At 63.1% G+C, this 55416-nt stretch carries 60 protein-coding genes and 5 tRNA genes (1 of these 65 only partly in view); 33 read left to right on the forward strand and 32 right to left on the reverse strand.

The annotated features are described in order from the left end of the window. The 3 genes from JHL16_RS01255 to JHL16_RS01265 all read right to left on the reverse strand — a co-directional run. On the reverse strand, window positions 1–104 hold a 104-nt coding region (locus JHL16_RS01255; RefSeq protein WP_246770761.1), incomplete at its 3' end, for a GTP-binding protein. A gap of 34 nt (window positions 105–138) precedes the next feature. Beyond that, window positions 139–212: transfer RNA gene (locus JHL16_RS01260), tRNA-Gly, on the reverse strand. 69 nt (window positions 213–281) lie between these two features. After that, window positions 282–366, reverse strand: a tRNA-Tyr gene (locus JHL16_RS01265). Between the two features lie 159 nt (window positions 367–525). Between JHL16_RS01265 and rlmB the strand changes: the two genes are divergently transcribed. Beyond that, window positions 526–1290, forward strand: a complete 765-nt coding sequence (gene rlmB, locus JHL16_RS01270; protein WP_200183102.1) for a 23S rRNA (guanosine(2251)-2'-O)-methyltransferase RlmB — start codon at window positions 526–528, stop codon at window positions 1288–1290. A 156-nt stretch (window positions 1291–1446) separates the two neighbouring features. Beyond that, on the forward strand, window positions 1447–2616 hold the full coding sequence (locus tag JHL16_RS01275) for an MFS transporter (protein ID WP_478140533.1): 1170 nt from the start codon (window positions 1447–1449) through the stop codon (window positions 2614–2616). 4 nt (window positions 2617–2620) lie between these two features. Here JHL16_RS01275 and nadE read toward each other — a convergent pair whose 3' ends face one another. After that, window positions 2621–3439, reverse strand: a complete 819-nt coding sequence (gene nadE, locus JHL16_RS01280; protein WP_200183679.1) for an ammonia-dependent NAD(+) synthetase — start codon at window positions 3437–3439, stop codon at window positions 2621–2623. A gap of 65 nt (window positions 3440–3504) precedes the next feature. On the opposite strand from nadE, the gene JHL16_RS01285 reads away from it, so the two are divergent. Further along, window positions 3505–3579 (forward strand) — tRNA-Thr (locus JHL16_RS01285). Window positions 3580–3595: 16 nt separating this feature from the next. Here the strand turns inward: JHL16_RS01285 and JHL16_RS01290 are convergent. The 3 genes from JHL16_RS01290 to JHL16_RS01300 form a co-directional block, all read right to left on the reverse strand. Then, a complete protein-coding gene (locus JHL16_RS01290; RefSeq protein WP_200183104.1) occupies window positions 3596–3922 on the reverse strand; it encodes a hypothetical protein in 327 nt (108 codons plus the stop codon). Between the two features lie 48 nt (window positions 3923–3970). Then, a complete protein-coding gene (locus tag JHL16_RS01295; RefSeq protein WP_200183105.1) occupies window positions 3971–4570 on the reverse strand; it encodes a DUF1989 domain-containing protein in 600 nt (199 codons plus the stop codon). A 73-nt stretch (window positions 4571–4643) separates the two neighbouring features. After that, window positions 4644–5528: a LysR substrate-binding domain-containing protein gene (locus JHL16_RS01300; RefSeq protein WP_200183106.1), complete on the reverse strand. Its 885-nt coding sequence runs from the start codon at window positions 5526–5528 to the stop codon at window positions 4644–4646. Between the two features lie 92 nt (window positions 5529–5620). On the opposite strand from JHL16_RS01300, the gene metC reads away from it, so the two are divergent. The 9 genes from metC to JHL16_RS01345 all read left to right on the forward strand — a co-directional run bounded on the left by metC (window position 5621) and on the right by JHL16_RS01345 (window position 12620). After that, a complete protein-coding gene (gene metC, locus JHL16_RS01305) occupies window positions 5621–6802 on the forward strand; it encodes a cystathionine beta-lyase (protein WP_200183107.1) in 1182 nt (393 codons plus the stop codon). A gap of 34 nt (window positions 6803–6836) precedes the next feature. Further along, window positions 6837–7862 carry an amino acid ABC transporter substrate-binding protein gene (locus tag JHL16_RS01310; protein WP_200183108.1) on the forward strand — a complete coding sequence of 342 codons (1026 nt, stop codon included), beginning with the start codon at window positions 6837–6839 and terminating at the stop codon, window positions 7860–7862. A gap of 7 nt (window positions 7863–7869) precedes the next feature. Then, window positions 7870–9090 (forward strand): amino acid ABC transporter permease, encoded by a 1221-nt coding sequence (locus JHL16_RS01315; RefSeq protein WP_200183109.1) that lies wholly within the window; start codon window positions 7870–7872, stop codon window positions 9088–9090. 2 nt (window positions 9091–9092) lie between these two features. After that, a complete protein-coding gene (locus JHL16_RS01320; protein ID WP_200183110.1) occupies window positions 9093–10190 on the forward strand; it encodes an amino acid ABC transporter permease in 1098 nt (365 codons plus the stop codon). Next, entirely contained in the window at window positions 10187–10930 is a 744-nt protein-coding gene (locus JHL16_RS01325) for an amino acid ABC transporter ATP-binding protein (RefSeq protein ID WP_200183111.1), read from the forward strand. The genes JHL16_RS01320 and JHL16_RS01325 overlap by 4 nt, the downstream gene beginning before the upstream one ends. 84 nt (window positions 10931–11014) lie before the next feature. Then, complete coding sequence (locus JHL16_RS01330; RefSeq protein ID WP_200183112.1) at window positions 11015–11464, forward strand: hypothetical protein; 450 nt, start codon at window positions 11015–11017, stop codon at window positions 11462–11464. Window positions 11465–11493: 29 nt separating this feature from the next. Beyond that, on the forward strand, window positions 11494–11886 hold the full coding sequence (locus tag JHL16_RS01335; protein WP_200183113.1) for a phage holin family protein: 393 nt from the start codon (window positions 11494–11496) through the stop codon (window positions 11884–11886). Next, entirely contained in the window at window positions 11879–12196 is a 318-nt protein-coding gene (locus tag JHL16_RS01340; protein WP_200183114.1) for a hypothetical protein, read from the forward strand. The genes JHL16_RS01335 and JHL16_RS01340 overlap by 8 nt, the downstream gene beginning before the upstream one ends. Window positions 12197–12200: 4 nt before the next feature. After that, the gene (locus JHL16_RS01345; protein ID WP_200183115.1) at window positions 12201–12620 is read left to right on the forward strand and encodes a hypothetical protein; all 420 of its coding nucleotides are present in this window, start codon (window positions 12201–12203) and stop codon (window positions 12618–12620) included. Here the strand turns inward: JHL16_RS01345 and JHL16_RS01350 are convergent, their stop codons facing one another. The 5 genes from JHL16_RS01350 to JHL16_RS01370 all read right to left on the reverse strand — a co-directional run bounded on the left by JHL16_RS01350 (window position 12621) and on the right by JHL16_RS01370 (window position 18615). Next, on the reverse strand, window positions 12621–15293 hold the full coding sequence (locus JHL16_RS01350; protein WP_200183116.1) for a valine--tRNA ligase: 2673 nt from the start codon (window positions 15291–15293) through the stop codon (window positions 12621–12623). Between the two features lie 69 nt (window positions 15294–15362). Then, window positions 15363–15617 carry a PilZ domain-containing protein gene (locus tag JHL16_RS01355; RefSeq protein ID WP_200183117.1) on the reverse strand — a complete coding sequence of 85 codons (255 nt, stop codon included), beginning with the start codon at window positions 15615–15617 and terminating at the stop codon, window positions 15363–15365. A gap of 48 nt (window positions 15618–15665) precedes the next feature. Further along, a complete protein-coding gene (locus JHL16_RS01360; protein ID WP_200183118.1) occupies window positions 15666–16412 on the reverse strand; it encodes a DUF2497 domain-containing protein in 747 nt (248 codons plus the stop codon). 124 nt (window positions 16413–16536) lie between these two features. Further along, window positions 16537–17853 (reverse strand): TolC family outer membrane protein, encoded by a 1317-nt coding sequence (locus tag JHL16_RS01365; RefSeq protein ID WP_200183119.1) that lies wholly within the window; start codon window positions 17851–17853, stop codon window positions 16537–16539. A 135-nt stretch (window positions 17854–17988) separates the two neighbouring features. Beyond that, window positions 17989–18615: a protein-L-isoaspartate O-methyltransferase family protein gene (locus tag JHL16_RS01370; RefSeq protein ID WP_200183120.1), complete on the reverse strand. Its 627-nt coding sequence runs from the start codon at window positions 18613–18615 to the stop codon at window positions 17989–17991. 122 nt (window positions 18616–18737) lie between these two features. On the opposite strand from JHL16_RS01370, the gene JHL16_RS01375 reads away from it, so the two are divergent. Next, window positions 18738–18811: transfer RNA gene (locus JHL16_RS01375), tRNA-Cys, on the forward strand. Between the two features lie 173 nt (window positions 18812–18984). Here JHL16_RS01375 and JHL16_RS01380 read toward each other — a convergent pair. Beyond that, a complete protein-coding gene (locus JHL16_RS01380; RefSeq protein WP_246770731.1) occupies window positions 18985–19266 on the reverse strand; it encodes a hypothetical protein in 282 nt (93 codons plus the stop codon). Window positions 19267–19376: 110 nt separating this feature from the next. Between JHL16_RS01380 and JHL16_RS01385 the strand changes: the two genes are divergently transcribed. Both JHL16_RS01385 and JHL16_RS01390 read left to right on the forward strand, forming a co-directional pair. Further along, window positions 19377–19451 (forward strand) — tRNA-Asn (locus JHL16_RS01385). A 261-nt stretch (window positions 19452–19712) separates the two neighbouring features. Next, on the forward strand, window positions 19713–20006 hold the full coding sequence (locus tag JHL16_RS01390; protein WP_200183121.1) for a hypothetical protein: 294 nt from the start codon (window positions 19713–19715) through the stop codon (window positions 20004–20006). 9 nt (window positions 20007–20015) lie between these two features. Here the strand turns inward: JHL16_RS01390 and JHL16_RS01395 are convergent, their stop codons facing one another. Further along, window positions 20016–20324, reverse strand: a complete 309-nt coding sequence (locus tag JHL16_RS01395) for a Dabb family protein (protein ID WP_200183122.1) — start codon at window positions 20322–20324, stop codon at window positions 20016–20018. Window positions 20325–20493: 169 nt separating this feature from the next. Between JHL16_RS01395 and JHL16_RS01400 the strand changes: the two genes are divergently transcribed. Further along, entirely contained in the window at window positions 20494–20832 is a 339-nt protein-coding gene (locus JHL16_RS01400; protein WP_200183123.1) for a hypothetical protein, read from the forward strand. A gap of 7 nt (window positions 20833–20839) precedes the next feature. Here JHL16_RS01400 and JHL16_RS01405 read toward each other — a convergent pair whose 3' ends face one another. After that, window positions 20840–22417 carry a winged helix-turn-helix domain-containing protein gene (locus tag JHL16_RS01405; protein WP_200183124.1) on the reverse strand — a complete coding sequence of 526 codons (1578 nt, stop codon included), beginning with the start codon at window positions 22415–22417 and terminating at the stop codon, window positions 20840–20842. Window positions 22418–22610: 193 nt separating this feature from the next. Here JHL16_RS01405 and JHL16_RS01410 point away from each other — a divergent pair, with 193 nt between their 5' ends. From JHL16_RS01410 to JHL16_RS01435, 6 genes are all read left to right on the forward strand, one after another. Then, complete coding sequence (locus tag JHL16_RS01410; RefSeq protein WP_200183125.1) at window positions 22611–23366, forward strand: SDR family oxidoreductase; 756 nt, start codon at window positions 22611–22613, stop codon at window positions 23364–23366. Between the two features lie 50 nt (window positions 23367–23416). Then, window positions 23417–23848 (forward strand): hypothetical protein, encoded by a 432-nt coding sequence (locus JHL16_RS01415; protein ID WP_200183126.1) that lies wholly within the window; start codon window positions 23417–23419, stop codon window positions 23846–23848. Window positions 23849–23891: 43 nt separating this feature from the next. After that, the gene (locus tag JHL16_RS01420) at window positions 23892–24788 is read left to right on the forward strand and encodes a helix-turn-helix domain-containing protein (RefSeq protein ID WP_200183127.1); all 897 of its coding nucleotides are present in this window, start codon (window positions 23892–23894) and stop codon (window positions 24786–24788) included. A 130-nt stretch (window positions 24789–24918) separates the two neighbouring features. Next, window positions 24919–25854, forward strand: a complete 936-nt coding sequence (locus tag JHL16_RS01425) for an MBL fold metallo-hydrolase (protein WP_200183128.1) — start codon at window positions 24919–24921, stop codon at window positions 25852–25854. 137 nt (window positions 25855–25991) lie between these two features. Beyond that, on the forward strand, window positions 25992–26822 hold the full coding sequence (locus JHL16_RS01430) for an alpha/beta fold hydrolase (protein ID WP_200183129.1): 831 nt from the start codon (window positions 25992–25994) through the stop codon (window positions 26820–26822). Window positions 26823–26872: 50 nt separating this feature from the next. Then, window positions 26873–28078: an NAD(P)/FAD-dependent oxidoreductase gene (locus tag JHL16_RS01435; protein WP_200183130.1), complete on the forward strand. Its 1206-nt coding sequence runs from the start codon at window positions 26873–26875 to the stop codon at window positions 28076–28078. Between the two features lie 286 nt (window positions 28079–28364). Here the strand turns inward: JHL16_RS01435 and JHL16_RS01440 are convergent, their stop codons facing one another. From JHL16_RS01440 to JHL16_RS01450, 3 genes are all read right to left on the reverse strand, one after another. Then, window positions 28365–28646 (reverse strand): hypothetical protein, encoded by a 282-nt coding sequence (locus tag JHL16_RS01440; protein ID WP_200183131.1) that lies wholly within the window; start codon window positions 28644–28646, stop codon window positions 28365–28367. Window positions 28647–28752: 106 nt separating this feature from the next. After that, entirely contained in the window at window positions 28753–29544 is a 792-nt protein-coding gene (locus JHL16_RS01445) for an SRPBCC family protein (protein WP_200183132.1), read from the reverse strand. 12 nt (window positions 29545–29556) lie between these two features. Continuing rightward, on the reverse strand, window positions 29557–30162 hold the full coding sequence (locus JHL16_RS01450; RefSeq protein ID WP_246770732.1) for a winged helix-turn-helix domain-containing protein: 606 nt from the start codon (window positions 30160–30162) through the stop codon (window positions 29557–29559). A 172-nt stretch (window positions 30163–30334) separates the two neighbouring features. Between JHL16_RS01450 and JHL16_RS01455 the strand changes: the two genes are divergently transcribed. From JHL16_RS01455 to JHL16_RS01475, 5 genes are all read left to right on the forward strand, one after another. Beyond that, a complete protein-coding gene (locus JHL16_RS01455) occupies window positions 30335–33160 on the forward strand; it encodes a xanthine dehydrogenase family protein molybdopterin-binding subunit (RefSeq protein WP_200183133.1) in 2826 nt (941 codons plus the stop codon). Then, window positions 33157–33702 (forward strand): (2Fe-2S)-binding protein, encoded by a 546-nt coding sequence (locus tag JHL16_RS01460; protein ID WP_200183134.1) that lies wholly within the window; start codon window positions 33157–33159, stop codon window positions 33700–33702. The genes JHL16_RS01455 and JHL16_RS01460 overlap by 4 nt, the downstream gene beginning before the upstream one ends. 5 nt (window positions 33703–33707) lie before the next feature. Next, window positions 33708–35000, forward strand: coding sequence for a cytochrome c (locus JHL16_RS01465; RefSeq protein WP_200183135.1), 1293 nt, complete (start codon window positions 33708–33710; stop codon window positions 34998–35000). Window positions 35001–35079: 79 nt separating this feature from the next. Next, window positions 35080–35787 carry an acid phosphatase gene (locus tag JHL16_RS01470; RefSeq protein ID WP_200183136.1) on the forward strand — a complete coding sequence of 236 codons (708 nt, stop codon included), beginning with the start codon at window positions 35080–35082 and terminating at the stop codon, window positions 35785–35787. A gap of 101 nt (window positions 35788–35888) precedes the next feature. Beyond that, window positions 35889–36536: a dihydrofolate reductase family protein gene (locus tag JHL16_RS01475; protein WP_200183137.1), complete on the forward strand. Its 648-nt coding sequence runs from the start codon at window positions 35889–35891 to the stop codon at window positions 36534–36536. A gap of 2 nt (window positions 36537–36538) precedes the next feature. On the opposite strand, the gene JHL16_RS01480 is transcribed toward JHL16_RS01475, so the two are convergent. The 4 genes from JHL16_RS01480 to JHL16_RS01495 all read right to left on the reverse strand — a co-directional run bounded on the left by JHL16_RS01480 (window position 36539) and on the right by JHL16_RS01495 (window position 38672). After that, the gene (locus JHL16_RS01480; RefSeq protein WP_200183138.1) at window positions 36539–36934 is read right to left on the reverse strand and encodes a DoxX family protein; all 396 of its coding nucleotides are present in this window, start codon (window positions 36932–36934) and stop codon (window positions 36539–36541) included. A 14-nt stretch (window positions 36935–36948) separates the two neighbouring features. Next, a complete protein-coding gene (locus JHL16_RS01485) occupies window positions 36949–37260 on the reverse strand; it encodes a VOC family protein (RefSeq protein WP_200183681.1) in 312 nt (103 codons plus the stop codon). A gap of 168 nt (window positions 37261–37428) precedes the next feature. Further along, entirely contained in the window at window positions 37429–38133 is a 705-nt protein-coding gene (locus tag JHL16_RS01490; protein WP_200183139.1) for a helix-turn-helix domain-containing protein, read from the reverse strand. A gap of 14 nt (window positions 38134–38147) precedes the next feature. Then, window positions 38148–38672, reverse strand: coding sequence for a TetR family transcriptional regulator (locus JHL16_RS01495; RefSeq protein WP_200183140.1), 525 nt, complete (start codon window positions 38670–38672; stop codon window positions 38148–38150). A gap of 146 nt (window positions 38673–38818) precedes the next feature. Between JHL16_RS01495 and bdcA the strand changes: the two genes are divergently transcribed. Then, window positions 38819–39532 carry an SDR family oxidoreductase gene (gene bdcA, locus JHL16_RS01500; RefSeq protein ID WP_200183141.1) on the forward strand — a complete coding sequence of 238 codons (714 nt, stop codon included), beginning with the start codon at window positions 38819–38821 and terminating at the stop codon, window positions 39530–39532. 8 nt (window positions 39533–39540) lie between these two features. On the opposite strand, the gene JHL16_RS01505 is transcribed toward bdcA, so the two are convergent. The 4 genes from JHL16_RS01505 to JHL16_RS01520 all read right to left on the reverse strand — a co-directional run bounded on the left by JHL16_RS01505 (window position 39541) and on the right by JHL16_RS01520 (window position 43689). Beyond that, entirely contained in the window at window positions 39541–40164 is a 624-nt protein-coding gene (locus JHL16_RS01505) for a TetR/AcrR family transcriptional regulator (RefSeq protein WP_200183142.1), read from the reverse strand. Window positions 40165–40221: 57 nt separating this feature from the next. After that, window positions 40222–41076 (reverse strand): alpha/beta hydrolase family protein, encoded by an 855-nt coding sequence (locus tag JHL16_RS01510; protein WP_200183143.1) that lies wholly within the window; start codon window positions 41074–41076, stop codon window positions 40222–40224. An 82-nt stretch (window positions 41077–41158) separates the two neighbouring features. Then, window positions 41159–42679 (reverse strand): putative bifunctional diguanylate cyclase/phosphodiesterase, encoded by a 1521-nt coding sequence (locus JHL16_RS01515; RefSeq protein ID WP_200183144.1) that lies wholly within the window; start codon window positions 42677–42679, stop codon window positions 41159–41161. Between the two features lie 95 nt (window positions 42680–42774). Continuing rightward, window positions 42775–43689, reverse strand: a complete 915-nt coding sequence (locus JHL16_RS01520) for a LysR substrate-binding domain-containing protein (protein ID WP_200183145.1) — start codon at window positions 43687–43689, stop codon at window positions 42775–42777. Between the two features lie 118 nt (window positions 43690–43807). On the opposite strand from JHL16_RS01520, the gene JHL16_RS01525 reads away from it, so the two are divergent. The 3 genes from JHL16_RS01525 to JHL16_RS01535 are packed head-to-tail and all read left to right on the forward strand — an operon-like array spanning window position 43808 to window position 46014. After that, on the forward strand, window positions 43808–44680 hold the full coding sequence (locus tag JHL16_RS01525) for a pirin family protein (RefSeq protein WP_200183146.1): 873 nt from the start codon (window positions 43808–43810) through the stop codon (window positions 44678–44680). A gap of 23 nt (window positions 44681–44703) precedes the next feature. After that, a complete protein-coding gene (gene ycaC / locus JHL16_RS01530) occupies window positions 44704–45330 on the forward strand; it encodes an isochorismate family cysteine hydrolase YcaC (protein ID WP_210345932.1) in 627 nt (208 codons plus the stop codon). A 9-nt stretch (window positions 45331–45339) separates the two neighbouring features. Continuing rightward, window positions 45340–46014 (forward strand): hydrolase, encoded by a 675-nt coding sequence (locus JHL16_RS01535; RefSeq protein ID WP_200183148.1) that lies wholly within the window; start codon window positions 45340–45342, stop codon window positions 46012–46014. A 51-nt stretch (window positions 46015–46065) separates the two neighbouring features. On the opposite strand, the gene JHL16_RS01540 is transcribed toward JHL16_RS01535, so the two are convergent. Then, complete coding sequence (locus JHL16_RS01540; protein WP_200183149.1) at window positions 46066–47148, reverse strand: calcium:cation antiporter; 1083 nt, start codon at window positions 47146–47148, stop codon at window positions 46066–46068. A 21-nt stretch (window positions 47149–47169) separates the two neighbouring features. After that, window positions 47170–47706 carry a class I SAM-dependent methyltransferase gene (locus JHL16_RS01545; RefSeq protein WP_200183150.1) on the reverse strand — a complete coding sequence of 179 codons (537 nt, stop codon included), beginning with the start codon at window positions 47704–47706 and terminating at the stop codon, window positions 47170–47172. Between the two features lie 192 nt (window positions 47707–47898). Here JHL16_RS01545 and JHL16_RS01550 point away from each other — a divergent pair, with 192 nt between their 5' ends. Next, complete coding sequence (locus JHL16_RS01550; RefSeq protein ID WP_200183151.1) at window positions 47899–50136, forward strand: caspase family protein; 2238 nt, start codon at window positions 47899–47901, stop codon at window positions 50134–50136. 67 nt (window positions 50137–50203) lie between these two features. On the opposite strand, the gene JHL16_RS01555 is transcribed toward JHL16_RS01550, so the two are convergent. Beyond that, the gene (locus JHL16_RS01555; RefSeq protein WP_200183152.1) at window positions 50204–50914 is read right to left on the reverse strand and encodes a L,D-transpeptidase; all 711 of its coding nucleotides are present in this window, start codon (window positions 50912–50914) and stop codon (window positions 50204–50206) included. A gap of 284 nt (window positions 50915–51198) precedes the next feature. On the opposite strand from JHL16_RS01555, the gene JHL16_RS01560 reads away from it, so the two are divergent. Beyond that, a complete protein-coding gene (locus JHL16_RS01560) occupies window positions 51199–52104 on the forward strand; it encodes a nuclear transport factor 2 family protein (protein WP_200183153.1) in 906 nt (301 codons plus the stop codon). Here JHL16_RS01560 and JHL16_RS01565 read toward each other — a convergent pair. From JHL16_RS01565 to JHL16_RS01575, 3 genes are all read right to left on the reverse strand, one after another. Beyond that, window positions 52101–52961 carry a hypothetical protein gene (locus JHL16_RS01565; RefSeq protein WP_200183154.1) on the reverse strand — a complete coding sequence of 287 codons (861 nt, stop codon included), beginning with the start codon at window positions 52959–52961 and terminating at the stop codon, window positions 52101–52103. The two genes, JHL16_RS01560 and JHL16_RS01565, sit on opposite strands and share 4 nt — an antisense overlap. 9 nt (window positions 52962–52970) lie before the next feature. Next, window positions 52971–54341, reverse strand: coding sequence for a CHASE2 domain-containing protein (locus tag JHL16_RS01570; protein WP_200183155.1), 1371 nt, complete (start codon window positions 54339–54341; stop codon window positions 52971–52973). 75 nt (window positions 54342–54416) lie between these two features. Continuing rightward, window positions 54417–55416: the 3' portion of a zinc metalloprotease gene (locus tag JHL16_RS01575; protein ID WP_200183156.1), read on the reverse strand. Its footprint extends 26 nt past the window's final position; only the last 1000 of its 1026 coding nucleotides appear in the window; its start codon lies off the right edge, out of view; the stop codon is at window positions 54417–54419.

A 55416-nucleotide genomic window follows, 5' to 3' on the forward strand; every position in this document is an offset into this window, starting at 1 on the left:
ACCTTCGTGATCGCAGCCGTCAATGACGTCTTGCCATGATCGACATGGCCGATCGTGCCAATATTGCAGTGCGGCTTGTCGCGGTTGAATTTCTCTTTGCCCATTTCTACGACCCTGTTCTGGCGGACATCTAAATCTTGGAGCGGGTGAGGGGAATCGAACCCCCGTCATCAGCTTGGAAGGCTGTTGCTCTACCATTGAGCTACACCCGCCCGGGAACTCGTACACCTCAAAAGCTCGGTCTCAGTCTCGGCGTTTTAGCCCATGCCCCCCTCAAGCGATGGTGGGGGAAGTAGGACTCGAACCTACGAAGTCGAAGACAGCGGATTTACAGTCCGCCCCCTTTGCCGCTCGGGACATTCCCCCGAATCGCCGTATGAGCTTGAGCCAAACGCCAAGGAGCCCGGGGATTGCCCGGGCCCTTGAGTGGCGGCTTTATGCGCGCCACACAGGAACGTGTCAACCGCAAAAAGTCCAAGTCTTACAAGGATTGAGCCGCAAGGGACTTTCTATATAAGGTCGACCATGTCAGATCACCAGAAGCACCAGCCGGGCAATGACGAAATCGAGCGGCTTTACGGCGTTCACACCGTCGGCGAGGCCCTGAAAAACCCAAAACGTAAATTTATCAAGCTCCTGGCGACCAAAAATGCCGCCGACCGGCTGGCCGCCGAGATCGCCCAGGCGAGAATCACCATCGAGCCGGTCCTCCCCCGCGAGCTCGACCGCCTGTTGGGGCCCGAGGCCGTCCATCAGGGACTCGTCCTCGACTGCAAGCCCTTACGTCAACCTCGGCTCGACGAGATTCCGCGCGAGGGTATAGTCGTCCTCCTCGACCAGGTGACCGACCCCCACAATGTCGGGGCGATCATGCGGTCCTGCGCCGCCTTCGGGGTGACGGCTCTCGTCGCCACCGCCCGCCACAGCCCGGAAGCCTCGGGCGTCCTGCTCAAATCGGCGTCCGGCGCCTATGAGCATGTTCCGTTCACCAAGGTGACCAATCTCTCCCGCGCCATGGCGGAACTCCGCGATTACGGCTTCCTCCTGGTCGGGCTCGACAGCGAGGCCGCGGAGGATATCGGCGATGCCAGGCTCTCCCGCCCGGTCGCCCTGGTGCTCGGCGCCGAGGGCAAGGGCTTGCGGCGATTGACGCGCGACACCTGCGATACCGTGGTGCGGCTCGACATGCCGGGCCTGATCAAGAGCCTCAACGTGTCCAATGCCGCGGCGATAGCCCTTTATGCCCTGCACCGGTCGGGAGGCTCGCCTTCCGAAAAAGCGCAGGCCTGAAACATCGGGATCGGCTAGGAAAACCCGTCAACTAGAGCGCTTCCCGCCAAAGTTGCTCGACTTTGGCGATAAGGAAGCACTCCTGCTTATAAGATCGGGAATCCTGTCGTGACCACCGCCGAGAATACCAACGCCCCATCACAAAACGACACGGTCATCGCGGTTCTCACCGCGCTCAGCGTCTGCCATCTGCTCAATGACATGATGCAGTCGCTGCTGCCCTCGATCTACCCGATCCTGAAAGACTCCTATCAGCTCGATTTCAGCCAGATCGGCTTCATCACGCTGGCGTTCCAGCTCACCGCCTCGCTGCTGCAGCCGGTCGTCGGCATGTATACCGACCGCTATCCGAAGCCCTATTCGGCGGCCATCGGCATGGGCATGACCGTCGTCGGCCTTGGCTTGATCGCCACCGCCAATTCCTATCCGCTGCTGCTGGCGGCAGCCGCCTTTGTCGGCGTCGGTTCGTCGATCTTCCATCCCGAATCGTCGCGGGTGGCCAGGCTCGCTTCCGGCGGCCGTCATGGCTTCGCGCAGTCGCTTTTCCAGGTCGGCGGCAATGTCGGCTCCGCCATCGGCCCCCTGCTCGCCGCTTTGATCATCCTACCCAATGGCCAGAAGAGCGTCGCCTGGTTCATGGCCGCCGGCATCGTCGCCATGGGGCTTCTGACCTTCGTCGGCCGCTGGTACGCCACCCATGGCCGCGCCCGCGTCTCGGTGACGTCGACACGCGCCCATCTCGAGCATCTCTCCTCCGGCCGCATCAAGCTCGCCATTGCGGTGCTGGTGGCATTGGTATTTTCGAAGTTCGTCTATATGGCGAGCCTCGGCAACTACTTCACCTTCTACCTCATCGATACGTTCGGCGTGTCGGTGCACAATTCGCAGCTCTATCTCTTCGTGTTCCTGGCCGCCGTGGCCGCCGGCACGTTCCTCGGCGGGCCGCTCGGCGATTATTTCGGCCGCAAATACGTCATCTGGTTCTCGATCGTGGGCGCGCTTCCCTTCACGCTGGCGCTGCCTTACGCCAATCTCGAATGGACGCTGGTGCTCGCCATCATCATCGGCCTCATCATGTCGTCGGCCTTCTCGGCGATCGTCGTCTTCGCACAGGAGCTTGTGCCGGGCCGCACCGGCATGATCGCCGGCCTGTTCTTCGGCCTGGCTTTCGGCATGGGTGGCCTGGGTGCGGCCATTCTGGGCGAGATCGCCGATCTCACCAGCATCGGCTATGTCTATCAGATCTGCTCGTTCCTGCCGCTGATCGGGCTCGTCACCTGGTTCCTGCCCAATATCGAAGGCAGCCGTCGGCGCGCCAAGGCCTGAGCCATCAGGCCGGCGCGACCGGCAATGTCCGCTTGTGCGCCGTGCCGCGATAGGTGGCGAGGATGCGCTGATGTGCTTGCGGAGCAACCTCCTTGCCTTCCAGGAAGTCGTCGATGTCCTCATAGCTGACGCCGAGTGCGTCCTCGTCGGGCTTGAGCGGTGCTTCCGTCTCGAGATCGGCGGTGGGGGTCTTGAACACCAGCTCGGAAGGCGCGCCCAGATGGTGGGCGATCGCCCGGACGCGCCTCTTATTGAGACCGGTCAGCGGCACGACATCGGCCGCCCCATCGCCGAACTTGGTGAAGAATCCCATGAGCGCCTCGGCGGCATGATCGGTGCCGATGACGAGGCCTCCCAACGCGCCGGCGAGCGCGAATTGCGCGATCATGCGCTGGCGCGCTTTGATATTGCCGTGGTGGAAATCATGACGCGGCCCGTCGAACAGGTCGGCCGCCTCCTGCATGATCTGGGCCCGCATCGCATCGGCCGCGGGTTTGATGTCGATGGTGACGATCCGGTCCGGTGCGATGACGCCCAATGACCTTTGCGCGTCGCTCTCGTCGCGCTGCGCGCCATAAGGCAGGCGCATCGCGATGAAGGTCGCCTCATGGCCGGCGCCGCGTGACCGTTCCACCGCCCTCTGGGCCAGAAGACCGGCGGTCAGCGAGTCGACCCCGCCACTGATGCCCAGCACATAGGCGCGGGCCCGGGCGGCGCGCAGATAATCGGCCAGGAAGGTGACCCGCCGGTCGATCTCGGCCTCGACATCGAAAGCCGTCGTAACGCCGAGATCCCGGGCGATTGTGGTCTGGTGATCGAGCATCATACCCCCGTATTACTATGAGATTGCGCGTCGAAACCCGCCCCGCTATATGCGTGGCGCATAGCGCCGGAATAGCTCAGCGGTAGAGCAGCGGTTTTGTAAACCGAAGGTCGGGGGTTCAATCCCCTCTTCCGGCACCATCTTCCCCCCGCCATCTCACTGCAGGGCCTTTTTCGCTTCCTCTTCGTCATCGATGCATCCTTGCAGAATGACATAGGAGCCGCCGATCGCCTGGGCAATGTCGGTGCAATAGCTCATGATCTGCGCTTCCACCGATCGCGCCTGCGCATTGACAAGCGCCGTAGCCTCTTCGTCGCGGCATCCCTTCTCGATGACATAGCTCCCACCCACCGCAGCGGACACTTGCTTGCAGTAGCGCTCGGTATTGAATGTCGGGATTTCGGCCGCCTCCGCGATGCCACCCATCAGCAGTATCAGAAAAAGTCCTGTCCAAATCCGCACGATCGCCGTCTCCCAGGTCACGTCATCGACCCAGTCTAAGAGCAAATGCTGATCACCAACAACCCACAGCTATTTTGAGATCTCCACCACGACCTCGGTGCATCTGTCGCCATTGGTCGGATGGAAGTCGACCGAGCAGGCCGTCACCACCAGGAGAAGATCGCGCTCGGCCCGCAGGGCCACATAGCCGCCGGGCGGATTGATCGAGGCATGCACGTCGAGACGGCCGTCGGGCGCGGGCAAGGAATTCTGGAAAAAATCGACCGGGTCGGGAATGGCGGGCAGCGTTATCCCCGCTTTCTCGAGCGCCTTGACAAGATTGTCCTGACAGCTCGGATGATCCGGCAGCCCGGCGCGTTCATAAAGCCAGCGATTGCAGGCCGGAAACAGCATGTCATGCGGGCCTGGTGAGGCGTCTTCCACCAGTGTCAGCAACGGCTCACCACGCGTGCTGTAGAATCGATCGCCAACCTTCGGAAACATCTTCTCGGTGATGTCGCGCGTCTGCGACGTGCTCAGCCAGTCGAGCGCCGGTCCATCGATCACGAAGGCCCAGAGATCGGCGACCTGCTGGCCCTGCGGGTCGATGATGCGGATCATGTCACCGCGCCGGACTGAAAAGGATTCTCCTGATTGTGGGGCGATGACGGTGCGACGGACTTCCGGCATGGGTTCTGCTGTGACTCCATTATGAAGCAGGACGACTTCTTGCAGGATTAGCGCAAGGGATACAATGCCCGCTTCAGGCGCGCGGCAACTCCCGCTCCGCCATGGCGATGAAAGCTTGTGCCGCTTGCGAAACGAGCCCGCTGGGTGGTGTGATCAGCAAGGTGCGGAATTTCACCGCGGGCTTGAAGGGCAACACGGCGAGGCCGCTGCGGTCGAGCCCCAGAAGCGCGAAGGGATTGACGAGACCTAGCCCTGCGCCGCTGCGCGCCAGATTGCAGATCGTTGCCGAATATTGGGTCTCGACCACGATCCGCCGCTTGACCTTGGCGGCATCGAAGGCACGGTCGATGCGCGACCGCGCCGCGTCCTCGCTTGCGAGCGAAATGAAGCGCTCATCGGCGAGATCCTGCGGCGTGAGGACAGCCTTGCGCGCCAGCGCATGCGCCGACGGCAGGACGCAGACCGCATCGGGATTGGCGAACAGGCTTGCCTTCACCCCGGCTCGGTCGATCTCGTCGGCGGCGAAGCCGAGATCGAACTGGCCCGATTGAACGAGCGTCTTCACCGTCTCGGAACTGTGGATGTGCAGCACGATGGAGAGCCCCGGATTGCCGGCGCAGAACGCCCCGACGACCCGCGGCAGGAAGGCATGACCGAGCACCGGCAGGCTCGCGATGCGCAGCGTGCCGGACGAGAAGCTGCGGATATTCTCGGCGGCGAAATGCAATTGCTCGAGGCCGATGAAGGCACGGCGGACTTCATTGTAGAAGGCGTGGCCTTCCGCGGTCGGCGTGATGCGTCCCTTGCCGCGCTCGAATAATTTGAGCCGCGTCGCCTTTTCGAGGTCGGCCAGGAGACGGCTGACCGCCGGCTGGGACACACGCAGAAGCTCCGCCGCGCGCGTGGTGGTGCCGCACGCCATCACCGTCTTGAAGGCTTCGATCTGCCGGAAGTTCATGCGTCCCTCGCTCAGCAGGATATAACAAATCTGCATAACTTGATGGAGAATTAGTATTTGAATTCACGAGGTCGCGCCAGTCTAATGCCTGCATGCAAGACGAAACGCTTCTCCTTCACACTGAGATCGATGACCTGCCATTCCCCGCTTTGACGCCCGTCGTTCATCGTGCCTCGACGATCGTGTTTCCCACGGTGGCGGCGTTTCTCGCCCGGCAGGAGCAGTTCTATGACGGCTACTCCTACGGCCTGTACGGCCATCCGGCCTCGCGCCATCTGGCCCAGAATATCGCTGCCCTCGAAGGCGGTGCCCGCACACTGGTCACCCCGTCCGGCATGGCGTCCATCACCGTCGTCAATCTGGCGGTGCTGCACGCGGGCGATCATGTCCTGCTGCCGGATCCCGTCTATGCGCCTGCGCGCGCGGCCGCTGACAGATTCCTTTCCGGCATCGGCGTCACGGCGAGCTACTACGATCCGGCCATCGCCGGCGGCATCGAGCAAGTACTGCGTCCGACAACGAAGCTGGTCTGGGTTGAATCACCGGCCTCCTTCACCATGGAAGTGCAGGACCTGCCCGCCATCGTCAAAGCCGCCCACGGACATGGCGCGCTCGTCGCGGTGGATGGTACCTGGGCGTCGCCTCTCGGCCTCAAGGCGCTGCGCCACGGTGCCGACTTTGCCGTCCAGGCGCTGTCCAAACATGTCGGCGGCCATTCCGATCTTCTCCTCGGCAGCGTCACCGTCGCGTCGGAGGAACTTTATCGGCGTCTCAAGGACACCAGCAAACATCTGGGTCTCGGCGCGGCACCCGACGACTGCTTCCTGGCGCAGCGCGGCCTCGGCACGCTGGCGACCAGGCTCGAGCGCCAGACCGCCTCGGCTTTGAAGATCGCCCAATGGCTGGCGCGGCATCCCGAGGTCGAACGCATCCTCTATCCCCTGCTCTCGGGCGATCCCGGTCATGCGCTCTGGCGGCGTGACTTTTTGGGCGGCAGTGGCGTCTTCTCAGTCCTGCTCAAACCGCGCGGTGACGGCGATCTCGCCTCCTTCCTCGAGCACTTGCGCCTGTTCCGGATCGGCGCCAGCTGGGGCGGGCTGCACAGCCTCGTCGCGCCGGTCAGGCTCGACAGCGCGCGCAGCGTGAGACCCTGGCCCAAAGGTGGGCCGCTCATCCGCTTCAGCATCGGCCTCGAACATCCCGACGATCTTATGACCGACATCGAAGAAGGCCTCGCCCGCTATGCCGGAGGACGCAAAGCGGCGGCCGAATGACACAACAAGTAGAACAAAGGAAAAGGAGGAAATCATGAAGAAGTATCTGATGAGCGCCGTAATCGCCGCAAGCCTGGCGGCGGCGCCGGCCCTGGCCGCCGAGGGCGAGCGCGTCGCGGCGGTCAAGGCCCGCGGTGAGCTCATCTGCGGTACCAGCACCGGAACAGCGATCGGCCTCAGCACGCTCGATGAGACCGGCAAATGGTCGGGGCTCGAGGTAGACTATTGCCGCGCTCTTGCCGCCGCCCTTCTCGGCGATGCCGCGAAGGTGAAATTCGTTCCGCTTGAATTCAAGAACGCCTTCGCCGCGCTGCAGTCCGGCAGCGTCGACATCCTGGCGCGCGGTGCCAGCTGGACGTTTACACGCGATACCGAGATGAAGTTCAGTTTCATCGGGCCCTATATGTATGACGGCCAAAGCTTCATGGTGAAGAAGAGCCGCAATGTGAGCAAAATTGCCGATCTCGGCGGGGCCTCCATCTGCGTCTCGGCCGGCACCACCTCCGAGCTCAATCTCTCCGATTATTTCCGGGTCAACAATCTCGACTTCACGCCGATCGTCGCCAACAGCCGCGAGCAGAACCTCGCCAATCTCGAGGCCGATCGCTGCGATGCCTATACCAATGAGCGTGGCGGGCTGGCGGCGAGCCGCCTCGGCCTCGCCGATCCGGATGCGTATGTGATCTTCGACGAGATCATCTCCAAGGAGCCGCTGAGTGCCACCATCAAGCAGGATGATCCGGCCTTCCACGATATCGCCGCCTGGACCTATTATGCGCTCGTCAATGCCGAGGAGCTGGGCATCACCTCAGCCAACGTGACCGAGCTCGCCAATTCCTCACCCAATCCGGAAGTGCAGCGGCTGATGGGCAAGACCGGCGACTTCGGCACGAAGCTCGGCCTCGCCAATGACTGGGCAGTGAAGGCGATCGCCACCGGCGGCAATTACGGCGAGATCTTCGAGCGCAATCTCGGCAGCGGCAGCCGGGTCAAGCTGTCGCGCGGTCTGAACAATCTGTGGACCAAGGGTGGCCTGATCTACGCCCCGCCGGTACGCTGAAACGATCATGACGGTCTCGGAACATGAACGCCCGGGTGCCGCCTGGAGCCCACCGGTAACGGACGATTTCCAGGCCGCACCGATGATCGGTCCGAGACAACGCCGCGCCAAGCGCGTCGCCTTCATCCAGCAGGCTCTCGTCCTGCTGGCGGTCGGGCTTCTTGCCGTCCTCATCGCCAGGAATACCGTCATCAATCTGCAGGCCCGCGGCCTCGCCTCGGGTTTCGACTTCCTCTGGCAGGAAGCCGGCTTCAAGATCGCCTTCGCCTTGATTCCCGTCGATGCGACCTCGACCTATGGCCGGGTTTTCGTGGCGGGGCTTCTCAATTCCTTGCTGATCGCCGCCTTGGGTATCATCGCCGCGACTTTGCTCGGCTTCCTTCTCGGCATCGCCCGCGTCTCACCCAGCCCGCCCTTGCGCTTCCTCACCAGGGGTTACGTCGAGCTCGTCCGCAATCTGCCGCTGCTGCTGCATCTCCTTCTCTGGCAGGCGGTGATCCTGCGGTCGCTGCCGACGGTCAAGGACGCCATCGGATTGGGCGGCATCGCCTTTCTCAGCAATCGCGGTCTCTATCTGCCGATGCCATTGCTGGGCAACCAGGCCAACCTGCTGCTGAGCGCTCTCGGCGCTGCGGCAGTGATGGCGGCCATCGCCTGGATACTGCATCGCCGTGCCCGATCGCATGGCGAGGCGCCGCCTTTGCTGGCCAGGGGCCTGAGCGCCGGCAGCCTGCTGCTTCTCGTTCTGGTCCTCATCGGCCTCGACTGGCAAGTGCCGCAGCTTTCCGGCTTCGACTACCGCGGCGGCCTCAAGCTGATGCCCGAATTCGTGTCGCTGATCGCCGCCCTCACCCTCTACAACGCCGCCTTCATCGCCGAGATCGTGCGTGCCGGCATCCAGTCGGTCGACAAGGGCCAGCGCGAGGCGGCCGCGGCTCTCGGTCTGTCGTCCCGCCAGATCCTGCGTCTCGTCATCGTGCCGCCGGCCTTGCGGGTCATCGTGCCGCCGATCGCCAATCAATATACCCACATCATCAAGGCGTCGTCGCTGGCGACCGTCGTCGGCTTCCCCGATCTCGTCAATGTCTTCCTCGGCACGTCGCTGAACCAGACCGGCCGCGCCGTGGAGATCGTGGCGATGACGGCCGCGGTCTATCTCGTTCTGTGCGCCGCCGTCGCCCTGGCGACGGAAGCCTTCAACCGCCGCGTCGCCTTGGTGGAGCGCTGAGCATGCACGCTCCATCATCTTCACGGCTGACGCCTTCCGGAGTGCTGGCTACGGCCCGTGCCTATCCTTTCAGCACGTTCCTCACCGTCGGACTACTCTATGTCGCTTTGTGGCTTACCTGGCGCATCGTCGACTGGGCCGTCATCGAGGCAACATGGCAAGCCGGGGACCGTGCCGGTTGCAATCCCGAGGGTGCCTGCTGGGCCTTCATCCTCAACCGCCTGCCGCAATTCACCTTCGGCTTCTATCCCGAGGCTGAGCGCTGGCGCGCCTGGATCGTGCTGCTGGCGCCGCCGGCCCTGCTGCTTCTCGCCATGGCGCCCGACTTCAAAGGCCGGCGCTGGATCATCGCCGGCGGCTTCATCGCCTATCCAGTGGCCGCGCTTGCGCTTCTCTCCGGCGGATCACTCGGACTTAGCCATGTGCCGAGCGACCAATGGGGCGGCCTGCTGCTCACCATGATCGTCGGCATCGGCGCCTTCGTGCTTTCCTTCCCGCTCGCCATTCTCCTGGCGCTCGCCCGTCTGTCGAAACTGCCGGCGCTGCGCTGGCTCACCATCGGCTTCATCGACTTCTGGCGCGGCATGCCGCTGGTCGCCGTGCTGTTCATGTCGGTGATCATGCTGCCGCTCTTCCTGCCGCCCGGCTTCGAGATCTCGCGCCCCGGCCTCGCGCTGACTGGACTTACGCTTTACTCCAGCGCCTATCTGGCCGAAGTCATCCGCGGCGGCCTGCAGAGCGTCGGGCGCGGCCAGACGGAAGCCGCGCTGGCGCTCAGCTTCGGTTTCTGGCGCACCCAGACCTATATCGTCATGCCGCAGGCGCTGCGGGCCGTGCTGCCCGGCATCGTCAATTCGGTGATCGCGCTGTTCAAGGACACGACCTATGTGATGATCGTCGGCCTGTTCGATCTTCTCAATATCGTGACCGCGGCCCTCTCCGATGCACGCTGGCTGGGGCTTGCCACCGAAGGCTATGTTTTTGTCGGCGTGATCTACTGGCTCTTCTGCTTCGTCCTGTCGCATGTTTCGAGCCGCCTCGAAGCGCAGCAGAGCCGTGTCGTCCGGCAGGACCAGATCCTGACGGGGAGCACGCAATGACCGCGCCTACTTCCATCAAAGTACGTTCGCTGTCGAAATGGTTCGGATCCTGGCGCGCCTTGCAGGGCGTGTCGGTGGATATCGAAGGCGGCGCCTGCACCGTACTGTGCGGTCCCTCGGGTTCCGGCAAGTCGACCTTCCTGCGCTGTCTCAACGGGCTCGAGGAATGGCAGACGGGCGAGATCGAGATAGGCGGTATCGCGGTGGGCGACCAGCCGCGTGCCCTCACCAGGCTCAGGCGCGATGTCGGCATGGTGTTCCAGAGCTTCAATCTGTTCCCGCATCTCTCGGTGCTCGACAATGTCACACTGGCGCCGCGCCGCCTTCTCCACCGCCGCCGGAAAGACGCGGAGGAACAGGCGATGCGGCTTCTCCAGCGCGTCGGCGTCGCCCGGCAGGCGGATAAGCTGCCGGCCGGACTGTCCGGCGGCCAGAAGCAACGGGTCGCCATCGCCCGCGCGCTCGCCATGGAGCCCAAGGTTCTGCTCTTCGACGAGCCGACCTCGGCGCTCGATCCTGAATCCGTGAAGGAAGTTTTGGACGTTATGATCGAGCTGGCTAAAGGCGGCACCACCATGGTGGTGGTGACGCATGAGATGGGCTTCGCCCGCCGTGTCGCCAGCCGGGTTCTGTTCATGGACAAGGGCCGCATCGTCGAGACGGCGGAACCCGAAGCCTTCTTCACCTGTCCTTGCAGCGAGAGGGCGAAGAGCTTTCTTGCCGACATAGGGCCGCCCTGACACGCCGGTTGTTCCCCGTCGGGAACCTATTCTCACGTGAGACGTTGTCCCGCGCAGAGTTATTTTCAATGCGAGGACAAATCATTGGCTAAAGCAAGTAAAGCCCGCCGGCCGCGGGCCACGGCACCAAGGAAGAGCACCGCCAACCGCCTCTTCGATGACGCTTTGTCATTGGCATCCACGCTCGCCGACGGCCGTAAGCGCGCCGGTGCCGACAAGATCGTCGAGTTCGCCGAGGCGGCCCGGCATTTCGGTGAAACCCTCGACGATTTCCCGCAGCTGCGCGCCTATAGCGACACGGCTGCCGACAACCTCGATAACCTGGCGGACTATATTGTCGCGACCGACATACCGGACATGCTGGACGACTTCGCCGGCTTCGCGCGCCGCCAGCCGGTCGCCACCTTGACGCTCGGCGTCGCCGCCGGGCTCGCGGTAACGCAACTGATGCATGGCTGGCCGATTCCCATGAAGCGGAAATCGTCAGCCGGTCGTGGCCGGAAGCGTCGGACCCCACGCAAGGCCTTGAATTAGCCTCGCGCGTCTAGTCGCAGGAGATCGGCATGGCGGAAACCGACGGCAAGCCTATGGACGACTCTCTCGCCGGATCGTTCGACACGCTCAAGCGGGACTTCACCGCCTGGTTCATGGCGGAGCGGGCCTTGCTGCGTGCGCGCATGAATTCGAGTGCGCGGCGTATGGCGCTGGCGGCAGGCTTGGCCTGCTTCGGCGTGATGATCGTGTTCATCGCGCTGATCGTGCTGGCCGATGTTCTGGTTCAGCTTCTGATCGTGTCGTTCGGTCCGATCACTGCCGGGCTCGTCGTCGGACTTGGCCTGCTGCTTGTCGCCCTTCTTCTGATTGCCGGGGCGATCATGCTGTTGCGCAAACCCGACCCGTTGAGCGGGCACCTACGCAGCTCGGCGAAATTCATCTGGAGCCGGTTCCATGACTGATCTCGCCGCGCTCGAAGCCGAGGCCGTTCGCCGGCGTGAGGAATTCGCCAACAGCTTGCGCAAGTTCAAACCGAAGCTGACGCCACTTGGTCTGGCCGACGAAGCCTTGCGCCGGCTCGATCCGCAAGCGCAAGCGGTCACCGCCACCGGCCGGACGCTGCGTCGCAATCCGCTGCCCGTCATCCCGCTGCTGCTCGGGCTTGGCTGGTTGATGCTCGAAGCACGCAAGCCGGCAAAGGCCGCCAAGCCGAAGCGGCCAAAGCTCAAACGCAAAGACAAACCCCTGATCACATCGCAAAAGAAGGAATGACATCATGAAGACCACCAGAGCACGCAAGACCCGCAAGGCCGGCCGAAAGTCGGGCAAGGCCACGACCGCCCAGCTTCTCCAGGATAATGCCGGCATGGCATTGCGCCGCGGCCGCGATACGTTGAGCCGCGCCTATGACTGGGCACATGAAGCCGGCAACACCGGTCTGGGTTCGCTGCGCATGCCGCGCCGCGCCGATATCAGCCATCTCGCCGAAGCCAATCCGCTTCTGCTCGGTGCGGTGGGCTTAGGGCTGGGCGTCGCCATCGGCACGCTTTTTCCGCGTGGCATGGGCCGGTCTCGCCCGGCTTCCAAGACGCGCGAGACCAATGGCTCATCAACCGCCGCGAAGTCCGCCAGCCGCCGGCGCCCGAAAAAGGCCCGCGCGGTGAAAGCCCGTCCGGCTCAGGCCACCACGGCCTGATCACTTCAGGCGGTTCAAGGCCTCGGTGAGCTTGACGCGCTGGGCGGCAAGAGCCGTCTTGCGCTCACGCGTCTCCTCCAGCACCTCTTCCGGCGCCTTGGCGACGAAGCCCTCATTGCCGAGCCGGCTCTCGATGACGCCGATATCCTTGGCGACCTTCTCGAGCTCTTTGCTGAGGCGCGCCCGTTCGGCGGCGAAATCGATCACGCCCTCGAGCGGGAGCGCGAGGATGGCCTCGCCCAGCACCACTTGCGCCGACGACGCCGGGACCTTGTCCTCGAAATCGATCGCCTTGAGGCGGGCCAGACGCACAATCTCCTGTTCCCAGGTGGCGGCGCGCCGGCGCGATTCAGTATCGGCGCCGACGATGACGCAGTCGATCTTGGCGCCCGCCGGCACGTTCATCTCGGCGCGCACCGAGCGGACCTGCGAGATGAAATCGACGACCCAGCTCATCTCGGCGTCGACCTTCGCGTCGCCGAGGCCTTGATAGCTCGGCCACTGCGCATCGATCAGCATGCCTTGCGCACCGGTCTTCTGCCACAGCTCTTCGGTGACGAAGGGCATGAAGGGGTGCAGCAGCAGTAGGATCTGGTCGAGCACCCATTGCGCGCAATGCTGCGTCTCGGCCTTAGCCGCGGCGTCGTTGCCTGACAACAGCGGCTTGATCAGCTCGACATACCAGTCGCAGAACACATTCCACGCGAAGCCATAGAGCGCGCCCGCTGCATCATTGTAGCGGTGCTCCTCGATGGCCTTGGTCACCGTATCACGCGTGCGCGCGACCTCGCCGGCGATCCAGCGGTTGATGGTGACGCGCGCCGCGATCGGATCGAAATTCGGATCGCGCTTGGCACCGTTCATTTCGCAGAAGCGTGCCGCGTTCCACAGCTTGGTGCCGAAATTTCGATAGCCTTCGACGCGCTGGGTCGACAGCTTGATGTCGCGGCCCTGCGCCGCCATGGCGGCGAGCGTGAAGCGCAAGGCATCGGCGCCGAACTGGTCCATGAGGACGAGCGGGTCGATGACATTGCCCTTCGACTTCGACATCTTCTGGCCCTTCTCGTCACGGACCAGCGCATGGATATAGACCGTGTGGAACGGCTTCTCCTTCATGAAGTGAAGGCCCATCATCATCATGCGGGCGACCCAGAAGAAGATGATGTCGAAGCCGGTGACCAGCACATCGGTCGGATAATGACGCTTGAGCTCGGGCGTCTCGTCCGGCCAGCCCAAGGTCGAGAACGGCCACAGAGCCGAAGAGAACCAGGTGTCGAGCACATCCTCGTCACGCTTCAGAAGCGTGCGCGTGCCGTAATGGCGCTGTGCCGCGGCAAGCGCCAGATCCTCGTTCTCCTCGACGAAGACTTCGCCGTCGGGACCGTACCAGGCCGGAATCTGATGGCCCCACCACAGCTGGCGCGAGATGCACCAGGGCTGGATGTTGCGCATCCATTCGTAATAGGTCTTCTCCCAGTTCTTCGGCACGAAGACGGTGTCGCCATTCTCGACCGCAGCAATCGCGGGCTGCGCGAGCGTCTTGGCGTCGACATACCACTGCTCGGTGAGCCACGGCTCGATGACGACGTCGGAGCGGTCGCCATGCGGGACCTGATGGACATGCGGCTCGATCTTGTCGAGAAGCCCCTGCTCCTCGAGCATGGCGACGATGCGCTTGCGCGCCTCAAAGCGGTCGAGGCCGTGGAGCGCCAAGGTCGGCGCCGGCACCTTTGCGCCGGCCAGGAAATCCTCATTGTCCGCCAGCAGCAGCTTGCCGAACTGATCAAGTATATTGATCTGGCGCAGCTCGTTGCGCTTGCCGACATCGAAGTCGTTGAAGTCGTGCGCCGGCGTGATCTTGACGGCGCCGGTGCCCTTTTCGGGGTCGGAATAGGTATCGGCGACGATCGGGATCAGGCGGCCGACCAGCGGCAGCACGACATTCTTGCCGATGAGATGTTTGTAGCGCTCATCGTCCGGATGGACCGCGACGCCACTGTCGCCCAGCATCGTCTCGGGCCGCGTCGTGGCGACGATGATGAACTCGTCGGTGCCCTCGATCGGATATTTAAGGTGCCAGAGATGACCTTTGACCTCTTTCTGGACCACTTCGAGATCGGAGATCGCGGTCAGAAGCTTCGGGTCCCAGTTGACCAGCCGCTTGTCCTTGTAGATCAGGCCTTCCTTGTAGAGCTGGACGAAGACCTTGAGCACCGCGCGCGACAGGCCTTCATCCATGGTGAAGCGCTCGCGGCTCCAGTCGCACGACGCCCCGAGCCGGCGCAGCTGGCGCGAGATCGTGCCGCCCGATTCTTCCTTCCACGCCCAGACGCGCTGGAGGAACGCCTCGCGGCCTATGGTCCGGCGGTCGGTCTTGTTCTCCTTATGGAGTAACCGCTCCACCACCATCTGGGTGGCGATGCCGGCATGGTCGGTGCCGGGCTGCCACAGCACGTCGCGACCGCGCATGCGTTCGAACCGGCACAGAATGTCCTGGATCGTGTTGTTGAGCGCATGCCCCATATGGAGCGAGCCCGTCACATTGGGCGGCGGAATGACGATGGTGAAAGGCTCGGCCTTGGGCCGGCGTCCGGGCTTGAAATAGCCGCCCGTTTCCCAGGCCTCATAGAGGCGGGTTTCCATCTCGGCAGGAATAAAGGTCTTTTCGAGCATGATTTTCGCTATGTAAGGAGAACAGTGCGGGCTTTAAACACGAGTGCGCCGCCGGATTCAACCGGGCTGTCATGCATCCTTGAACCGGATGCCAACCTCTTCGCCCTTGACCCAGACGCGCTCGGCCGGCCGCTGGTCCATCTCTCCCGGTATGGTCACCCGGAAATTCTGCGGAATGAGGAAGGATTCGCCGACCCGGAGCCTGGCGCCGGTGGCGCTGACATCGCGGACCTTGCAAGTGATGACCGTCCTGCCGTCAAGGAAGAATACCCGCGCCTCTTTCAGGCGGCGCATGCGCGGTGACTGCCGTTTATCCTCGGTCATTCCCTGACCATCCGCGCAGTTTTCCCCTTGGAACCGCTTCCCCGCGAGTTAGCGCTGCGGCCGCCTGACCACCCGCTCGATCTCCTCGCGCACCAGGCGCTCGACGATCGTCGGCAGATTCTCGTCCAGCCACTGCTTGAGCATACCGCGCAGAAGCTCCTGGGCAATATCGGCGATCGGCCGGTCGCCGAGCGCCCGCCTCGTGATCGTCTCGGCCAGCTGGTTGAACGCCGCCTGGGTGGCGGCGCTGCTGCTTTCCGACAGGAGCCCCGACTCCTCGGCAAAATCCGACTGCGGCTCGGCGACCGCCGCCGGCGGCAGATAGCGCGGCGGACTCATCTCGCGCATCGCCGGATATGGCTCGGATTCGAGCTCCGGCGTGGGCTCGGGCTCCACATAGTTGGTGACTTCGGCGCCGTAATAACCGTCATAAGCGAAGGGTTCCGGCGTCTCGGCGATTACCGGATCGGGCTGCCGGGGCCGCGCTTCATAGGTGGGGGCCGGCCTTTCGCGAAAACTCTGGCTCAGCGTCTCGCGACGTCCGCCCAATATGCCGGCAAAACCCTGCGGCTGATGCGATCCGGAGCCATTGATGGGGGGATAGTCAAAAGTCCGCCGGGGCGGGCTTTCGGTCCGGGGCGGCGGATTAGGGGGATTGTCGGCTTTCGCCCGTATTTCGGGCGTGGGCCGGGTAAAACGGTCGGACGAAACAGTGGCATTTTCGTCTATGGCGCGCCGGATGGATGCCAGGACGTCCTCCATCCTGGGCTCGCCTGGTTTCTGCCCGTGCTTCATCTAAGTAAGTCCTGTCGCCGGCGACTCTTTTACGTCACCTTGGCCGGCAAGATCGCGCAAAACGACCTTGCATGCAAATGACAGGCTGACCTTATCACAAGAACATGAACAGTGCGACGGGGACTCAGTCGACCGTCTTCACGCCTGTGCCGATCCACTTGTTGCGCACCCGGTCATAATTCTCGATCGGGTCGTAGTAGTCGGCGCCGAGACCGATCTGGCGGGCGGTAAGCCGGCCGACCGAGCCCAAGATCTGATAGGCCGCGACGATCTGATCGCGCTCGGCCTGCGCCAGGATGATCTGCGCGTCGAGCAGCGCCGATTCGGCGTTCAAAACGTCGAGCGTGGTGCGCGAACCGACCAGGTTTTCCTGCTTCACACCGTCGAGCGCGATGGCCGCGGCCGAGACTTGCGCCTTGGACGACGCGATGGTTTCGCGCGCCGCGATCAACAGGTTCCACGAGCTCACGACGGATTCGCGCACGCTGCGCGCCGCGCCGATGATCTCGATGCGACGCTGGCTTTCCACCTGCTTGGCTTCGCGGACCGCCGAATAGACGCTGCCGGCCTCATACAGCGGCACATTGATGCTGCCGACGAGGCTGAGCTGCTCGGTATTGCCTTGCGAGGTGTGATCGAGATCCTGAATGGTTTTGCTGGCGCTCGCCTGCAGGTTGACGCTCGGCAGGAGATCGCCCCTGACCACGTCGACATTATAACGCGCCGCTTCCGCGACGAAGGCGGCGGAAAGGATATTGGGATTAATCTTCTCGGCAAGCGCCGTCGCCGATTGCAGGCTGTTGGGCAGCTTCGGCAGCCGCGGATATTTGAGCGTGCCCGGCGCATGGCCGACGAGACGGTCGTAATTCGCGATGCTGGAGGCGAGATTGGACTTGGCCGCCGCCACCGCCGATTGCGAGAGCGCCAACTGCGCCTGCGCCTGCGAGACGTCGGTCTTGGTGACCTCGCCGACATTGAAGCGTTCCTGGGTGGAGCGCAGCTGCTCCTGGAGCGTCTTCACGTTGCGCTGCCTGAGCTGCAGTACGCGGCGGTCACGAATGACATTCATATAGGCGGTGACGGTGTCGAACAGGGTCTGCTGCTCGACGGCGAGGAGATTCTGCCGACCGGCTTCGACCGTTGCCTCGGCCTGCTTGACGCCTTTGACGGTCTTGAAGCCACGGAAGACCGGCTGGGTCAGGGTGATCGAGATGTCGGCCGGATTTGTCGTCCGGGTGTTCCCTGGAATCGGCTTGGTTTTGGTGTCGACGAGCCCGGCGCTGGCCGCGGCCTCGACGGTCGGCCGCCAGCCCGACAGGGCCTGCGGCGTCGCCTCATCGGTGGCGCGCTGACGAGCCCGCTCCGCCCTGAGCGTCGGATTGCCCGAATAGGCGCTCACCAAGGCCTCCGCCAATGTCTCGGCATTGACGGTCAAAGGCATGAAAAACAAGGGAAGAGCTAAAGCCCCGGCAACTCCCCACGCACTGACCCGCTTACGCCCCATTTGCCCAAAACTCACTTTATTAGTGTTCCCTTCGAGCCCGAAAGCTCACTCTAGCGCAAGAACCCAGCGCAATCAAAAGACAAAGGCAGGCCTGTCCACAGCCACCCCCGGCAGCCGCGCGATCGACGCCTCGAAAGCCGGCAGCGAGCTGATCGCCCCGTCATGGCGGGTGAACACTGTAGCCGTCGCCACCGTATGATCGCCGACCACCGCGACGAGCCGGCCGCCATCCTGCAATTGCTGCAGCAACGCCGGCGGCACCATCGGCACCCGGCCATCGATCACGATAGCGTCATAGAGCTCGCCCGCTTTCCAGCCGGTGGCGTGCGCCGCCTTGTGGACCTGCGCATTGGTGATCCCGAGCGTGCCGAGATTGGTCGCCGTGGCGTCGACGAAAGCCTGGTCCTCGTCGATGGCGACGACCGCGTTGCAGAGTCGCGCGAGCAAGGCCGTAGAATAGCCGGTGACGCAGCCGATATGCAGCGCCTTCTCGTCGGCATCGATTTCCGCGAGCTGGACGAGCTTGGCCAGCGCCATCGGCTCCATCAGCGAGCGCCCGCCACCAAGATCGATATCCTCGTCCATGTAGGCGACGGCGCGACGCGCTTCCGGCACGAACACTTCGCGCGGCAGTCCTGCCATCGCCTGGATGATGCGCCCATCGGTGATGCCGTTGGGGCGGATTTGCGAGTCGATCATTCGTGATCGGGCGATAGCGAAATCGGTCATAAGACGCTGATAACCAAATAGGGACAGTCTGTCCATCTGCCAATCGTAACACATTGTAGTTGCCGCGAGCTTCGACTATAAGGCCCGCCGAAGGCCTCGTGGCGGAGTGGTTACGCAGCGGACTGCAAATCCGTGTACCTCGGTTCGATTCCGGGCGAGGCCTCCAATCTTCCCTATATAAATCAATAAGTTTGTAGGATCTGTGACAGTGCCGTCTGATCACGGATACCAGGCTCCGCGCCCTGCCTATTTGGCACTTTAGAGATACAGGAAGACAGGTTTGAGCAGATGCTTTCGGGGCTCGCATGAGAGCGCTGATTCGCGCCTCGAAGCACTTCGTCAGGTTGCTTTTTCACCGCTCGAGAAGCCGAAACGGCGCGCCCATTTCGGGTGTTTACTGACCAGCCAGCGGCCGAGCCTGATCTCGGCCCTTCGCCTGAGCCGGCGCGCGATCGGAACATCGACGGCCAGAATCAAAAGGCCCAGCGGCACCATCCAGAAACCGAGGATCGGCAGGAAGCCCAGGAAACCTCCCAGGATAAGCAGACCGCCTAGGATGATTCTGACAACCGGGTGACCGGGAAGATGGAATTTCCGCCCGCCGAATTTGACACTATGCATGAGCACCTGCGCCTTTGTTACCTCGCAGATATAGGGGGGCTGCGACCGGTTTTCGACGGCTTGCAAAAAGACTTTTCAAATGCGAGAAAGCTATGTATACGCGCTGCCATTCCCCGGTAGCTCAGTGGTAGAGCAAGCGGCTGTTAACCGCTTGGTCGCTGGTTCGAGTCCGGCCCGGGGAGCCAGTTTTCAAAAGGGTTTAGCGAATGGTCGCTAAGCCCTTTTTCATTGACGGGTACGCAGCGGCGAGTTGGCTGCTTGGTAGAGGCCAGACGGGCGCGAGCGCATCACCGCTCTCACTTTCAGGGTGTTCGAACGCGCTTTGACCATCTCCCGGAGGCAATCCAAAATGCGAGCATTCTGGAAAAGCGAGGACTGCGGCGTTTCAGACGCAGTTGTGCTATTGGATCTCTCAGCCATGAGGCCTCCACAACTGGTTGCTGGTCATGGGCCGCGACGGAGAAGGACTCCCCTTCCCGCTCAGAGGCCATCCGGCGGCTTGTCGAGGCCGGGCTGAAGCGATCAAAAAGGAAATGTGGATGATCTCCAAGCGACAAGAAGCTGACCGTCAGTTCCTGAAGGTATCGCGCAAGGAAAAAGCTCAGCAGACGACTTCCAAATCTCGTTCGATCACCGACGCCGACAAGGCGAGACGGGACGTGAAGACCACTGACCTGAGGAAGCAGCGCGAGGCAAGGGACGCCGGCCAGGCTGAGGGTGGGCTGAAAAAGGCCACTTAGCGCGTTCAATCAGACTTCGTAATCGAAGACCAGGATACCTGCGATCCCGCCCCGCGCGGCTTCGACGAGAGCTTTGCCCACTTTCATATGCTCGGGATGCGGAAGATAGGCGTCCCGCGCTGCGGCATCGCGGAAATCGACCACGAAGCCATGGCGGAATCCCTTTTCGAGATTTTCCGGACTGTTGTTGGCGCCGCCGGTGACGGCGAGGATGCCGTCGATCTTCTCTTTCAGCGTCGCCACTGAATTGAGTGCCCGGCTAATGGCCGCCTCGTCGAGTTCCGGCCTGAAGTTGATGAGCACGACATGGCGTATCATGAGTTACATCCATAAGCAGAAAGGAGCTTTCTCCCACCAAAGGACGAAAAGTTACACGTATTGCCGGATTGCCGCCAGGGTACGCGACATACCTTTCCATCCACACAACCTGATATGATGATCATCCCATCCCCGGCTCGAATTGAGTTCCTCTGGAAGGATGAGAGTCATGTCGAACGACGCCTCTCGACTACGGGCCGTTTCGTTTGCGGCAAGCGTGTATCTGTTTTTTGAAGCTGGCCTTGCCGCCCAGACGGTGGACGAACTGCCGGACCCGCAAGAGCCCATGCTGGCGGAGCCGGGCGATTGGGCTGCCGATTTCAATGAAGCCCAGCTGGCCTGCTATCAAGGATCGATGCGCGCCTGTGACTCGATCTGGCTGAGCGAGCGGGTCCTGCTCGATTCATTCCTGGACCACTATGGACGGACCTGCGGCGGCCGGGTTGACCTCCGTGAGATCCGGCGCGCCAACCTCAATTGCACCGAGGCCTTTCCCGGTCACGATTGAACGTCGCTCACTCCGCCAGTCCAGCTTTCTTCAGGCCATCGGCAAATATCGCAAGGTGCTCGGGCCGGCTGATCGGGAGCCAGTCCGTGATATTTGAAACGCGTAAAGCCGGATCGAGCTTACGCATCTCCCCGATGGCCCGTCTTGCTTCCTGTTGGCGGCCGCCGAGCGCCCGGGTCGCTGCAATCAGCGCCACGACCATGAGAAAGCTCGGCAGATTGCCATATGACCGCTCCGCCCATGCGGACGCCGCCTCAATTCGACCGGCAAACAGATGCGCCATCGCGATCCCCGCCTGCATGCGATAGAGCTCCGGGTCGACGGGGCTCAATCGCATGGCCCGCTCGAAGTGCTCGATTGCTTCTTCGCATTCACCGTGCCAGGTCCGAAGGAAACCGCTGAGAAACCAGGCCGAAGCCAGATTGGGGTTCAGGAATATGGCTCTGTCGAGAAGCGCGATGCCACTGTCGAGATCACCGGCCAGATGCGCCAGCGCATGGCCGCCTCGCGTGAGGGCTACGGCGTCATCCCTACCCAATTCGACGGCACGGCGCGCCAGGCGTTCTCCCTCGACGGTTTCCCACGCGCGGTCTTCTGTCCAACCGTTGATCTTGCGCCAGAAGTAGGACCAGGCCGCCATGGCATGGGCGGCCGCGAATTCGGGATCGAGCTCGATGCTTCTCCGGAACAGCGACAAGGCTTCATCGACGGCTTCTTGTGTGCCCCGATGCACATGGGCGACCCCGCGCAGGTAGCAATCATAGGCGTTCAGACTGGCCGTAGGCTTTTTCTTGGCGCGCTCGATCTCGGCCAATTCCATTTGCGGGGCGATCGCGCCGGCGACACTTGCCGCGATCTCGTCCTGCAGCTCGAAGATATCCTCAAGCCGTCCCTCGAAACGATCTGCCCACAGATGCGTGCCGGTTGACGCCTCGATAAGCTGTCCCGTGATGCGGATGCGATCCGCGGATTTGCGCAAACTGCCTTCCAGCACATAGCTGACACCGAGCTGCTGGCCCACCTGCTTCAAGTCGGCCGCCCCGCCCCGATACGTGAAGCTCGAATTGCGCGCGACGACGAACAGCCAGCGCACGCGCGAGAGTGCGGTGATGATCTCCTCCACCACCCCATCCGCGAAATAGGCCTGCTCGGGATCCCCGCTCAAATTCTGGAATGGCAGAACGGCGATGGATGGCTTGCTCGGCAGGAGTGGGATCGGATGTAAGACATCCAGCGTGGGGTCGGGACCTGGATCCGAAACGCGCTCGGCCGCTCGAGTTTCGGTGACGTCGCCCACGAAGCGGAAGCCCTTTCGTGGGATCGTGCGAACGAGGTGCTGTTCCTCGCCACTGTCGCCGATGGCCTTGCGAACCGCATTGATATGGCTGGTGAGCGTCGATTCCGAAACGATGCGCCCGCCCCATACCGCCTCGATCATATGATCCTTGCTCACCACGTGGTCACGGTTCTGAACCAGATAGAGCAGCAGATCGAATACCTGAGGCCCGACGCCCACCGCTTTCGCGGCCCGCGTAAGCTCTCGGCGCTCGGGGTCGAGGACACAGTCTGAGAACAGGAATTGCACGTAGAACTCCGCCAGCAGCCAACCGGCGAGTGTCGGTCAGGATATAGGGCATGTTACCGGCCCTTGGACATATTTCCAAGGCGGACCCAAGGACATTTGAAGGTTGCCGCAAAGCCTTTCTGCGGCGCTCAAGGCAATCTCCAGGCCGTACCGACGTCAGCACGGCGCGACGCGGGGTTGCAGGAGATATCTCATGAAGATCGTTGTCATCGGCGGAACCGGCCTTATCGGTTCGAAGGTCGTCGGATTGTTGCGCGGCAAAGGCCACGACGTTCTGGCCGCGTCCCCAAACACGGGCGTGAACACCATCACGCGCGAAGGGCTGGCGGAAGCCCTTTCAGGCGCAAACATTGTCATCGACGTGGCCAACGCGCCGTCATTCGAGGACAAGGCCGTTTTGGAGTTCTTCGAGACGGCGGGTCGCAATCTGCTCGCCGCGGAGGAAGCTGCCGGCGTCAGGCATCACGTGGCGCTCTCCGTCGTGGGTGCCGATCGCCTCCCCGACAGCGGCTATATGCGCGCCAAGGTGGCGCAGGAAAAACTCATTCAATCGTCGAAGACCCCGTATACGATCGTCCGCTCGACCCAATTCTTCGAGTTCGTCGAGGCGATCACCCGATCGGCATCGGACGGCAATGCGATCCGCCTGTCGCCGGCGCTACTTCAGCCCATAGCCTCGGATGATGTAGCATCGGCCCTGGCTGTAACTGCCACGGGCGAAGCAGCCAACGGAATCGTCGAGCTCGCAGGCCCCGAGAGAATTCCGCTCGACGCTCTGGTGCGATCTCACCTCGAGGCGACGGGCGACCGCCGGCAAGTCATTGCCGATATCCGCGCCCGTTATTTCGGCGCCGAGCTCGACGACAGGTCGCTTACGCCCGGCGCACATCCGATGCTCGGCACGATCCGCTTCGAGGATTGGCTGCTCCGTACATCCAATCGGGCCTGAACGCGTTCGCTCCCCAGCTGCGAGCGACATTCCATTTCAAGGAGACAACCATGCTCAAATCAACCTGCATCGCCGCATCCGTCGTGCTCGGAACAGCCGCCATCGCCAACGGCGTGTTCATGCTGATCGATCCGGAGCGCTGGTACTACGCAGTGCCTGGCGTGACCACGACCGGCCTGTTCAATCAGCACTTCGTCCGCGACATCGGATTGATTTTCCTGCTCGTCGGCGGCGCGTTCCTGCTCGGCGCCGTCCGGCCGAACCTCCGGATCGTATCATGGGCAGCGCCGTCGATCTGGCTCTCGGGCCATGCGCTTTTTCATTTCTGGGAAGTGGCCGTCGGTATCTGCGGCCCATCGGTCCTGGCACGCGACTTTCCGGCGGTGACGCTGCCGGCCTTGATCGGGCTCGCCATCACGATTTGGGCGATAGCCGATTCCCGCACGGCAACGGCGGCCGGGACCGTCGGGAGATCCGCGTGATGAGTGCCCTCGCACTTTGACGCCGTCACATTGGAGGCCTGCCATGAACGAGGAAAAGGAGGAACGGCGGCGTCCGGCCGATGCGGAAATGGGCCGCGTTCTGAAGACCGAGCCGCTCAACATCGTATCCGGTCTCGACCCGTCTTCCGGCACGATCGCCCATTGGAAACATGGCGCCCTGCATGACGTTGTTCAGCCAATGGCCGATCATGTGATCATGACATACATCGACACGATGCAACCCCTGGAGCGCCGGACGGGTCGCAGCGTAGCGACTGGCGTGGCACGCCCAGGGGTTGTGACGATCATCCCGGCAGGCACGAGCGCGCGCTGGGACATCGCCGGCGACGTCGATGTCGTTCAGCTGTATCTTCCTCACGCAACGATCGAACGCGTAGCTGCCGAAGCCGACAGTGCATTGCCGGCCGAGCTTCTGGAACGAACCGGCCATCTCGACCCGATTACGGCGCGCCTGCTCGCCACGGCGTCGGAAGCGGTCGAGGGCAACACGACGCTCGACGTCATGTTCCGTCAGCAACTGACAGACCTGCTGGCAACCCGCCTGTTGGCAGCGCATTCCGAGATGCCGCTCATACCCAGACCGGCGTCGGGCGGGCTCCCGCCCGGAATTCTACGCCGCGCCTTGGGGCGCCTTCGCTCGGAAAGCGATGCGGATGTCTCGTTGGCCGCCTTGGCCGCGGATGCCGGCTTGTCGCGCTTTCATTTCTGCCGTGCGTTCAAGGAAAGCACCGGGAAGTCGCCGCATGTCTGGCTCCGGCAGCACCGGTTGGAGCAGGCAAAGGCGATGCTGCGCGATCCGTCCATGTCGATCATCGCGGTCGCCATGGCGCTTGGCTATGCGTCCCAGACGGCCTTCGCCGCGGCGTTCAAGAAGCTGACCGGGATATCTCCCAGCGAATTTCGGCGCATGGCGACTTAACCGCAATTCCTCTGCAATTGCCGCAATCGCTCTGGCGTGGCCGCTGACGCGCTTCGCTAAATCACCTCCATGCCCGCACGCCTCGGGCGAAACGAACGGGCTCAGCACCGTAACCAAAGGAGATCCTGAAATGTTGGACGCAACGACAAAACTGAGTTTGGACACCATCTCAAATCCCGACAGAACGAAGCCCGAGGAGCTGGTTCCGTCGCGCTACGCGCTGCGGATCGGCGAGATCGATGTGCTGGTGATCAGCGATGGCGTTCTGCCGCTCCCGACCGAGATGCTGGGGCATAATGCCAGCCCGGCCGTCCGGGCGGCCTGGCTGGACGACATGTTCCTGCCGCGGGATGCTTGCGACTGGCCGCTGAACGCAGTCCTGGTGCGCAGCGGCGGCCGAACCATACTCATCGACGCCGGGCTGGGCTTCGACCCGGACTTGCAGTTGCCGCGGGCCGGCCAGCTGGTCAAACGACTGGAGGCTGCCGGCATCGACCTCGCATCCGTGACCGACGTCGTGCTTACCCACATGCATATGGACCACATTGGCGGGCTGCTCGTCGATGGCATGAAGGAGCGGCTGCGTCCGGACCTGCGGATCCACGTCGCGGCCGCCGAGGTCAAATTCTGGGAGTCGCCCGATTTCTCCCACACATCCATGCCGCCGGGCTTCCCGGACGCGCTTCGCTCAGCCGCCAAGCGGTTCGCGAAGGAGTACCACAGCCATCTGCGGACGTTCGACGAGAAGCATGAGGTGGCGCCAGGTGTGGTCGTCTATCGCACCGGCGGCCACACGCCCGGGCACAGCGTGGTACGTATGGCGTCCGGCGAAGGCCTGACATTCGCCGGCGACGCCGTGTTCGCGGTCGGTTTTGATCAGCCCGACTGGCACAACGGCTTCGAACATGATCCCGAGGAGGCGGCGCGCGTTCGGGTCCGTCTGTTGCGGGAGATGGCCGAGACCGGCGAGATGCTGATGGCCACTCACCTGCCCTTCCCTTCCGTTGGCCGGGTGGCGATCGATGGCGACGCCTTTCGCTGGGTACCGGTCTTCTGGGACTACTGACCGTCAGCTGACTGCCACCATTTGAACATCCGGTCGACCGGCTTCGGCTCCTCTGTCGCGAGCAGGTCGACCGTCCCGCCCCCGCGCTGCGCCTGCGGCCACGCGCGCCACATTTCTCAAACCAAAGGATTCATTCGATGACCACGATCACCAGCAAGGATGGTGTCCAGATCTTCTACAAGGATTGGGGCCCGAAAACCGCTCAACCCATCGTCTTTCACCACGGCTGGCCGCTTAGCGCCGACGATTGGGATACGCAGATGCTGTATTTCCTCGGCAAGGGCTATCGCGTCATCGCCCATGACCGCCGCGGTCACGGCCGCTCCAGTCAGATCACCGACGGGCATGACATGGTCCATTACGCGGCGGATGTCGCAGCCCTCATCGCGCATCTTGACCTGCGCAACGCCATTCATATCGGACATTCGACGGGCGGTGGCGAAGCCGCGCGTTATGTGGCCCGGCACGGCAAGGGTCGCGTGGCCAAGCTCGCCCTCATCGGCGCGGTACCTCCGATCATGCTCAAGACCCGGGCAAGTCCCGAAGGATTGCCGCTCGAAGTGTTCGATGGACTGCGCAGAGACCTCGCAAGCAATCGCTCGCAGTTCTACGTCGATTTCGCGAGCGGACCATTCTATGGCTACAATCGTCCCGGCGCGAAGCCGTCCCAGGCCGTCATCTGGAACTGGTGGCGCCAGGCGATGATGGGTGGCGCCAACGCGCAGCACGACGGCATCAAGGCGTTTTCGGAAACGGACTTCACCGATGATCTGAAGGCCATCGACGTTCCCACGCTTGTGATGCACGGCGACGATGATCAGATCGTTCCCATCGCCAATTCAGCACTTCTGTCGGTGAAGCTCCTGAAGAACGGAACGCTCAAGATCTACGAGCAGCTCCCGCACGGCATGTGCACGACCCACGCAGATATCATCACTGCCGACCTCCTGAAATTCATTACGGCCTGATCCGCTCACCGCACCCGCACGAGTGCGCTTAAATCGAATGGAGAACTCCCATGAGACTTGTCATCATCGGTGCCGGCTTCGCCGGCATGTATGCAGCACTTTCTTCGGCCCGCCTTCGCGACATCAAAGGCGTGACGCCGGGAGAATTGGAGATCATGCTCGTCGCGCCGGAGCCGACTTTAGTGGTGCGGCCCCGCCTCTACGAGCCCAAGCCCGAGACATTGACGGCGCCTCTGCTCGACGTCTTCAAGGCCATCGACGTCACCTATGTCCGTGGAACCGCTGAGAGCGTCGAAACCCCGCGCCGCTCGGTTGTCGTGGCTACGCCCGAAGGCGGGCGCCGGTCCATCAACTACGATCGTCTGGTCATCGCGACGGGCAGCCGGCTGTTCCGTCCGAACGTACCGGGCCTTGCCCAGCACGCCTTCAGTGTCGACAGCCTGGAGGACGCCGTCGCGCTCGACGGTCACCTCAAGAGCCTGGCCAGCCGGCCGGCATCGGATGCGCGCAACACTGTCGTCGTTGCCGGCGGCGGCTTCACAGGGCTGGAGGCGGCTACAGAGATGCCTGCCCGGCTTCGCGCGGTGCTCGGTGAGAACGTGAAGACGAGGGTGATCATCGCCGACCGCAATACGGCAATTGCACCCGATATGGGCGCCGGTCCGCGTCCCGTGATCGAGGAGGCTCTTCGCACGCTCGGCGTCGAAACGCGTCTTGGTGCCGGGATAGTCGCGCTTGATGAGACGAGTGTCACGCTGTCCAGCGGCGAGCGTATCGAGACTGCGACTGTCATCTGGGCCGCCGGAATCCGCGCCGCTCCCCTCACCGCCCAGGTGCCCGGCGAGCGCGATAATTTTGGTCGCCTCGTCGTCGACCGCGAGCTGCGGGTCGTCGGCGTCCCGAGTGTTTTCGCGACAGGTGACGCCGCCAGGGCCGCCTGCGACGACGACGGCAACTACGCGCTGATGTCCTGCCAGCACGCGACGCGCATGGGGGCCTTCGCCGGCAACAACGCGGCGGCGGAACTGCTCGGCGAAGCACCCACCCCCTATCACCAGAAAGCCTACGTTACCTGCCTCGACCTCGGTGAGGCCGGCGCGCTGTTCACGCGCGGATGGGACCGCAAGGTCGAGCATGTTGGCGCAGACGCGAAAAAGATCAAACAGGAGATCAACACGGTTTGGATCTACCCGCCGAAACCCATGCGCGCCGCAGCGCTCGCATCCGCCGATCCGCAACGCGTGACCGATCTCTGATCCAACACCTGTCCCCAGCAACCAAATGGAGGTCACTTCAATGTTTCAGGCAATAGTGCAATCATCGACACCCTGCGGCACGCTGCTGCCTTGCGCCGGATCATGCCCGGCGGCAGGGCGGCACGATGAAGCGCAATGTTCCGGCTGCCGCCTGTCGCTTCCGTTTATTTCGGCCGCCGCGAGCGAGGAGCTTACGAGCCTGGAGCCACCGCTGCGATAGGGTATGCAGGGCGGCCTCCCCTCGGCGCTGGCCGCCCGCAGCTCACCGATTACGAGCCAACACGCCTCATACGGCGCTTCCCGCCAACGAGCGGATCCGATCCGCCAGCTCACGCTTGACGTTTACGGCGTTCAGGCTCCGGTCGGCCACCATTGTCTCGTGATGTGTCATGGCAAACAGACGGCTGGGCGTCTCTTCAATCACCTTCGCGCAGGCTTCCGTTATCTCCGGCAGAGCAGCCGCGAGACAGGCGCGCGCTTCTGCTCGGCAAGCCTCCAAGGGGTCATGGCCAAGCTCATGAAGCGCCCTTGCCCCCTTCTCCACGATATCATCGGTTAGAATATTCATACAGAGATCCTGAAGCTATGCCTTGGCTATGGAGCCGAGAGACTGATACCAGGCGGCCGATGTCGTCAAGCTTCATCTGATGCTGTTGCGCTCTCGCCAGCACGCCTCATTTAGAGTCCCGCTTCAGCCACTCGCGCCATTTTGGCTCACTGGCGGCGGCGCGCGCCTCCGCGTCATTGCCATAGAAATAGCGGCACACGCTCACATTGGTACCGGAGCCCTTATCGTAGCTGCCGATCAACACGACGCCGGGTTCGGGCTTGTCGAGCCGCAGCAGGACATAACGCTGCTTCCCGTCCTGATGGATCCGCTCGATAATAGCCGACACGGATTCGGGTCCGGATATAGCGCGTTCTTCGCCGACATCGGCGCCGGTGAGGCCGAGATCGCCGAGGAGACGCTTCCAGCTTGTGAGACGGTGCGCATCGGTGCTCTGCATCGCCATGAAGGAGGCAGCCTTCATCCCGGCGAAATGCCCGAGATAGATTCCGAGCACGCCTAGGAAGCCCGGCCAGCCGGTTTCGAAGCTCTCCATCTGATCATCCCAGTCGTCCGACGAAGTGAAGAGCGAATGCACCATGCGCACGACGCACGTGCCGCCCGAGCGCGCAGTGATGGTGATCTCGGTCGCGACCGGCGGCGCGTTCTCGGCCCAGCCGAATTCCACATAGCCGAAATGATTGGGCGGCTCCCAGGCCGTGACCTTTCCGGATGACGTCGCCCCCTGTCCGAAGTCCAGATGGAAGCTGCCGCCCACCTGCCCCTCGATCTCGGCCTTGGTGAACCAGGCGGCATTGCCGGTGCCGGCCATCGCCTCCCACACCTGCTCCGGTGTTCCGGGGGCCAGGAACTCCATTTCCACCCAGCGTTTGCCGCTTCCATCTTTCTTGATCGGCATCGTCTCTTCCTTTCAGGATTTCGCTTCCGGCGGCGCCGGATAGGAGGCAACCACGAGCCGGTGCGCCCGCCCGTCCGTCGCCGTTTCATCGTGATAACGCGCCGCCAGCTTGGTGATCATTTGGGCGAGGTCATGGGTGAAGGCGGCCCGCTCCACGGGCGATTTGAACCGGATGACCGTATCGATCGACAAGGTCGCCAGCCGCTTGTCGCTTTTGCGGGCGCCGCGCCACAATTGTCCGACCTCACGCACGATCCGCACCGCGAGCGCGATGAGGTAGCTTGCCGACAGCCGGTCATTGTTGCGCGCCGGATCGGCGCCGATCCGGCCCAGAGCGGAAGGCGATACGACATATGACCTTGCCGTCGCCACCATCAGCCTTTCGGTGATGCCGCCCCAGTGCCGCTCTTCAACCGGCCTGACGAGCTTGTGCTCTTCCAGCGCACGCAGATGGTAATTCACCTTCTGTCGCGTAAGGCCCACGCGCGCGGCAAGCGAAGCGGCCGAGCCTGGCACGCCGAGCTCCGCCAGAAGCCGGCTCTTGATCGGATCCAGCACCACTGCCGCGGCGGCCGGATCGTCGAGGACATCGAGATCGAGCATGACGGATGCTCGCATTGACAATTTTTCTTGTCAATACTGGATATCGGCGCCCGGACCTGCAGTTAACCGACATGACAGCCATCCCGGATGATCGATTGCACTGCTTCTGAAGTCGGACCTAAACTACGTGTGAGACTCATGCCGGCTGCCAGCCCGACAGCAGTACCGAATTCAAGGGAACGCGACGATGGCACATGTTTCACGCAGGGATTTTCTCAAAACCGGTGTCGCCGCGGGCGCCGCGATCAAGGTCTCCTTCCTCACCGCGCCAGCGCAGGCGCGTCTCATCGAAACGCCGCCGCATCCCGGGCCGGACTGGCTAAAGCCCGACGGAAGGCCCCGCTACCGTCTCGACGCCATCGCCAAGGTCACTGGCGAAAAGACTTTCGCGCGCGACTACCGCGCCCGCGATCTCGACGGGTGGCCCAAGGAGCAGTCGCACGCCTTCCTGCTGCATGCGACCAAGGCGGATCAGATTTTCGAAGGCGTCGAACTGAGCATCCTCGGCGACGATCTCAAGCCTGACCGGCTCGTGCTGCATGAGGATCTCGTCGCCGACGGCATCGTCATTCCCGTGCCGGGCAATTTCTATGGCGACGTCTTTCTGGTGCCCAAAGGCCAGACGGCCCGCCTTCTCGGCCAGCCGGTGGCATTGCTCGTCTATCACGACTTTGCCCGCTACGACGCAGCCAAGCGTCTCTTGCGTTTCGACGACAGGGTGGTGCGCTACGGCGCCAAGGCACCCTACTCGCATCCGCCGCATTATGGCGCGGCGCGCTACGTCCGCATCGATGGCGGTAATCCATTTGCCGAAGACAGATATTCACCGCTCAAGGATACGGTGATCTATGGCGGCTTTTCGGGCGATGATCCCGCCTGGCCTCCGGCCGGGGACGGCGATGCGATGGCGCGCGGCATGACAGCCGCCGCCGAGATCGAGAAAGAGATCGCCGCCGCCGGCCAGGATGCCCTGGTGCTCAAACACCAGTATTTCTCGCAGTCGGTCGATGCCTCGGCGATGGAGGCCGACAACGGCAATGTCTGGTACGATCCCACGACCGGCATCCTGCATATGATGGTGGCGACCCAGTCGCCTTATGAGGTGGCCGAGGTCGCCGCCATCCTGGTCTCGAAGTCGAAATTCAAGCTGGGCACCGTCGATCTCAAGGCCGGCTACACGGTGGGCTACGGCACCAAGGACCATTCGATCTTTCCGTTCTTCTGCGTTCTGGCCGGGCTCTATGGCGACGGCCGGCCGGTGCGGCTCGCCAATGACCGCTATGAGCAGTTCCAGATGGGCCTCAAGCGGCACGCTTTCTGGATGGACAACGTGCTGGTGATCGACCGCGCCACGGCCAAGATCCGCGCCATGACCGGGCATTTCAAGAATGACGGCGGCGGGCGCGCCAATTTCTCCTTCTCGGTCGGATTCGTCGGTGCCACCGCGGCGCAATCGATCTACTATTTGCCGAAGAGCGATTTCTCCGGCGCGGCGATCGCCTCGCGCGCCGTCGATGCGGGCTCGACCCGCGGCTATGGCACGCTGCAATCCATGTCGGCGACCGAGATGATGATCGACGAGGCGGCCGAGCTTTTGAGCGTCGACGCCATCGATCTCAGGCTCGCGAATGTCTTCAAGTCCGGCATGAAGAACACGCAAGGCGCGATCCCTGCCGGCGCCTTGCGCAATGAAGAGATCCTGCTGAAGGCGCGCCAGCATCCGCTGTGGCGCGACCGTCTGACGAAGAAGGCCGAATTCGAGGCCGCCAATCCCGGCAAGCGTTATGGCGTCGGCTACGGCCATGTCCAGAAGGACTATGGCACGGGCGCCGAGGCCGCCATCGCCTCGATCGAGTTCGATGCGACCGGGCGCTTGAGCTTCGCCCATGTGGCGCATGAGATCGGCACCGGCACCACGACGTCGCAGGCCATCATGGTCGGCGACATATTGGGCCGCGTGCCGGATGAGACTCACTACGCCAAGGTGGTCTGGCCGCAAATGCCGCTCGAGACCACTGAAGAGCCTTATACGATGAGCCAGGCGGACGAAGACCAGCGCAAGCAGAATCCACGCTGGACGCCGAGCTTCACCTCGCCGATGAGCGCCACCAACAGCGTCTATTATCTGGGCCATGCGACGCGCGAGGCGGCCCGCGCGCTGCTCGATCTCGCCATCTGGCCCGCCGCTTTGGCGCTGTGGTCGCGCGGCATCGGCGGCGGCGCGATCGCGCCCTATACGGTCAGGCGCGAGGACCTGCGTCTCGCCCATGGCATGGTCAATGCCGGCGGCCTGCCGCCGCTCAGCCTTGGCGATGTCGCCGCCGAGGCGCATCGGCAAGGTCTCATCACCGGCGTCACCGTGCACAGCTTCAACCGCTGGCAATGGGCGGAAGCCGAGTTCGATATTCCGGGCGCCGGACGTCACAAACTGCCGGTCGATGCGCTGGCCGTCAAATATGGTGACGGCGCGCCGGCTGATCGCAAAGCGTTGCAGACGCTCGACGGCTGGCAGTTCGTCGACCGCGCCGGCGTCGCCTATCCGCCCACCCAGCGCAACAATGCCGGCGTCACTTACTACGCGCCGATGGCGACCTTTGCCGAGGTCGTGGTCGATATCGGCTCCGGCGAGGTGACGCTCCTGTCGCATCACTCGATCATGGAATGCGGCACCCAGATCGTACCGGAGCTCGTCTCGGGCCAGATCCAGGGTGGCATCGCCATGGGGGTCGGCCATGCGCTCAAGGAGTATCTGCCGCTTTACGAGGACGGTCCAGGTGACGGCACCTGGAACTGGAACCGTTATGAGCTGCCGCGCTCGAAGGATGTCGCGGTGTGGTCGCAGACCGCCGAGATCCTGGCACCGTTGTCGGAGACCGACGCGCCCAAGGGCATCGCCGAGGTGGTGATGATCGCCATCGTGCCGGCCATCGCCAATGCGGTCGCGCAGGCGATCGGCCGGCGCTTCTATTCTTTGCCGATCACCGCGGAAAAGATCAGGGAGGCGCTGGCATGACGATCGCGCTCAAGAAGCTGTCGCTCACCGTCAACGGCAAGGCCGTCGACCCGGTGGATGTGCCCGACACCATGATGATGCAGGACTTCCTCTATGAATATCTCAATCTCACCGGCGCCCGCATGGGCTGCGGCCAGGGCATCTGTCATGCCTGCACGGTGATCGTCGAGAATGACGATGGCACGCTCGCCGAGATGCGCACCTGCATTACCGGCGCGCACTGGTTCGAAGGCCGGAAGGTGCGCACCATCGAAGGCCATGCGAAACGCGATGCGAGCGGCGCCATCACCCAGCTGTCGCCGGTGCAGCAGGCCTTCATCGAGCACTTCTCCTTCCAATGCGGTTACTGCACGCCGGGCTTCGTAACCGGCGCCACGGTGCTGCTCGACGAATTGAAACGCCAGCCCGTGGCGCGCGCCGATCTTGAGCGCGCCATCAGCGAAGCGCTCGACAAGCATATCTGCCGCTGTACTGGCTATGTCCGCTATTACGAGGCGGTGCGCGACGTCATCCTCAACACCCCTGGCCTCATCAAAGCGTAATCGTCATGAACAAACGCACCGTGTTGTGGACCGCGATCGTGCTGGCCCTGCTCGCCTTGCTGGTGCTGGGCTGCGTCTTCTTCGGCCTGTTCGAGAAGAGCGTGGTGGCGAAGGACGTCGACCAGCCTTTGAGCCCTGAGCAGATGAAGACCCTGGCGGTGCGCGGCGCCTATGTCGCGGTCGCCGCCGATTGTTATGCCTGCCATACCGCCAAGGGCGGTGCGCCCTGGGCCGGCGGCCTGCCTTTCACGACGCCCTTCGGCACGATCTACGCCACCAATATTTCGCCCGACAAGGAGCATGGCATCGGCAACTGGACGCGGGCCGAATTCCACCGCGCGGTGCGCGACGGCGTCGGCAAGGGCGACACGCATCTCTATCCGGCCATGCCTTATGCCTCCTACCGTCTGATGACGGCCGAGGATGTCGATGCGGTCTATGCCTATCTTATGAGCCGGCCACCGATGAAGGTGGCCAATAAGCCGAACGACTTGAACTTCCCCTTCAACATCCGCAGGGTTCTGACTTTCTGGAATCTCGTGAACCTTCCCGCCGACATGCCGCCGCTCGACGCGGCGCGGTTGGAGATCTGGAATCGCGGCCGCTATGTGGTCGACGCGCTCGGCCATTGCGGCGAATGCCACACACCGCGAAACATCATGCAGGGCATGAAGGCGAGTGAATATCTCAAAGGCGCGGTGCTCGAAGGTGTCGTCGCGCCCGACATCACCAAGGACGGCCTGGCACGCATGGGCTTCGATCCAGTGCTGCTGCCGGCCTTCATGAAATCCGGCATCTCGGCGCAAGGCGCCATGACCAACCAGATGTTCGAGGTCGTGCATTTCTCGACCCAATATATGACGGGTGAGGATCTCGCCGCGCTGTCGGCCTATCTGTTCGACCTCGACAAGCTGCCTGACAAGCCTGCCTCCCCCACTCAGCCCAAGCCGGTCGCGGTGGCGCCGGAGCTCGCCACGGCGGCGCGCGGCAATTATCTGGCGCTCTGCTCGGGTTGCCACGGTATCGAAGGCCAGGGCATTCCGCATGTGGTGGTGCCCTTGTCGACCAATGCATCGCTCCGGCTCGCCAGCGCCCGCAACCTCATCCACACGGTGCTCAACGGTATCCCTGGCCAGCATTTCCCGGGTCTCGAGCGCATGCAGCCCATGCCCGGCTTCAAGGATCAGCTCGACGACCGGCAAGTGGCCGATCTCGCCAACTGGCTGCGCGCCGAATGGGGCGGCGAGACGCCGAGCGCCAAGGCAGAGGATGTCGCGGCAATCCGGCGTGACGAGTGAGCGGCAAGGGTCTGGCCGTCACGGGACTGACATAAGCGCGGCGCTAGCTGGTGGAAGCCACGCGCTCATGGAGATCACAATGCGCAAGCTTCTTCCCCTGCTCACCGTCCTCATCCTCACCGGCCTGACCCCCGTCCAGGCGGAAGAGGCCAAGCCCTTCGCCGATGCCAAGGAAATCGATCTCGTCACGATACTGCCGCCGCCGCCAGCCAACGACTCGGCGCAGACCAAGGCGGAGCTCGGCGAGGTTCTGACTCTTCAGGTCACCCGCACGCCGGAAATGGTCGCCAACGCGCAAGCCGACGCGGTCGAGGATGTCTGGCGCTTCGCCAACGTCATGGGACCCGAGTTCAACAAGGATAGACTACCGAAGTTCTCCGCGTTCTTCGATCGCGTCGTGGCGACCGAAGGCGCCGTCGTCGATCCGGCCAAGGACGTCTTCAAGCGTCCGCGTCCGCATCAGTTGAGCGACCTGGTCAAGCCGGCGGTGAAGATTTCCAATTCCGGCGCCTGGCCTTCAGGCCACACCACGGTCGGCACGCTGATGGGCATCGTGCTGTCCAACATGGTCCCGGAGAAGAAGGCGGAGATCATGGCGCGCGCCTGGGACTACGGCAATAACCGCATCGTCGGCGGCATTCACTATCGTTCCGATGTCGAGATGGGCCGCATTGCCGGCAGCGTCATCGCCGCCACCATCATGCGGCATGACGACTTCAAGGCCGAGTTCGCGGAAGCGCGGACGGAGCTGCGTCATTCGCTCGGCCTCCCCGACCTCGCGCATTAGAAGACCCTTACGCCTGGCGCGGACCGTCGGTAGGCAAACTTGCAAATACCCAGTCAGCCCCCTAAACTGATTGCATAAAGCAATCAGTTTAGGGGTGCCACATGTCGAAACTCTGTGTCCGCGCTTTTACGATCTCCCTAGACGGCTTCGGCGCCGGTCCCAACCAGAGCCTCGAGAACCCGCTCGGCGTCGAAGGAGAGAACCTCCATCGGTGGTTCTTTCCGACCAAAACCTTCCAGAAGATGCTTGGCAAGGACCGGGGAACCGACGGCGTCGACAACGACTTCGCCGAGAAGAGCTTCGAGAATATCGGTGCCTGGATCATGGGCCGCAACATGTTCGGACCCGTGCGCGGCCCTTGGCCGGATGAGAGCTGGAAAGGCTGGTGGGGCGACAACCCGCCCTATCATGTGCCGGTCTTCGTGCTGACGCATCACAAACGCCCGTCCCTGACCATGGAAGGCGACAATGTCTTCCACTTCGTCAGCGACAGCATCGAGGCGGTGCTCGCGCAGGCGAAGGAAGCCGCGAAGGGCAAGGATGTTCGCATCGGCGGCGGTGTCGCCATCGTCCGGCAATATCTCGAAGCCCGCCTCATCGATGAGATGCATCTGGCGCAGTCGCCGATCCTGCTCGGCCGCGGCGAAAACCTGTTCGCCGGTCTCGACCTGCCGGCGCTCGGTTATGTGTGTGCCGACCACGTCGCGACGCCGGCCGCCACGCACCTGATCATCAAGAAACAAGGCTGAGGTCAGCTCCGCAACGGAAACAATGCGCGCAGGCGCTCGTCGCGCAAATAGAGACCGCCCCACATGATGAGCCCGAGATAAACGCCGAACAGCAGATGGCTGAAGATCGGGCTGCCGAGGCGCAGGTGGGTGGCGATGGCGCCCCCCAGATAGCCGGTCATGAGCACGGCGCCGAGCAGCGACGTGCGCGGATAGACATAGAGTGCCGTGCAGATGAGCGCCAGAATGCCGAGACCGCGCGCCAGCGCAGGGCTGGCCGGATAACCGAGTTCGGTCAATGTCGCCGTCACCACATCGAGCGGCGGCAGCTTGATGAGGCTGTCTAACAGCATGAACAGGACAAACAGTCCGCTCAAGCCATAGCCGATCCGGTTAGTTGTTTTGCTGCCCATAGCCATGTCTGTCTGCTCCCTTAAGCTGTTATCGCGCCGCCGCTGACCATCCATGGCGTCCCGAAGCGATCGATCACCATGCCGAAGGCTTTGGCAAAGAAGGACGGCTGCAACGGCACGAGGACGTGTCCGCCATCGGCCAGGCCAGCGAAGATGCGCTCCGCCTCCTGCTCCGATTCGTAGTCGAGCGTAACCGAGAATCCCTTCATGCCTTCATAAGCACCACCGCCCGCCCAGTCGCTCGCCATGAGGACATCGCCATTCGTGAAAGTGAGCTGCGCATGCAGGACCTTGTCGGCGCGGCCCGGTGGTGTCTGCGGCGACGGCGGCAGGTCACCATATTGATGAGACGGTCGAGTTTGGTTCCAAGAGCCTTCTCATAAAAGCGCATGGCCTCGCCGGCCGTGCCGTTGAAAGAGAGATAAGTGCTGATCTGGCGCATGGGGTCTTCCTTTCATCCCGCAAATCGGCAGAGCGGGAGGCGGACCATAAGCGCATCGCTAGGGATCTGTTTTGTACAGAAACGACAATTGCTCGTCCTGACGCAGAACACCCGCCGGGGTCTGGCCGACGAGACGCTTGAGCGCACGGGTCATATGCGGTTGGTCGAAGAATCCCGCTTCATGGACCGTGTCGAGAATGGAATGGCCATCCTTCAGGAGCTGGACGGCGCGCCGAGCCCGTTCGATCTGCCGGAAGGTGCTGTGGGTCATGCCGGTCGCGTGGCGGAAATGGCGCTGGGCCGAGCGCAGAGACAGCGCCTGCTCATCGCCCGCGAACCCTTCGGTGATGGCCTGATTGCGGGTGATGAGTCCACCCTTCACCAGGCGCGACACGAAATCCTCCGCCGTCTCAAAACCGGGATATTCCCACTCGGCGCCGTCGAGCCAGAAACCACGCCCGGCCATGTCAGGCATATCCTTGTCGTTGCGGTCGATGAGCGCGCTCACCGGCAAAGACGGCATGAAAGTGCCGAGCTTGAAGCGGATGCCGAACCATTCGCCGTCGGCCGGACAATCGGCCAGCGTGGCTTTCGTCTCCGGCCCCCGAATGGTCAGGAAGGTCCTGCCCCTGACGCGTGACACCGCCATCTCCCAATGCGGCGAGGCGATGGAATGGAATTGTCCGGCCCGCTCGCTGTGACAGCGCCAGACCCTTTCGATGAAGGGCGAGTCCGATGTCCGGTCGTCAAAGACGAGGAACAAGATGTGCTCTCCTCTCAGCTTTGTTTGGCTTCACGCAGGAAAGCGCGGCCGATTGCTTCCGCGAAAGATTTGAGCGCCGCGGCACTCGCTCCGTCACGGGCCGAACCCGACATGCCTTCGAGCGCGATGACGATAAGATCGGCAAGCGTTTCGGCCTTGGCCGGATGTCCGGTCGCGATGAAATCACGAAGCGCCGTGCGGCTGGCTTTCTTATAGGAAGCGATGATGGCCCTCGCCTCCGGATCGGCGCTGTTGCGTGCCCCGTCGAGGACCAGACAGCCGGCGACACCGTCATGTTCGGGATAGATTTCCGCCGCAACGAGCAGCATGCGTTCGATGACCTCGTTCACCGTGCCGCCTAAGGCCTTGGCGCGGCCGAACACATTCGCATCGCTCGTCGAATAGTGCTCGACGGCGCGCTCGAAAAGACCAGCTTTGCTGCCGAAGGCAGCATAGAAGCTCGGCGGCTTGATGCCGAGCTCGGCGCCCAGCTCCGCCACGCCCACCGCATCGTAGCCGCGACTATGAAAGAGCCGCACCGCCTTATGGACCGCCTCCTCCACGTCGAAGGAGCGCGGCCTGCCACGGGGATCCAATTTTTTTGTAGCGACCACTAAAATAACCCTTGCGCCTCTCGCATCCCCATATATATAGCGATCACTACACAAATGCAAGGAGAGCTCAAATGACAGATTTTTCGGGAAAGAACGTCCTGGTACTGGGCGGCAGCCGTGGCATCGGCGCCGCCATCGTTCGCCGCTTTGCCAAGGGCAACGGCAAAGTCGCCTTCACCTATTCGGGATCCAAGGAGGCGGCCGAGAAACTCGGTTCCGACACGGGTGCCGAGGCCATCAGGACCGACAGCGCCGACCGCGACGCGCTGATCGCCACCGTCGCCGGCCGTGGCGCTCTCGATATTCTTGTCATCAATGCCGGCATCGCCGCTATCGGCGATCCGCTGACATTCGAACCGGATGACATCGACCGGATGATCGATATCAATGTGCGGGCGCCCTATCACGCCGCCGTCGAAGCGGCGCGTCAAATGAACGACAATGGCCGCATCATCGTGATCGGCTCGGTCAATGGTGATCGCATGCCGTTTGCCGGTGGCGCCGCCTATGCGCTTACCAAATCTGCCGTACAGGGCATGGTCCGCGGCCTTGCGCGCGACTTCGCCCAGCGCGGCATCACCGTCAACAGCGTGCAGCCCGGCCCGACCGACAGCGACATGAATCCGGCCGACGGCCCGTTTGCCGAATTCGCGCGCAGTTTCATGGCCATCAAGCGACATATCCATGCCGACGAGATCGCCGAATACACGGCCTTCGTCGCCGGCCCCCATGGCGCGATGATCACCGGCGCGTTTCAGACGATCGATGGCGGCTTCGGCGCCTGAGCGGCGCATCACGACGCAGCCCGTCGCGCCGAGGCGAACAGCGCCTCGATATAGCGCCGTAAATGGACGAGACACTGGGCCCCGGCTTCGGGGTCCTGCTTCGCCTTGGCGAGGATCAGCGCGCCCTGGATGACCGCCTGCATGTGCAGCGCGAGACTGTCGGGCGTCCAGGTGCCGTCACTGCCATATTTGTCGATCGCCGCCGCGATGTCCTTGGCGAGCCCCGTGCCATGCCGGTCGAAAGTGACCGTGCAGGCATCGCGGATCTGCGGATGGGACAGATAGACCTCTTGCACCAGCGTGCCGCCGAAGCAGGTGAACTGGAGGAGTTCGCCCTGCATCGCACTCTTGCGAAAGTCGACATAAGCGAGCAGCCGATCCACCGGATCAGGTAGCGCCTGATAGGGTGCGGCGGCGAACAGCGCGCAGGCATATTCGCCCCAATGCCCTGCCGCTTCGATGGCAAGCTCCTCCTTGCTTTTGAAATGATGGAAGAAGCTGCCTTTGGTAAGTCCCGCCTCGGCGCAGATGTCCTCGATGCGCGTCGCGGCGTACCCCTTGGCGCGAAAGACATCCAAGGCGGCATCCAGAATTTTGGTCTTGGACTCGTGTCTCGTATCTTGCGTCTGCATTTCATACCTGCCGGCAAGCAAAATACCTACCAGTTGGTATGCTGTCAATTGATGGCACTAATCCCGAGTGGCGAAGGCAATCGCCCGGTCAATCGCATCCTTGACCGCGACACTTTCGAGGCGCGCATCGAAGCCATGCGGCGCGCCAGGCAGATTGACCACTTCAACGGCCGCGTCGGCGCCGAGCAGCACCTTGATGGTCTCGTCCTGAAGCGCATTGAGGCCTTTCATCTGATCGCCACCGGCCCTGAGGATCAGGAGCGGCAGCTTACGCCCGGCGATTGCCGCTGCGCTCTTCTGCAAGCTCATCCGCTGGGCGAGCTCGGGACTGGTGAGCGGCTCGCTCGGGCTGCCGGGCACGATCCCGGTCGAGGGATAGAACAAGGCGATGCGGGTGATGGCGAGCGGACGCTTGTCCTCGATCAGCGACGGCGCCAGCAGCCCACCGGCCGAGAAAGCGATGGCGCTGACGCGCTTCGTGTCGAGCCCCCGCCCCTCGCCCTGCGCCGCCAGCCAGGCCAGCACCTGATCCAGCTGGCCGAGCGCCAAATCGAGCTCGCGTTTCGGCACGCCCAACGAATGGTCATACATCACCGCCGCCGCCCCCGAGGCGGCAATGACCGTGCCCCAGTCGCGATAGACCTGCCAGACACTCGCCGGCGCCTTGATCTTGGCCGGAATGCCGCCATGCATGAGAAGCACGACCGGCAGCTTGCCTTTGCTCTCCCCCTTGGGCGTCGACAGCGTGATCTTGACCGGCGAACCATCGGCACGCTGGCCGATCGTCACCTCTTCCTTCAACACGTCGACGCTGACGAGCGGATGGCGCAAGGGCGGATTGTCCTGCGCCTGCGCGGCGGCACCGAAGAAGATGAACAATAATGACAGAAGACGAACCGCGCTCAGCCTCATGATCATTCTCCCGGGAAAGAGGTCCTCACCGCTCTAGCAAGTCCCACCCCGGAAACGCGTTTCCGCGATTGCTAACTCACCTTCACGAGGCCTTGAAGAAATCCCGCGCCGCTTCCTCGCTGACGAAGCTCGCCGTCGGCTGTCCCTCATTGATGCCCGACTCGATGAGCAGCGGGCTCGCCGTTGCGCCGACGACACCGTCGGCACTCACCGCAAGCCCCAGGCCATGCCCAAGTCCCGCCAAGGCGCGCACCACCTTCTCCGCGTCCTTCTCGTTCATATTCGCCACGAAGCGGCGATCGATCTTCACCTTGTCGAAGCCGAATTCGCGGATGTGATAGAGATTGGAATAGCCGGTGCCGAAATTGTCGAGGGCGATGCGCACGCCCGCCTGGCGCAGAGGCGCGAGCGCGGTCTTGGCGGCCTCGAGATCCTTGACGATCAGGCTCTCGGCCACGTCGAGCTCGAAACGGCCGGGTGCGATCTCGGCCTTCGCCAGCATCTTCAGGATATTGCTGCCGAGCTCACGGTCCTGCAATTGCGCCGGCAGGATGTCGACGGCGAGGGACACGCCGTCCGGCCATTGCCGCGCCGCCGAACAGGCGAGCTCCAGGACGCGCGCCGCAAGGACATGGATGAGCCCCGCCTCCTCGGCAATCGGCAGGAAGCGCTCGAGTGGAACTTCCTCGCCATCCTGGCCGACCCAGCTCGGCACCGCCTCGAAGCCTTTCACGCGGCCCGTCGTCAGATCGAAAGACGGCCGGAAACGCGGCCGCACACGATCCTGATCGAGCGCTTGGCGCAACTCGAGCTCCATGCGGGCGCGCTCGCGCATGAGCTGGTCCATTTCCTCTTCGAAGAAGCGGAAGGTCGAGCGCTTCTCCGCTTTGGCGCGATAGAGCGCCACGTCGGCCTTGCGCATCGCCTCGACACCGCTGAGCGCATCGTCGGGCAGGAGCGCGATACCGATACCGGCGCCGATCTGATGCCGGCTGCGGCCGGTGCCGATCGGCTCCGACAGTTCGTGGATGATGCGCAGCGCGATGCTCCCGGCGGCCTCGGCGCCGAGAAGATGCAGGGCAAGGATGATGAACTCATCACCCCCGAGCCGGGCCACCAGATCGCCTTCGCGCACCGCGCGCAACAATCGGGAGGCGACATGGAGCAGCACCTCATCGCCGACGCCATGGCCATAATTGTCATTAACCTGCTTGAAGCCGTTGAGATCGAGCAGGAACACCGCATGTGCGAGACCGGCGGACGGCGGCGAGGCGACGGCGGTATGCAACGCCTCCTCGAATTGCCGGCGGTTGGCGAGCCCGGTCAACGGGTCCTGATACGCAAGCTCGCGAGTGCGGGTCTCGGCCGCGATACGCCGCGCCATCTCGCGCTTCTGATCGAAATAGCGGCGCATCGCGAAGATGAAGAGACCTATCGCCAGGACGCCGCCGATCAGCAGCACTTCATCGAGCTCGACGATCCGCTCGGCCGCCGTCGCGCTGGGCGCGACGAGGAAAATGTCGATCTCGAAGGCGATGTAGGCGAGCACCAGGAGACCAAGGGCGAGCAAGCCGAGATCCTGGATACTGACTCGGTGTTTCATGATGAAACTCCAGATGCGCGACAAGAGAGCCTCTTCATTGTGGAATCGAAACATCGCCAAAGCCTTGCGCCGCTATAGCATGGGATGTTCATCGCTCACACCGCTCCGGCCTGTTCCAAAATGGCATATTCTTTGGCAAGACGATCGAGCAGAGCACGGACCGACGGCAGCAGCCCGCGCCGCGAGGGGAAGGCCGCATGGATGATGCCTGAGCGCGGCGCCCAGCCCGGCAGCACATCGACCAGACGTCCGGCGCGCAGATCCTCTTGCACGACGAAGGTGGGCAGCTGACAGACGCCGACGCCCTGAAGCGTCGCCAGCTTGAGCGCCACCATGTCCTCGGTCACGAAGCGTGGCCGGTGGCGGACGATGCTCATGGCGCCATCGGCATCTTCGAGCCGCCATTCATGTTCCGGGCGCGCCGGTTCCCAGGCGAGGCTCGGCAGCAGAGCGAGATCCGCCGGCACGAGCGCGCGCGGCAAGTCCTTGACGATTGCCGGCGCCGCCACCAGCCGCTGCGTGCTTTCCGCCAGCTTGCGGATCACCAGATCACTGTCCTCGAGCGGCGGAAAACGCACTCTGATCGCCAGATCGAACCCCTCGCGGATGACATCGACGCGCCGGTTGGTGCTTTCGAGCTGTATGTTCACCTTCGGACAATCGGCCACAAAACGTGCGATGATCTCGCCGAGATGAAAATAGATGACCGATGAGGGACAGGCCAGCCGCACCGTCCCTTGTGGCTCGGATCTCATCCGGTCGATGGCTTCTTGCGCCGCATCCGCCTCGACCATCATCGCCACGCAATGCTGGTAATATTCGCGACCGATCTCGGTGACCGCGAAACGCCGCGTCGAGCGCTGGATCAGTCGGACCCCGAGGCGCTCCTCGAGCAGACCGATACGCCGGCTGAGCCTGGAGCGCGGCATGCCGAGTTTGCGGGCGGCGGCCGCGAAGCCGTTCTGCTCCACGACATCGACGAAGAAACGGAGGTCGTTGAGGTCCTGCATGGCCAATTGTCCTAAATTCAGGACATTATAGCCCGAGAAGGCTGTCTACCGCCAGATTTGGTGCAGCCATATGTTCTCCGTACCACGATCCCTCAGGGATCCCGCAAGGAGACATCAGATGAGAAAGATCTTAGGAATTTACGGCGGCACCCGGCCCCACTGGGTCGGCGACGGCTTTCCGGTCCGCTCCCTCTTCTCGCATGCGAGCCATGGCGAGCATATGAGCCCCTTCCTGCTCCTCGATTATGCCGGCCCGGCCAGGTTCGAGCCGACGGATCAGCCGCGCGGCGTCGGTGTCCATCCCCATAAGGGCTTCGAGACGGTGACCATCGTTTATGAGGGCGAGGTCGAGCACCGCGACTCGACTGGCCGCGGCGGCGTCATCGGCCCCGGCGACGTGCAGTGGATGACCGCCGCCAATGGCATCCTGCATGAGGAATTCCATTCCAAGGCCTTCACCGCCAAGGGTGGCACGCTGGAAATGGTGCAGCTCTGGGTCAATCTTCCCGCCTGCGACAAGATGGCGACGCCTGGTTATCAGGCCCTGCTCGCCGGCGACATTCCCTCGGTCGCGCTCGCCGGCGGTGCCGGCACGCTGCGTGTCATCGCCGGCGACTATCAGGGCCACAAGGGCCCGGCGCACACCTTCACGCCGATCGATGTGTGGGATGTTTCACTCAAGCGCGGCAAGCGCGCCGAGCTGACGCTGCCCGAAGGCCGCACGCTGGCGGTCATCGTGTTGAAGGGTTCGGTCCGCGTCAATGACGACACCACCGCCGGTGAGGCGCAGTTCGCCCTATTCGACCGTGCGGGCGGCGCCATCGCGATCGCGGCCGACGGTGACGCTCAGCTGCTCGTCCTGAGCGGCGAGCCGATCGACGAACCCGTCGTCATGCATGGCCCCTTCGTCATGAACAGCGTGGACGAAATCCGCCAGGCCATCACCGATTTCCAGAGCGGCCGCTTCGGGTCGATCACGGAAAACGCCTAAGCCACAACCCAAGGAGAATGACTATGTCCAAGACTTACAAGCGTCTCGACAAGGACCAGGCAGCGGTGCTGCTGGTCGACCATCAGACCGGGCTCCTGTCGCTGGTGCGCGACATCGATCCCGACAAGTTCAAGAACAACGTGCTGGCACTTGCCGATCTCGCCCGCTATTTCAAGCTGCCGACGATCCTGACCACCAGCTTCGAGGACGGGCCGAACGGTCCGCTGGTGCCTGAGCTCAAGGCGACGTTCCCCGACGCGCCCTTCATCCCGCGCCCCGGCCAGATCAATGCCTGGGACAATGAGGATTTCGTCAAGGCGATCAAGGCGACTGGCAAGAAGCAGCTGATCATCGCCGGCGTCGTGACCGAAGTCTGCGTCGCCTTCCCGGCGCTCTCGGCCCTGGCCGAAGGCTTCGACGTCTTCGTCGTCACCGACGCGTCGGGCACCTTCAACGAGATCACGCGGCACTCGGCCTGGGATCGGATGTCGGCGGCCGGTGCCCAGCTCATGACCTGGTTCGGCGTCGCCTGTGAGCTGCATCGCGACTGGCGCAACGATGTCGAGGGTCTCGGCACGCTCTTCGCCAACCACATCCCGGATTATCGCAACCTGATGACCAGCTATTCGATGCTGGCGTTGAAGAAATAGGAGACCATCATGATTGCCAATTTCGACGGAAAACGTCCCGTGATCGATCCCGATGATGCGGTGATGCTGCTCATCGACCACCAGAGCGGTCTGTTCCAGACCGTCAACGACATGCCGATGCCGGTACTGCGCAACCACGCGGCGGCGCTCGCCCGTATGGCGAGCCTCGCCAAGCTGCCGGTCATCACCACCGCCTCGGTGCCGCAAGGCCCGAATGGACCGCTGATCCCGGAGATCCACCAGAACGCGCCGCATGCGCAGTATGTCGCGCGCAAAGGCGAGATCAATGCCTGGGACAATCCCGATTTCGTCGCCGCGGTGAAGGCGACGAAGCGCAAGACATTGATCATCGCCGGCACCATCACCAGCGTCTGCATGGCTTTCCCAGCTATCAGCGCGGTCCAGGACGGCTACAAGGTCTTCGCCGTCGTCGATGCGTCGGGCACATATTCAAAGATGGCGCAGGAGATCACGCTTGCCCGCGTCGTCCAGGCCGGCGTCGTGCCGATCGACACCGCGGCCGTCGCCTCCGAACTGCAGCGCACCTGGCATCGCGACGACGCGCAGCAATGGGCTGAGATCTACACCAAGATCTTCCCGGAATATCAGCTGCTGATCGAAAGCTATCTCAAGGCGCAAGAAGTCGAGAAGAACCACGAGCAGCTCGACTCGCAGCGCAAGTAATGAAAACAGACGGCCATGGCGACGACCCATGGCCGCATTCTACATTGCACCTTACGGCACGACGGTCGTGAACAGATAGACCGCGAAAATGACGAGATGAACCGCGCCTTGCAACACGGTCGTCCGTCCGGTGCCGAGCGACAAGGTGGCGACCAGCAGCGACAGCGCCAGCAGCACCATGCCTTTGTGATCGAGCCCCAGCACCAGCGTCCATCCAGTGGCGACCGCCACCATCGCCACCGCCGGAATGGTGAGCCCGATCGAGGCCAGTGCCGAGCCGAGCGCCAGATTGAGGCTCGTCTGCAGACGGTTGTACCGGGCGGCCTTCAGCGCCGCGACGCTTTCGGGGAGAAGCACGATGGCGGCGATGATGATGCCGACGACGGCCTTGGGCGCCCCTGCCGCCGAGACGGCGGCTTCGATCGTGGGCGACAGCGCCTTGGCGAGCAGCACGACGGCGCCGAGGCAGATGATGAGAAGTCCGCCGCTGAACAGCGCGGTGCTGCGGCTCGGCGGCGGTGCATGCGCCGCCTCGTCACGTGCCGCTTGGCCTTCCGGCAGGAAATAGTCGCGGTGCCGCACTGTCTGCACCAGCACGAAGGCGCCATAGAGCGTCAGCGAGGCGATCGCGATCATGATGAGCTGGCCCGGCGAATAGATCGGCCCCGCGACCGTCGTCGTCGCATTGGGCAGAATCAGCGTGATGACCGACATGGCGGCAAGCGTCGCCAGCGCGGCGTTGACGCCATAAAGCCCGAAGGCCTGCTCGCCATGGCGCGATCCGCCGACCAGAAGGCAGATGCCCACCATGCCGTTGAGGATGATCATGATGGCGGCGAAGATCGTGTCGCGCGCCAGCGCCGCCGTCGTCTCGCCGCCCGCCAGCATCAGCGAAACGATGAGCGCCACCTCGATCACCGTCACCGCCAGCGCCAGCACCAGCGTGCCGAACGGTTCGCCGACCCGATGGGCGACGACCTCGGCGTGATGCACCGCCGCCAGCACGCAGGCGACGAGCCCGGCGCCAATCGCAATGTCATACAGCGGATGCGAGAAGCCGAGCGACACGGCAAGCAGCAGCCAGCCCGCAATCGGGCTGAGCCAGGTCCAGATGGGCAGATAGTCGCGCAGCATGATCAATCCGTTCTTCGAGGCTTAAGACAATCCACAGGTGAGGCAGAGAAGCGGAGCGCCGTCATCTTTCTGGACAGTCTTCGTGACCGTCAAGCCCGAACCCGCGAGCTTTTCCCGGACGAGGTCGGCAATCCGGCTCCGCTGTATCGCCGCCGGTGGTTCATAGAAGAGAAAAAGCCTGCCCGCCTTCTTCAACAATTTCCTGACGACCGGCAGCTCAGCTCGGGGATCGGTCCAGAACACATTGACGTTGATGGCGAAGACCTTGTCGAACGGGCCGTCGGCGCTGCCCAGATCGGCCAGCGCCGCGTGGCGGAAGAGCGCCTTGCCGGTCGTTTCCCAGTCCCGGCCTGTTTTACGGGCCACGGCGATGCCGGTGGCCGAGCGGTCGATGGCGAGGATGCGCCCGCTCTTCAGGCAGGGCACAATCAGGGATACCGCCAGACCCTTGCCGCACCCGACCTCGAGCAGCTCATCTGAAGGCCGGACCGCCAGGGTCTCGACCGCCCAGCCGATTCGTTCGGGGATCCTGGATGCCATTCCGCCACTATCGCCCATCCGCCTGGCCAACGGAACGTCTCAAATCCGGCCGCCTTTGTCCGTTCTGCCGCCACAAAGCCGGGCGATAAGTAACTTGCCCAAAGGGCACAGAGCATTAGAATTGCCGGGTGGTGCCGCTCATGTGATGAACGGCCCGCTGCATGTTTGATACATCCCGATTCCTTCCACAGCCTTGGTGCGATAACCCCCATGATGAAGAAGTACCTGATGGCCGGCACGGCGAGTGCCCTCCTCGCCCTCACCGCTTTGCCCAATCTGGCCGAGGCCAAGACGCGGATGCTGCTGATCGGCGTCGCCGATTACAATGAGGATTCGGGAATCCGCGACCTTCTGGGCCCCCGCAACGATGTTTCCATCATGTGGCGGCTGTTCAAGTCGCGCGGCGTCGATCCCAAGGATATTACCGTGCTGAGCGACGGCATTCCGGAAGGCGCCGAATATCCGGCCATGAACGGACCGGCCACCATCGAGAACATCCGCGCCGCCTTCGACAAGATCGCCGCCGAGACCGGGCCCGAAGACGACTTCATCTTCTATTATTCGGGCCACGGCACGCGCCAGCCGGACAACGATCCCGCCGCCGAGATCGAGCCTGAGGCCGACGGCTACGACCAGGTCCTGCTGCCGTCCAATACCGGCCCCTATGACCCGACTGGCGGCGGCATCAAGAACGCCCTCGTCGATGACGAATTGGGCCAGAAGCTCGACGCCATCCGCGCCAAGGGCAGCTTCGTCTGGGCGATCATCGATTCCTGCAATTCCGGCACGGTGACCCGCGGCGACAGCGTCACCCGCTCGATCGATCCGGCGACGCTCGGCGTCCCCGACAAGCCCGCGGCGACCACGGCCAATGCCACACGCGGCGGCACTCGCAAAGGCGCCCTTAGCGTCACCAATCAGAGCGACCTCGTCGGCTTCTATGCGGTCGATGCCTTCGACGAGGCGATCGAGCGCCCCTTCACCGGCTACAGCCTGCCGATGGTGGGTGACGGCAAGACCCAGCGCATGGGCGTCTTCACCAACGCGCTCCATCACGCACTGACCCAGGGCACGGCGCAGACCTTCGCCGATCTGGCGCGTGAGATCTCCGCCGACCTGCAGACCGACCGCTCGGGCGGGCGCGTGCCGCAGCCGGTCTTCGACGGCGTGCTCGACCGCGCCGTTCCGGGCACCGCCAGCAAGGGCCCACGCCTCATCACCTCGATCATCACCGATGACACGGTGGCGGTGCCGCAGGGGGTGCTGCACGGCTTCGAGGAAGGCTCGAAGGTCGAGCTCTATGCGCCGGGCAAGAGCGACGCACCGGTCGGCAAGGCCATTATTGTAAGCGCCGAAGCCGCCTCGAGCCAGGCCGGCAACATCGTCTGGACGGATGGCGCTCAGAAGATCACCTCCGGCCCGATCACGGTGAGACTCACCGAACAGGCGGTGAGCTTCCGCTATGCTGTATCGCCGCCGCCCGCCGACGACCTCAAGGCCGGCGCGGAATCCGACACCGTGTCCAAGGCAGTCGATCTCGCTTTCGGCAAGGAGTCGGGCGCGGCCGAGATCGGCATCAATATGGGTGAACCGGGCAATCCCGACGGCGACGTGCTGCTCAGGGCCCAGAACGGCCGCTTGTGGATCATGCGTCCCGACCGACCGCTCGACACCAAAGCGGGAAGCTTCGGCGAGACGCCATCGATCGCGATCGGCGACGATCCGCAAAAGCTCGCCGAGAAGGTCAAGCAGGCGGTATGGTCGCTGTCGCGCGCCGAGAAGTTGATCCGCTTCGCCTCCTCGGTCGGCTCATCGCAGGATCCCAATACCGACCGGCCGGAGATCACCGCCACCATCGAGCGCAAGGGCGACAAGAGCTCTGATCCGGCAAGCACCTGCGCCAAGCCCGACAAGAACGCGCAAGGCAAGCCGCTCGCCGCCTTCTCACCGCAAGGCGTCGGCAATTGCGACACGGTGCGCTTCAAGATCTCCAACGAGACGGACCAGACCTATTACATCGCTGCCTTTTACGTCGATGCGCTGGGCGGCGTGATGCCGCTGTCGAGCCAGGACAAAGCGCGTGGCTGCGTGCGCACGCTTTATTCGGGATCGGGTGAGGTCACCTATACGATCCAGATCAACACCTGGGATGCGAAGGACAAGCGCCCGGCGGCGATCGGCACCGAGAATGCGGTGATCCTCGCCATCCCGCAGGACGCTTCGAAGATCGCCCCCAGCATGTGCTCGCTGATCCAGCCGACCTTGTCGGCGATGCAGCAGACCCGCAGTGTCGAATCGGCGACCCGGGGCTCTCCACAGGCCAAATCGCTCAAGAATCTTCTGGGCGGCATCACCGGCTCGGCGACGCGCGGCGTGACCACTTATGAAGATGAAGCGGGCGGCCCGGCAATGACTTCGAGCCTGTTCACCTTCGACGTGCGCCCGTAACAAACGGCGCACGACCTCATCCATCACTTCAGGTCTGCGCGACCTGAAGTGGTGATGCAGGCAGATTTCAGTTCAGGTTGAAATTGCGCTTCACGATCTGCGCCTTCGGCTTGATCGTCTCTTCGCGCGCCTGGAGCTGCGGTGCCGGATTCACTGGCTTCGGGGTCGGATTTCGCGATCCCTTCTGCTTGACGACGACTTGGGCGCCCGGCTTCACGCGCTCATAGAGATCGGCGACATCGACATTGAGAAGACGGATGCAGCCCGAGGAGACCGCTTTGCCGATGGAGCGCGGATCGGCGGTGCCATGGATCCGGTAGAGGGTATCGACCTTGCCCTGGAACAGATAAAGCGCCCTGGCGCCGAGCGGATTGGTCGGGCCGCCCGGCATGCCATTCGCCCATCTGGCGGCGTTGGCGTCGCGCTTCACCATTTCGGCGGGCGGCGTCCAGCGCGGCCATTTCTGCTTCCACCGCACATCGGCTCGGCCCGACCAGGAAAAGCCCTGGCGGCCGACGCCGATGCCATAGCGCAACGCCTCGCCATTGGGCTGCACCAGATAGAGATAGCGGTTGGCCGTATCGACCACGATGGTGCCCGGCTTCTCCGGACCCGAATAGCTCACCGCCTGGCGACGAAACTTCTCCGGCACCAGATTGGCGTCGGATTCATCGATAGGGAATTGCTCGTCGGGATGTGTAATGGCGAGTGCGGCCGGCGCGCCGAGCGCGCAAGCGCCGAAGAGAGTCGAAAATCTGAGCATTTGCCGGCGATTCATGAGGCACCTTGAGATTGATTCCGGTCCTCAGAACTAGCCGGAATAGATTCAAGAGTCTTTATCCCGGCGTGTCGCGGGGCGACATCACAACGATTTGATATTTCGCGATTATTACGTGTGGAGATGGTGGCGCGGCGGCCAGAGCAGGAAGGCTCGCGCAGATCGACAACAGCACATTCGGCGGGTAGCTCGGGGCTCTTGGCCCATACACCATCCTCCAACTGGACAATATGCCCCTACGGCAGTCGGGTGTATAGTGAAGCTTCTCTCGATGGGAGGACAGCATGGCGACCAGGATCGTAAACGACGTGAGGTCCCATTACCGCGCCTGGGACGAAGGCAAGGGCACGACGAGCGAACGCTTCCTCGAGCTCTTGGCCGACGATGCGACCTTCCGGTCGATCGGCGGCGGCGCGAAGGTCATGGAGTTCACCCGCTCCCACAAGGCCAAGGACAATGTCCGCGCCTATTTCGCCGAGCTGGCGCGTGATTGGCAGATGCTCTTCTACAATGTCAGCACGCTTCTGGTGCAGGACGACACCATCGCGGTCGTCTGCGAATGCGCCTGGAAGCACAAGCACACCGGCAAGACCGTCCACACGCCGAAGCTCGACGTCATCCGCATCAAGGACGGCAAGATCGTCGACTTCTACGAGTTCTTCGACAATCACCAGGCATTTTCCGCCTGCTCCACCGAAGGCGTGTGCTCGGCCCCCGCCGATCCGACGCCCTTCAACGGCACCGGCCCATCGCGTCTCGAGACCGGCATCACCGTCGCGACACGCGCCAATGTGAAAACGCTCAAGCATCTCTATGCGCAATGGGCTGAGACGAAAGGCGCCAGCGCGCAATCGATCATGGAGATTCTCGCCCCCAATGTCGTCTGGGGCTCGCTCTCGGCCGGCGCCTATCCCCTGGCTTTTCTGCGCACAGGCCGCAGCCGCGACGAGGTGGGCGACTATTTTCGCGGCCTCGCCGAAAGCTTCTCGATGAACTATTACGACGCGAGGGAGTATGTCGCCGCCGGCCCCTATGTGCTGATGCTGGGCGAAGTCTCTTTCACCAACAAGATAACCGGCAAGTCCTTCGTGTCGCCCAAGGCCGATCTCTGGCGCTTCGCCGGCGGCAAGGTGGTGGAGTTCTACGAGTATTTCGACACGGCCGCGGTGATGGCGACGACGAACGACTAGCGCTCTCTCGGCAACCACCCCTTCCCCAGAGCCACAATAAGGCCGGCTACCGTTTCGTTTTGCGGCAGCGCCCGCAATTGGCGGACCGCCTCGAAGCGCCAGGCGCCGTTATCGCGACCAGCGATCCACACAGCGGCGATCTCACCATTCGTGTCGCGCGCCTTGACCTTGTCCGGCACCTTCGGCAATGCCTTCTTCACCTCGAAGGCGACGCGCAGTTTGCGCTTCTTGGCATCGATGATCGTCACCGCAAATTTGCTGGCTGCCATCGCATCGGCGGTGATCGTGATCTCACGTGCGTCCTGGGTAAGGGTCTTGCCATTGCCGATCTTCACGCTGAACGGCCCCTCACCGCCGGTCCAGTCCAAGCGTATCGGCTCGCCGCCGGCTAGGATATAATTGCGCCCGCGCACCGCGAGCGGCACCTTGATCGCCTCCCCGGTCTCGGCGCCTTTCGACACCAGCACCGAGAAGGAATCGTCGTCCCCTCTTCCGGCCAGGATGGCGACGATCTGCTCGATGATGGTGAACGAGTCATCGCCGCTCGCCATCTCGCCGGCGATGTCCTTGCGCATGAGCTTGCCGGAGATGACGAGATTGCCCTCGCGCGCCAGACTCAACGTGATCTTGCTCGTCTCGTCGCGGATGAAGACGGAATCACCGTCAAAGATCGGCATCAGGAGCTTGGGCTGGAGCTCGACGCCTTTGCGCACCACGACGGTGCCCTTTTCGGCGTCAGCGCCTTTCAGCTCATAGGCCATGATGTAACCGGCCGGCCGGACGTCCTGGGCCTGCGACGGCGCCACCGTGATGAGAACACCCAGAACGATCAGAAGATAAGCGAGTACCCGCGCCACGATCGGCTCCTAATGCGTCTTGAGCATGGAGCGCCAGCCCTTGCCGTGGCTCCAGTCATAGATGATGCCCGCTAGTGAATCGAAGAACTTGTGCAGGATGAACAGCGTGAGCGTGACCGCGATGATGCGGATGGCGACCTCAAAGCCAAACAGGCGCGACAGGATCAAGGCCACGGCGACCGTGATGAGGCCGGCGATGAAGGCCGAGGGTGCCAGCTGGAAATTGTAGGAGATGAAGGCCAGCACCGCAAAAATGGCTACCGCGATGAGGATCTCCACCAGGGGCGAGGCCTCGGGCATGGTGGCCATGGCGGTTGCGGCAGCAATGGTATTGGCGAGGATCACTGCGCCCGGCTGCGAGCCGAGCGGTGTCGCATAGACGTCATGCGAATTGGCGTGAGTGACGCCGATGACCACGACGCGATCCCGGAAGGCGTCCGGGTGGATATCGCCGGCCGTCGAAGCTTTCCCGCCTTCGTAGCGCACCAGCGCCCAGGCCGGAATCTGCTTGAACACCGGCATCTGCACGCCTCTGAAGTCGATCGTCTTGGCGCTCGCCTCATCGGTATCAGCGTTGAACATGTATTGGATGGCGACATCCGACGACAATCGATGCGGCCAGACGCTGGGCTCCGCCTCGATGCGCTTGCAGCGCCGGTCGACCTGCTCGCCGAGGAACTGCCGGAGATCGCCCGTGCGGTCGCCTTCGGGATCGAATTTCGCGGCGGCGACGAGTGCCGGGGATGGATAGGTCACGCCGTCGGCGCCCTCGCACAAAGTCTGCCAGAGCCTGAGCCGGCGGACGATGCGATCGGCCGAGAGCGGCGTCAGCACGCTGACCCAGACGGCCTTGCCGGTCTCCGTGAAGAGACTGTCATAAGGCGTCGAGTTGGTCATGGTCGGCGTGCGCTCCGGCTGATCGGCGCTGACGCTGCCGGCGCGAAAGCTCCTGACGAACATCAAGGGCGGATCGCCCAAAGCTGAGCTGCGGATGGCTTCGGCGAGAGCGGGGTCGGCCGGCGTCGTCGCATCCTCGGGCGCCAGATCGATATCGACGACGACGGCGCTGGCGCCGCCGGCTTCGGCGGTCCGGATCAGCTCGGCCAGGGCCGCATGCGGGGTGATCGGCGGCCCGCCCCAATTCGCCATGGTCTCGTCGTCGATCTTAATGAGCGTGACGGGCAATGAATTCTTGGCGGCGCCCGACAGGGCCGCGGAAATCTCGATGATACGGTCGGTCTCGGTGAAGCTCTTATAGGCCGTGGTGATGCTCTTGCCGCCGCCCAGCAATGTGAGCAGCGCGACCAGCACGGCGGTGAGGATCGCCCACAGCCAGCGCGGCCAGCTTCGAAAAAAACCTGCCTTCGTTCCGCCCGCCATGTGCCGGCACTTGCCTCAGCCTTCAAACAGGATCCGGGCCGGCAGTCGTCTGCCGGCCCGTCCTAGTGTCAGAGATCAATCCTCTTCAGCCGGATCGTCCTTGGTGCCCGGACGGTCGAAGAAGGCCTTCACGGCGTCGAACATCACGCCTTTGGTCGTCTTCTCGTCGCCCTTCTTCCAGATCGCCTCGAACTTCTCCTTGTTCTCCTGGAAGTTCTCGAGGCGGGAGGCCGCATTGGCCGGATACATCTGCGCGATCAAGGCGCGGTCGCCCGCCGAGATCTGCGAGTTGGGCTCCGGCACGAAGCACTTGCTCTTGGCGCCCTTCTTGTAGAAATCGGCCGGGAACTGATAGAGCATGACCGAGGTCTTATCGAACTTGGTCAGCTGCAGATCCTCGCCCGAGGCCTGGCGCAGGTTCCAGTCGATGGTCTCCTTGGTCCAGTTGTTCGGCGGGCCTTCCAGATAGCTGTAGATCAGGTTCCAGTTATATTCGTTGTCGCAGCCGCCTTTCGGATTCTGGTGCTCATGCTCGATGCCGAGCGCATGGCCGAATTCGTGACGGATGGTGCCGATCTCATAGTCCGACAGCTGGTCCGGCGTCACATTCATGAAACCGCCGAGATTGAGCGAGGGCTCTTTCTGATCGACGAAGACCACGCTGTTCTGGCCGAGCTGTGACCAGTAGCCGTCCTGGCTGAACGACACGCGGATCTGCATCTCCTTGCCGTTCTCGGGCTGGCAGGTGCGCCGCTTGCCGGCCTTGCCGAAGTCGAAGCGGACGGAATTGTCTTCCGCCTGCCACTCCTTGGCGACATTGGCGACGACTTCACGCAGCGCCTGGCTGCCTTCCAGGAAGCACACGCGGATCTTGGGATAGTTGGCGCCCCACAGCGTGCTGTTGCGGTAGATGCCCTTCGATTGATCGGAATCGTCGAGCTTGTTCAGCGCCGCCTGATACTGCTTGATGCGCTTGATGTACTTGTCCGGCAAGCCGTCGCGCGCCAGCAGCGGATTCTTCTCCGCTGCGACCGCGCCGGAAGCCGCCGCGACGGCCAAAGCCGATGCGATGATC

The sequence above is a fragment of the Taklimakanibacter albus genome, from assembly GCF_016595235.1.
GTDB lineage: Bacteria > Pseudomonadota > Alphaproteobacteria > Rhizobiales > Aestuariivirgaceae > Taklimakanibacter > Taklimakanibacter albus.

Bases quoted from the DNA above. Each gene is read 5' to 3' on its own strand.
- JHL16_RS01400 (WP_200183123.1), top strand. From the start codon at position 20,494: ATGTCGAACGACGCCTCTCGACTACGGGCCGTTTCGTTTGCGGCAAGC.
- JHL16_RS01335 (WP_200183113.1), top strand. From the start codon at position 11,494: ATGGCGGAAACCGACGGCAAGCCTATGGACGACTCTCTCGCCGGATCG.
- JHL16_RS01325 (WP_200183111.1), top strand. From the start codon at position 10,187: ATGACCGCGCCTACTTCCATCAAAGTACGTTCGCTGTCGAAATGGTTC.
- JHL16_RS01515 (WP_200183144.1), bottom strand. From the start codon at position 42,679: ATGAAACACCGAGTCAGTATCCAGGATCTCGGCTTGCTCGCCCTTGGT.
- JHL16_RS01365 (WP_200183119.1), bottom strand. From the start codon at position 17,853: ATGCCTTTGACCGTCAATGCCGAGACATTGGCGGAGGCCTTGGTGAGC.
- JHL16_RS01505 (WP_200183142.1), bottom strand. From the start codon at position 40,164: ATGCAGACGCAAGATACGAGACACGAGTCCAAGACCAAAATTCTGGAT.
- JHL16_RS01380 (WP_246770731.1), bottom strand. From the start codon at position 19,266: ATGCATAGTGTCAAATTCGGCGGGCGGAAATTCCATCTTCCCGGTCAC.
- JHL16_RS01520 (WP_200183145.1), bottom strand. From the start codon at position 43,689: ATGCAGGACCTCAACGACCTCCGTTTCTTCGTCGATGTCGTGGAGCAG.
- JHL16_RS01550 (WP_200183151.1), top strand. From the start codon at position 47,899: ATGATGAAGAAGTACCTGATGGCCGGCACGGCGAGTGCCCTCCTCGCC.
- JHL16_RS01340 (WP_200183114.1), top strand. From the start codon at position 11,879: ATGACTGATCTCGCCGCGCTCGAAGCCGAGGCCGTTCGCCGGCGTGAG.
- JHL16_RS01450 (WP_246770732.1), bottom strand. From the start codon at position 30,162: ATGCGAGCATCCGTCATGCTCGATCTCGATGTCCTCGACGATCCGGCC.
- JHL16_RS01435 (WP_200183130.1), top strand. From the start codon at position 26,873: ATGAGACTTGTCATCATCGGTGCCGGCTTCGCCGGCATGTATGCAGCA.
- JHL16_RS01445 (WP_200183132.1), bottom strand. From the start codon at position 29,544: ATGCCGATCAAGAAAGATGGAAGCGGCAAACGCTGGGTGGAAATGGAG.
- JHL16_RS01555 (WP_200183152.1), bottom strand. From the start codon at position 50,914: ATGAATCGCCGGCAAATGCTCAGATTTTCGACTCTCTTCGGCGCTTGC.
- JHL16_RS01425 (WP_200183128.1), top strand. From the start codon at position 24,919: ATGTTGGACGCAACGACAAAACTGAGTTTGGACACCATCTCAAATCCC.
- JHL16_RS01390 (WP_200183121.1), top strand. From the start codon at position 19,713: ATGGGCCGCGACGGAGAAGGACTCCCCTTCCCGCTCAGAGGCCATCCG.
- JHL16_RS01510 (WP_200183143.1), bottom strand. From the start codon at position 41,076: ATGAGGCTGAGCGCGGTTCGTCTTCTGTCATTATTGTTCATCTTCTTC.
- JHL16_RS01440 (WP_200183131.1), bottom strand. From the start codon at position 28,646: ATGAATATTCTAACCGATGATATCGTGGAGAAGGGGGCAAGGGCGCTT.
- bdcA (WP_200183141.1), top strand. From the start codon at position 38,819: ATGACAGATTTTTCGGGAAAGAACGTCCTGGTACTGGGCGGCAGCCGT.
- JHL16_RS01300 (WP_200183106.1), bottom strand. From the start codon at position 5,528: ATGAACTTCCGGCAGATCGAAGCCTTCAAGACGGTGATGGCGTGCGGC.
- JHL16_RS01475 (WP_200183137.1), top strand. From the start codon at position 35,889: ATGTCGAAACTCTGTGTCCGCGCTTTTACGATCTCCCTAGACGGCTTC.
- JHL16_RS01320 (WP_200183110.1), top strand. From the start codon at position 9,093: ATGCACGCTCCATCATCTTCACGGCTGACGCCTTCCGGAGTGCTGGCT.
- JHL16_RS01535 (WP_200183148.1), top strand. From the start codon at position 45,340: ATGATTGCCAATTTCGACGGAAAACGTCCCGTGATCGATCCCGATGAT.
- JHL16_RS01545 (WP_200183150.1), bottom strand. From the start codon at position 47,706: ATGGGCGATAGTGGCGGAATGGCATCCAGGATCCCCGAACGAATCGGC.
- JHL16_RS01310 (WP_200183108.1), top strand. From the start codon at position 6,837: ATGAAGAAGTATCTGATGAGCGCCGTAATCGCCGCAAGCCTGGCGGCG.
- metC (WP_200183107.1), top strand. From the start codon at position 5,621: ATGCAAGACGAAACGCTTCTCCTTCACACTGAGATCGATGACCTGCCA.
- JHL16_RS01430 (WP_200183129.1), top strand. From the start codon at position 25,992: ATGACCACGATCACCAGCAAGGATGGTGTCCAGATCTTCTACAAGGAT.
- JHL16_RS01295 (WP_200183105.1), bottom strand. From the start codon at position 4,570: ATGCCGGAAGTCCGTCGCACCGTCATCGCCCCACAATCAGGAGAATCC.
- JHL16_RS01395 (WP_200183122.1), bottom strand. From the start codon at position 20,324: ATGATACGCCATGTCGTGCTCATCAACTTCAGGCCGGAACTCGACGAG.
- JHL16_RS01370 (WP_200183120.1), bottom strand. From the start codon at position 18,615: ATGATCGACTCGCAAATCCGCCCCAACGGCATCACCGATGGGCGCATC.
- JHL16_RS01460 (WP_200183134.1), top strand. From the start codon at position 33,157: ATGACGATCGCGCTCAAGAAGCTGTCGCTCACCGTCAACGGCAAGGCC.
- JHL16_RS01470 (WP_200183136.1), top strand. From the start codon at position 35,080: ATGCGCAAGCTTCTTCCCCTGCTCACCGTCCTCATCCTCACCGGCCTG.
- JHL16_RS01345 (WP_200183115.1), top strand. From the start codon at position 12,201: ATGAAGACCACCAGAGCACGCAAGACCCGCAAGGCCGGCCGAAAGTCG.
- JHL16_RS01455 (WP_200183133.1), top strand. From the start codon at position 30,335: ATGGCACATGTTTCACGCAGGGATTTTCTCAAAACCGGTGTCGCCGCG.
- JHL16_RS01315 (WP_200183109.1), top strand. From the start codon at position 7,870: ATGACGGTCTCGGAACATGAACGCCCGGGTGCCGCCTGGAGCCCACCG.
- JHL16_RS01570 (WP_200183155.1), bottom strand. From the start codon at position 54,341: ATGGCGGGCGGAACGAAGGCAGGTTTTTTTCGAAGCTGGCCGCGCTGG.
- nadE (WP_200183679.1), bottom strand. From the start codon at position 3,439: ATGCTCGATCACCAGACCACAATCGCCCGGGATCTCGGCGTTACGACG.
- JHL16_RS01360 (WP_200183118.1), bottom strand. From the start codon at position 16,412: ATGAAGCACGGGCAGAAACCAGGCGAGCCCAGGATGGAGGACGTCCTG.
- JHL16_RS01420 (WP_200183127.1), top strand. From the start codon at position 23,892: ATGAACGAGGAAAAGGAGGAACGGCGGCGTCCGGCCGATGCGGAAATG.
- JHL16_RS01525 (WP_200183146.1), top strand. From the start codon at position 43,808: ATGAGAAAGATCTTAGGAATTTACGGCGGCACCCGGCCCCACTGGGTC.
- JHL16_RS01350 (WP_200183116.1), bottom strand. From the start codon at position 15,293: ATGCTCGAAAAGACCTTTATTCCTGCCGAGATGGAAACCCGCCTCTAT.
- JHL16_RS01480 (WP_200183138.1), bottom strand. From the start codon at position 36,934: ATGGCTATGGGCAGCAAAACAACTAACCGGATCGGCTATGGCTTGAGC.
- rlmB (WP_200183102.1), top strand. From the start codon at position 526: ATGTCAGATCACCAGAAGCACCAGCCGGGCAATGACGAAATCGAGCGG.
- JHL16_RS01540 (WP_200183149.1), bottom strand. From the start codon at position 47,148: ATGCTGCGCGACTATCTGCCCATCTGGACCTGGCTCAGCCCGATTGCG.
- JHL16_RS01410 (WP_200183125.1), top strand. From the start codon at position 22,611: ATGAAGATCGTTGTCATCGGCGGAACCGGCCTTATCGGTTCGAAGGTC.
- JHL16_RS01560 (WP_200183153.1), top strand. From the start codon at position 51,199: ATGGCGACCAGGATCGTAAACGACGTGAGGTCCCATTACCGCGCCTGG.
- JHL16_RS01415 (WP_200183126.1), top strand. From the start codon at position 23,417: ATGCTCAAATCAACCTGCATCGCCGCATCCGTCGTGCTCGGAACAGCC.
- JHL16_RS01355 (WP_200183117.1), bottom strand. From the start codon at position 15,617: ATGACCGAGGATAAACGGCAGTCACCGCGCATGCGCCGCCTGAAAGAG.
- JHL16_RS01465 (WP_200183135.1), top strand. From the start codon at position 33,708: ATGAACAAACGCACCGTGTTGTGGACCGCGATCGTGCTGGCCCTGCTC.
- ycaC (WP_210345932.1), top strand. From the start codon at position 44,704: ATGTCCAAGACTTACAAGCGTCTCGACAAGGACCAGGCAGCGGTGCTG.